50 protein-coding genes (2 of these 50 running past the window's edge) are annotated in these 56,148 nt (G+C 70.6%); 28 read left to right on the top strand and 22 right to left on the bottom strand.

Features of this window, described 5'->3' with window-relative positions; all coding sequences use genetic code 11:
* From uraD to ACAV_RS05395, 3 genes are all read left to right on the top strand, one after another.
* Positions 1 to 1,611 carry the 3' portion of a 2-oxo-4-hydroxy-4-carboxy-5-ureidoimidazoline decarboxylase gene (gene uraD / locus ACAV_RS05405; protein ID WP_013593568.1) on the top strand. It extends 171 nt beyond the left edge of the window, so 1,611 of the gene's 1,782 nt are visible here — the last part of the coding sequence; its start codon lies beyond the left edge, outside the window; the stop codon is at positions 1,609 to 1,611.
* Entirely contained in the window at positions 1,608 to 2,843 is a 1,236-nt protein-coding gene (locus tag ACAV_RS05400) for a M20 family metallopeptidase (protein WP_013593567.1), read from the top strand. The genes uraD and ACAV_RS05400 overlap by 4 nt, the downstream gene beginning before the upstream one ends.
* 226 nt (positions 2,844 to 3,069) lie before the next feature.
* A complete protein-coding gene (locus ACAV_RS05395; protein ID WP_013593566.1) occupies positions 3,070 to 4,476 on the top strand; it encodes an undecaprenyl-phosphate glucose phosphotransferase in 1,407 nt (468 codons plus the stop codon).
* A 14-nt stretch (positions 4,477 to 4,490) separates the two neighbouring features.
* Here the strand turns inward: ACAV_RS05395 and ACAV_RS05390 are convergent, their stop codons facing one another.
* From ACAV_RS05390 to ACAV_RS05310, 17 genes are all read right to left on the bottom strand, one after another.
* Complete coding sequence (locus tag ACAV_RS05390) at positions 4,491 to 5,777, bottom strand: O-antigen ligase family protein (RefSeq protein ID WP_013593565.1); 1,287 nt, start codon at positions 5,775 to 5,777, stop codon at positions 4,491 to 4,493.
* Positions 5,774 to 6,556 (bottom strand): WecB/TagA/CpsF family glycosyltransferase, encoded by a 783-nt coding sequence (locus tag ACAV_RS05385; protein ID WP_013593564.1) that lies wholly within the window; start codon positions 6,554 to 6,556, stop codon positions 5,774 to 5,776. The genes ACAV_RS05390 and ACAV_RS05385 overlap by 4 nt, the downstream gene beginning before the upstream one ends.
* Positions 6,553 to 7,626, bottom strand: coding sequence for a glycosyltransferase family 4 protein (locus ACAV_RS05380; protein WP_041828593.1), 1,074 nt, complete (start codon positions 7,624 to 7,626; stop codon positions 6,553 to 6,555). The genes ACAV_RS05385 and ACAV_RS05380 overlap by 4 nt, the downstream gene beginning before the upstream one ends.
* Before the next feature lie 5 nt (positions 7,627 to 7,631).
* On the bottom strand, positions 7,632 to 8,984 hold the full coding sequence (locus tag ACAV_RS05375) for a membrane protein (RefSeq protein ID WP_013593562.1): 1,353 nt from the start codon (positions 8,982 to 8,984) through the stop codon (positions 7,632 to 7,634).
* Positions 8,981 to 10,237, bottom strand: a complete 1,257-nt coding sequence (locus ACAV_RS05370) for a hypothetical protein (RefSeq protein WP_013593561.1) — start codon at positions 10,235 to 10,237, stop codon at positions 8,981 to 8,983. The genes ACAV_RS05375 and ACAV_RS05370 overlap by 4 nt, the downstream gene beginning before the upstream one ends.
* Positions 10,224 to 11,225 carry a class I SAM-dependent methyltransferase gene (locus ACAV_RS05365; protein WP_013593560.1) on the bottom strand — a complete coding sequence of 334 codons (1,002 nt, stop codon included), beginning with the start codon at positions 11,223 to 11,225 and terminating at the stop codon, positions 10,224 to 10,226. The genes ACAV_RS05370 and ACAV_RS05365 overlap by 14 nt, the downstream gene beginning before the upstream one ends.
* A 21-nt stretch (positions 11,226 to 11,246) precedes the next feature.
* Positions 11,247 to 13,088 (bottom strand): asparagine synthase (glutamine-hydrolyzing), encoded by a 1,842-nt coding sequence (gene asnB / locus ACAV_RS05360; RefSeq protein ID WP_013593559.1) that lies wholly within the window; start codon positions 13,086 to 13,088, stop codon positions 11,247 to 11,249.
* Between the two features lie 52 nt (positions 13,089 to 13,140).
* The gene (locus ACAV_RS05355) at positions 13,141 to 14,487 is read right to left on the bottom strand and encodes a hypothetical protein (protein ID WP_013593558.1); all 1,347 of its coding nucleotides are present in this window, start codon (positions 14,485 to 14,487) and stop codon (positions 13,141 to 13,143) included.
* On the bottom strand, positions 14,484 to 15,227 hold the full coding sequence (locus ACAV_RS05350; RefSeq protein WP_013593557.1) for a TylF/MycF/NovP-related O-methyltransferase: 744 nt from the start codon (positions 15,225 to 15,227) through the stop codon (positions 14,484 to 14,486). Before ACAV_RS05350 ends, ACAV_RS05355 begins: the two co-directional genes overlap by 4 nt.
* 99 nt (positions 15,228 to 15,326) lie before the next feature.
* Positions 15,327 to 16,283: an NAD-dependent epimerase/dehydratase family protein gene (locus ACAV_RS05345; RefSeq protein ID WP_013593556.1), complete on the bottom strand. Its 957-nt coding sequence runs from the start codon at positions 16,281 to 16,283 to the stop codon at positions 15,327 to 15,329.
* The gene (locus ACAV_RS05340; RefSeq protein WP_013593555.1) at positions 16,280 to 17,533 is read right to left on the bottom strand and encodes a hypothetical protein; all 1,254 of its coding nucleotides are present in this window, start codon (positions 17,531 to 17,533) and stop codon (positions 16,280 to 16,282) included. The genes ACAV_RS05345 and ACAV_RS05340 overlap by 4 nt, the downstream gene beginning before the upstream one ends.
* 148 nt (positions 17,534 to 17,681) lie before the next feature.
* Complete coding sequence (locus tag ACAV_RS05335) at positions 17,682 to 19,436, bottom strand: ABC transporter ATP-binding protein (RefSeq protein ID WP_013593554.1); 1,755 nt, start codon at positions 19,434 to 19,436, stop codon at positions 17,682 to 17,684.
* Positions 19,433 to 19,909 (bottom strand): lasso peptide biosynthesis B2 protein, encoded by a 477-nt coding sequence (locus ACAV_RS05330; RefSeq protein WP_041828591.1) that lies wholly within the window; start codon positions 19,907 to 19,909, stop codon positions 19,433 to 19,435. Before ACAV_RS05330 ends, ACAV_RS05335 begins: the two co-directional genes overlap by 4 nt.
* A 126-nt stretch (positions 19,910 to 20,035) precedes the next feature.
* On the bottom strand, positions 20,036 to 21,193 hold the full coding sequence (locus ACAV_RS05325; RefSeq protein WP_041828590.1) for a nucleotidyltransferase domain-containing protein: 1,158 nt from the start codon (positions 21,191 to 21,193) through the stop codon (positions 20,036 to 20,038).
* Entirely contained in the window at positions 21,183 to 22,016 is an 834-nt protein-coding gene (locus ACAV_RS05320) for a sulfotransferase domain-containing protein (protein ID WP_013593551.1), read from the bottom strand. Before ACAV_RS05320 ends, ACAV_RS05325 begins: the two co-directional genes overlap by 11 nt.
* Positions 22,013 to 22,921 carry a phosphoenolpyruvate carboxykinase (ATP) gene (locus tag ACAV_RS05315; protein ID WP_041828588.1) on the bottom strand — a complete coding sequence of 303 codons (909 nt, stop codon included), beginning with the start codon at positions 22,919 to 22,921 and terminating at the stop codon, positions 22,013 to 22,015. Before ACAV_RS05315 ends, ACAV_RS05320 begins: the two co-directional genes overlap by 4 nt.
* Before the next feature lie 13 nt (positions 22,922 to 22,934).
* Entirely contained in the window at positions 22,935 to 23,216 is a 282-nt protein-coding gene (locus tag ACAV_RS05310) for a PqqD family protein (RefSeq protein WP_013593549.1), read from the bottom strand.
* Positions 23,217 to 23,646: 430 nt separating this feature from the next.
* Here ACAV_RS05310 and ACAV_RS24495 point away from each other — a divergent pair, with 430 nt between their 5' ends.
* The 15 genes from ACAV_RS24495 to ACAV_RS05240 all read left to right on the top strand — a co-directional run bounded on the left by ACAV_RS24495 (position 23,647) and on the right by ACAV_RS05240 (position 41,651).
* Positions 23,647 to 23,802, top strand: coding sequence for a hypothetical protein (locus ACAV_RS24495; RefSeq protein WP_013593548.1), 156 nt, complete (start codon positions 23,647 to 23,649; stop codon positions 23,800 to 23,802).
* A 36-nt stretch (positions 23,803 to 23,838) separates the two neighbouring features.
* Positions 23,839 to 25,761, top strand: a complete 1,923-nt coding sequence (locus ACAV_RS05305; RefSeq protein ID WP_013593547.1) for an asparagine synthase-related protein — start codon at positions 23,839 to 23,841, stop codon at positions 25,759 to 25,761.
* 168 nt (positions 25,762 to 25,929) lie between these two features.
* Positions 25,930 to 27,207, top strand: coding sequence for a C4-dicarboxylate transporter DctA (locus ACAV_RS05300; protein ID WP_013593546.1), 1,278 nt, complete (start codon positions 25,930 to 25,932; stop codon positions 27,205 to 27,207).
* A gap of 97 nt (positions 27,208 to 27,304) precedes the next feature.
* Positions 27,305 to 29,140, top strand: coding sequence for a methyl-accepting chemotaxis protein (locus ACAV_RS05295; protein WP_013593545.1), 1,836 nt, complete (start codon positions 27,305 to 27,307; stop codon positions 29,138 to 29,140).
* A gap of 28 nt (positions 29,141 to 29,168) precedes the next feature.
* Positions 29,169 to 29,864, top strand: a complete 696-nt coding sequence (locus tag ACAV_RS05290) for a GntR family transcriptional regulator (RefSeq protein ID WP_013593544.1) — start codon at positions 29,169 to 29,171, stop codon at positions 29,862 to 29,864.
* A 234-nt stretch (positions 29,865 to 30,098) separates the two neighbouring features.
* On the top strand, positions 30,099 to 31,565 hold the full coding sequence (locus tag ACAV_RS05285) for an NCS1 family nucleobase:cation symporter-1 (protein ID WP_041828971.1): 1,467 nt from the start codon (positions 30,099 to 30,101) through the stop codon (positions 31,563 to 31,565).
* Between the two features lie 26 nt (positions 31,566 to 31,591).
* Positions 31,592 to 32,377 (top strand): aspartate/glutamate racemase family protein, encoded by a 786-nt coding sequence (locus ACAV_RS05280; protein ID WP_013593542.1) that lies wholly within the window; start codon positions 31,592 to 31,594, stop codon positions 32,375 to 32,377.
* A gap of 34 nt (positions 32,378 to 32,411) precedes the next feature.
* Positions 32,412 to 33,272: a GntR family transcriptional regulator gene (locus tag ACAV_RS05275; RefSeq protein ID WP_013593541.1), complete on the top strand. Its 861-nt coding sequence runs from the start codon at positions 32,412 to 32,414 to the stop codon at positions 33,270 to 33,272.
* Between the two features lie 101 nt (positions 33,273 to 33,373).
* Complete coding sequence (locus ACAV_RS05270) at positions 33,374 to 34,870, top strand: nucleobase:cation symporter-2 family protein (RefSeq protein WP_013593540.1); 1,497 nt, start codon at positions 33,374 to 33,376, stop codon at positions 34,868 to 34,870.
* 153 nt (positions 34,871 to 35,023) lie between these two features.
* Positions 35,024 to 37,324, top strand: a complete 2,301-nt coding sequence (locus ACAV_RS05265; protein ID WP_013593539.1) for an NADP-dependent malic enzyme — start codon at positions 35,024 to 35,026, stop codon at positions 37,322 to 37,324.
* Between the two features lie 73 nt (positions 37,325 to 37,397).
* On the top strand, positions 37,398 to 37,931 hold the full coding sequence (locus tag ACAV_RS05260; protein ID WP_013593538.1) for a nucleoside deaminase: 534 nt from the start codon (positions 37,398 to 37,400) through the stop codon (positions 37,929 to 37,931).
* Between the two features lie 127 nt (positions 37,932 to 38,058).
* Positions 38,059 to 39,099 (top strand): ABC transporter substrate-binding protein, encoded by a 1,041-nt coding sequence (locus ACAV_RS05255; RefSeq protein ID WP_013593537.1) that lies wholly within the window; start codon positions 38,059 to 38,061, stop codon positions 39,097 to 39,099.
* A gap of 125 nt (positions 39,100 to 39,224) precedes the next feature.
* Positions 39,225 to 40,049 carry an ABC transporter ATP-binding protein gene (locus ACAV_RS05250; RefSeq protein WP_013593536.1) on the top strand — a complete coding sequence of 275 codons (825 nt, stop codon included), beginning with the start codon at positions 39,225 to 39,227 and terminating at the stop codon, positions 40,047 to 40,049.
* On the top strand, positions 40,046 to 40,822 hold the full coding sequence (locus ACAV_RS05245) for an ABC transporter permease (RefSeq protein WP_013593535.1): 777 nt from the start codon (positions 40,046 to 40,048) through the stop codon (positions 40,820 to 40,822). The genes ACAV_RS05250 and ACAV_RS05245 overlap by 4 nt, the downstream gene beginning before the upstream one ends.
* 73 nt (positions 40,823 to 40,895) lie before the next feature.
* Positions 40,896 to 41,651: an AAA family ATPase gene (locus tag ACAV_RS05240; protein ID WP_013593534.1), complete on the top strand. Its 756-nt coding sequence runs from the start codon at positions 40,896 to 40,898 to the stop codon at positions 41,649 to 41,651.
* On the opposite strand, the gene ACAV_RS05235 is transcribed toward ACAV_RS05240, so the two are convergent.
* A complete protein-coding gene (locus tag ACAV_RS05235; RefSeq protein ID WP_013593533.1) occupies positions 41,593 to 44,838 on the bottom strand; it encodes a hypothetical protein in 3,246 nt (1,081 codons plus the stop codon). The two genes, ACAV_RS05240 and ACAV_RS05235, sit on opposite strands and share 59 nt — an antisense overlap.
* 198 nt (positions 44,839 to 45,036) lie before the next feature.
* Between ACAV_RS05235 and ACAV_RS05230 the strand changes: the two genes are divergently transcribed.
* Positions 45,037 to 45,816, top strand: a complete 780-nt coding sequence (locus ACAV_RS05230) for an SDR family NAD(P)-dependent oxidoreductase (protein WP_013593532.1) — start codon at positions 45,037 to 45,039, stop codon at positions 45,814 to 45,816.
* Positions 45,817 to 45,878: 62 nt separating this feature from the next.
* Entirely contained in the window at positions 45,879 to 46,691 is an 813-nt protein-coding gene (gene otnI, locus ACAV_RS05225) for a 2-oxo-tetronate isomerase (protein ID WP_013593531.1), read from the top strand.
* 49 nt (positions 46,692 to 46,740) lie between these two features.
* Here otnI and ACAV_RS05220 read toward each other — a convergent pair whose 3' ends face one another.
* Positions 46,741 to 46,953, bottom strand: a complete 213-nt coding sequence (locus ACAV_RS05220; protein WP_013593530.1) for a hypothetical protein — start codon at positions 46,951 to 46,953, stop codon at positions 46,741 to 46,743.
* Positions 46,954 to 47,363: 410 nt separating this feature from the next.
* Here ACAV_RS05220 and ACAV_RS05215 point away from each other — a divergent pair, with 410 nt between their 5' ends.
* Both ACAV_RS05215 and infA read left to right on the top strand, forming a co-directional pair.
* Positions 47,364 to 47,576, top strand: a complete 213-nt coding sequence (locus ACAV_RS05215) for a hypothetical protein (protein ID WP_013593529.1) — start codon at positions 47,364 to 47,366, stop codon at positions 47,574 to 47,576.
* Between the two features lie 53 nt (positions 47,577 to 47,629).
* Positions 47,630 to 47,890 carry a translation initiation factor IF-1 gene (infA, locus tag ACAV_RS05210; RefSeq protein ID WP_013593528.1) on the top strand — a complete coding sequence of 87 codons (261 nt, stop codon included), beginning with the start codon at positions 47,630 to 47,632 and terminating at the stop codon, positions 47,888 to 47,890.
* A gap of 12 nt (positions 47,891 to 47,902) precedes the next feature.
* Here the strand turns inward: infA and ACAV_RS05205 are convergent, their stop codons facing one another.
* Positions 47,903 to 48,919, bottom strand: coding sequence for an isopenicillin N synthase family dioxygenase (locus ACAV_RS05205; protein ID WP_013593527.1), 1,017 nt, complete (start codon positions 48,917 to 48,919; stop codon positions 47,903 to 47,905).
* A 579-nt stretch (positions 48,920 to 49,498) separates the two neighbouring features.
* Between ACAV_RS05205 and ACAV_RS05200 the strand changes: the two genes are divergently transcribed.
* The 3 genes from ACAV_RS05200 to ACAV_RS05190 all read left to right on the top strand — a co-directional run bounded on the left by ACAV_RS05200 (position 49,499) and on the right by ACAV_RS05190 (position 51,932).
* Positions 49,499 to 50,521: an ABC transporter substrate-binding protein gene (locus tag ACAV_RS05200; protein ID WP_013593526.1), complete on the top strand. Its 1,023-nt coding sequence runs from the start codon at positions 49,499 to 49,501 to the stop codon at positions 50,519 to 50,521.
* Positions 50,518 to 51,027 (top strand): nucleoside deaminase, encoded by a 510-nt coding sequence (locus tag ACAV_RS05195; RefSeq protein ID WP_013593525.1) that lies wholly within the window; start codon positions 50,518 to 50,520, stop codon positions 51,025 to 51,027. The genes ACAV_RS05200 and ACAV_RS05195 overlap by 4 nt, the downstream gene beginning before the upstream one ends.
* 74 nt (positions 51,028 to 51,101) lie before the next feature.
* A complete protein-coding gene (locus ACAV_RS05190) occupies positions 51,102 to 51,932 on the top strand; it encodes an urease accessory protein UreD (protein ID WP_013593524.1) in 831 nt (276 codons plus the stop codon).
* 18 nt (positions 51,933 to 51,950) lie between these two features.
* Here the strand turns inward: ACAV_RS05190 and ACAV_RS05185 are convergent, their stop codons facing one another.
* Positions 51,951 to 52,661 carry a TetR/AcrR family transcriptional regulator gene (locus ACAV_RS05185; protein ID WP_013593523.1) on the bottom strand — a complete coding sequence of 237 codons (711 nt, stop codon included), beginning with the start codon at positions 52,659 to 52,661 and terminating at the stop codon, positions 51,951 to 51,953.
* 89 nt (positions 52,662 to 52,750) lie between these two features.
* On the opposite strand from ACAV_RS05185, the gene ACAV_RS05180 reads away from it, so the two are divergent.
* A complete protein-coding gene (locus tag ACAV_RS05180; RefSeq protein WP_013593522.1) occupies positions 52,751 to 53,908 on the top strand; it encodes an MFS transporter in 1,158 nt (385 codons plus the stop codon).
* A 12-nt stretch (positions 53,909 to 53,920) separates the two neighbouring features.
* Here ACAV_RS05180 and ACAV_RS05175 read toward each other — a convergent pair whose 3' ends face one another.
* Positions 53,921 to 54,970 (bottom strand): NAD-dependent epimerase/dehydratase family protein, encoded by a 1,050-nt coding sequence (locus tag ACAV_RS05175; RefSeq protein ID WP_013593521.1) that lies wholly within the window; start codon positions 54,968 to 54,970, stop codon positions 53,921 to 53,923.
* A 123-nt stretch (positions 54,971 to 55,093) separates the two neighbouring features.
* Here ACAV_RS05175 and ACAV_RS05170 point away from each other — a divergent pair, with 123 nt between their 5' ends.
* A complete protein-coding gene (locus ACAV_RS05170) occupies positions 55,094 to 55,519 on the top strand; it encodes a DUF2147 domain-containing protein (RefSeq protein ID WP_013593520.1) in 426 nt (141 codons plus the stop codon).
* A gap of 63 nt (positions 55,520 to 55,582) precedes the next feature.
* A protein-coding gene (locus ACAV_RS05165; RefSeq protein ID WP_013593519.1) for a TorF family putative porin crosses the window boundary here: on the top strand, positions 55,583 to 56,148 show its 5' portion. Its footprint extends 322 nt past the window's final position; 566 of the gene's 888 nt are visible here — the first part of the coding sequence; it begins with the start codon at positions 55,583 to 55,585; its stop codon lies off the right edge, out of view.

Below are 56,148 nucleotides of genomic sequence, written 5' to 3'. Positions count from 1 at the left end.
CCGCGCGAGGCGCAGCTGGCCCTGATCCGTGCCCACCCCGAGCTGGCCGGCAAGGCCATGGTGGCGCGCTCGCTCACGGCCGAATCGACCGGTGAGCAGTCCCGGGCGGGACTCACGCACTGCACGCCGGAGGAATTCGAGCGCCTGCAGCAGCTCAATGCCGACTACAACGCGCGCTTCGGCTTCCCGTTCATCCTGGCCGTGCGCGGCCCGCGCGGCACGGGCCTGCCTCGCCAGGAGATCATCGAGACCTTCGCCCGGCGCCTGGACAGCCACCCGGACGCCGAGTTCGCCGAGGCGCTGCGCAACATCCACCGCATCGCCGAGATCCGCCTGAACGACAAGTTCGGCGTGGAGCCGGTGCTGGGCAACGACGTCTGGGACTGGCAGGAAAAGCTCGCGCAGCACAGCGACCCGGGCTTTGCCGAGAAGGGCCAGCTCACCGTCACCTACCTGACCGACGCGCACCGGGCCTGCGCGCAGCGCATCAGCCACTGGATGCGGGACTGCGGTTTCGACGAGGTCGAGGTGGATGCCGTGGGCAACGTGGTCGGGCGCTACCACGCGGCCACTCCCGCCGGGCAGAAATGGCTCATGACCGGCAGCCACTACGACACCGTGCGCAACGGCGGCAAGTACGACGGGCGCTTAGGCATCTTCGTGCCCATGACCTGCGTGCGCGAGCTGCACCGCGCGGGGCGCCGCCTGCCCTTCGGCATCGAGGTAGTGGGCTTCGCCGAGGAGGAAGGCCAGCGCTACGCCGCCACCTTCCTCGGCTCCGGCGCGCTGATCGGCGACTTCCGCCCCGAATGGCTGGACCAGCGCGACGCCGACGGAGTCACCCTGCGCGAAGCCATGCAGCATGCCGGCCTGTGCATCGATGACATCCCGAAGCTGCGGCGCGACCCGGCCGCCTACCTGGGCTTCGTGGAGGTCCACATCGAACAGGGGCCGGTGCTCAATGAACTCGGACTGCCGCTGGGCGTCGTCACCTCCATCAACGGCAGCGCACGCTACCTGTGCGAGATGCTGGGCGTGGCGAGCCATGCCGGCACCACGCCCATGGACCGCCGGCGCGACGCGGCCACCGCCGTGGCGGAGCTGGCGCTCTACGTGGAGCGCCGCGCCGCGCAGGACGGCGACTCGGTGGGCACCATCGGGCAGTTGCAGGTGCCCGGGGGCTCCGTCAACGTGGTTCCCGGCCGTTGCACATTCAGCCTGGACCTGCGCGCACCCACCGACGCGCAGCGCGATGCGCTCGTCGCCGACGTGCTGGCCGAACTGGAGGCGATCGCCGGCCGCCGCGGCCTGCGCCATACGGCCCGGCGCTCCATGCAGGCCAGCGCCGCGCCCAGCGCACCGGCCTGGCAGCAGCGCTGGGAAGCCGCGGTCGAGGCCGCGGGGCTGCCGGTTTTCCGGATGCCGAGCGGTGCCGGCCACGACGCGATGAAGCTGCACGAGATCCTGCCGCAGGCGATGCTGTTCGTGCGCGGCCAGAACGGCGGCATCAGCCACAACCCCCTGGAAAGCACCACGAGCGACGACATGCAGCTCGCCGTGGAGGCGTTCTCCCATCTCCTGAACCAACTCGCCCAAGAACAGAACCCATGAGCAGCAGCACCTACGCAGACATCGACGCCTGGATCGATCGGCACTTCGACGAGGAGGTGCAGTTCCTGCAGGCCCTCGTGCGCGTGCCCACCGACACGCCCCCGGGCAACAACGCGCCGCACGCCGAACGCACCGCGGAACTGCTGCAGGGCTTCGGCTACGCGGCCGAGAAGCACGCCGTGCCCGACGCCGAAGTGCGCGCCTACGGCATGGAATCGGTGACCAACCTGATCGTGCGCCGCCCCTACGGCGCGGGCGGCCCGACAGTCGCGCTCAACGCGCACGGCGACGTCGTGCCGCCCGGGGAAGGCTGGACGCATGACCCGTACGGCGCCGAGATCGTCGACGGAAAGATGTACGGCCGCGCGACGGCGGTGAGCAAGAGCGATTTCGCCTCGTTCACCTTCGCGGTGCGTGCGCTGGAAGCGGTCGCCCCACCCGCGAAAGGCGCGGTGGAACTGCACTTCACCTACGACGAGGAATTCGGCGGCGAGCTCGGCCCGGGCTGGCTGCTCGCGCAAGGGCTGACGAAGCCCGACCTGATGATCGCCGCGGGCTTCAGCTACGAGGTGGTCACCGCGCACAACGGCTGCCTGCAGATGGAAGTGACCTTGCACGGCAAGATGGCCCATGCCGCCGTGCCGCACACGGGCGTCGATGCGCTGCAGGGGGCCGTGCACATCCTGAACGCGCTCTACCAGCAGAACACCGCCTACCGGCAGGTCACGTCGAAGGTCGAGGGCATCAAGCACCCCTACCTGAACGTGGGCCGCATCGAAGGCGGCACGAACACCAACGTCGTGCCCGGCAAGGTGGTCTTCAAGCTCGACCGCCGCATGATCCCGGAAGAAAACCCCGTGGAAGTGGAAGCCGCGATCCGCCGCGTGATCGACGAGGCCGCCGCTGGCTGCGAGGGCATCCGCGTGGAAGTGCGCCGCCTGCTGCTGGCCAACGCGATGACCCCGCTGGCGGGCAACCGCCCCCTGGTGGACGCGATCCAGCGCCATGCCGAAGCCGTGTTCGGCGAGCGTCCGCCGGCCGTGGGCACGCCGCTCTACACCGACGTGCGGCTCTACGTGGAGCGCGGCATTCCGGGCGTGATCTACGGCGCCGGCCCGCGCACCGTGCTCGAATCGCACGCCAAGCGCGCGGACGAGCGCGTGGAGCTCGAGGACCTGCGGAGCGCCACCAAAGTGATCGCGCGGGCGCTGCACGACCTGCTCGCCGGCTAGATTCCGCGCTCCGGGGATCCGCCCGCCCGGGCGCTCGATACACTAAGCCCCAACGGAGGCGGCGGGCAGTGGACATCATTCTGGCTATCGAGCCGCTGAGGCATTCAGGCAACCGCATCGGCCCGGCGTTCTCCCTGGAAGCCCGGCCCGTGGACACCGCGGCGGGCCGGTTGCGCGCAGAGCGCCGCACCGGCGGCCCCACCAGCGGGCAGAGAGAGGGCCATCCATGAAGGCTGGCCGCCGGGCGTCATCTGAAACGGGATTCCGGAATCTGATCGGCGACGGCATGGCGCTGGCGATGGGCGCGCTCAAGCTCGCCGACGCCCTGGTGGTGCTGGGCAGCGGACTGCTGGCCTATGCACTGCGCACCGGCCAGGCCGAGCTTCCGGACTCTTCGCAGTACTTCTACGCGTTGCTCGCCAGCGTATTGCTGACGCTGCTGGTTTTCGTGCAGCTCGCGCTCTACCGGAGCTGGCGGCTGGCAATGCCCACCATGATGGCGGGGCGCGTGCTGCTGGGCTGGGGCATGGTGCTGGGCGTGCTCGCCTCCCTGAGCTTCCTGAGCAAGACCGGTCCGAGTTTTTCCCGGCTGTGGTTCCTGTACTGGGCCGGGCTCGGCGCCTGCGGGCTGATCAGTGTTCGCCTGGTGCTGGACCGCGCCCTGCGCTGGCTGCACCGCCGTGGCATCGGCACCCGGCGCATCGCCGTGCTGGGGCCGACGGAGCGCGTGGCACAGGTGGCGGAGCGCATCCGCAACGGGCCGTGGTCCGGACTGGAAATGGTGGCGGTACCGGCCGCGATCAACGCGGGCGATCTGGCCGTGCTGCCTTCCTGGCTCGAAGACCATGGCGTGACCGAGGTCTGGTTGACATGGCCCATGCGTGAAGAGGCCTTGATACGCGAGAGCGTGCGCCAACTCGGCGCCAATTGCGTGCATGTGCGCTGGATCCCGGACATCTTCGCCTTCCGAATGATCCACCACGGCATGGCCGAGCTCGCGGGAACACCCCTGCTGGAGCTGTCGGTGCGCCCCCTGTCGCGCAGTTCCCGGCTGCTCAAGGCGTGCCTCGACACATCGGTGGCGGCAACGCTGCTGCTGCTGGCCAGCCCGTTGATGCTGTTGCTGGCCGCTGGCGTCAGGCTGTCCGGCCCCGGCCCGGTGATCTTCCGCCAGCAGCGGCAGGGATGGGATGGGCGCCCGTTCGAGGTCTGGAAATTCCGCAGCATGCGCGTGCACGACGAGCGGCAATTTCCGCCCCAGACGGCGCGCGGCGACGCGCGGGTCACCCGCTTCGGGGCTTTCATGCGCCGCACCAGCCTCGACGAACTGCCGCAGCTCTTCAACGTGCTGCAGGGCCGCATGTCGATGGTCGGGCCGCGCCCCCACGCGCTCGCCCACGGCGCGCAGTACCAGGACCTCGTTCCGAACTACCTGCAGCGCCACCGCGTCAAGCCGGGCATCACCGGCTGGGCACAGGTCAACGGGCTGCGCGGAGAAACCGACACGCTGGAGAAGATGCGCAAGCGCGTGGAGTTCGACCTGTACTACATCCAGCACTGGTCGCTGTGGCTGGACCTGAGCATCATCGCCCAGACCTGCGTGATCGTGCTGTTCGATCGCGATGCATCCTGAACCGGGGCGACGGATCACCGCGGGGGATCGGGATCCGGGCGGCGCGGCATCTTCCGCGCCATCGCATACAGCACTGCCACCGCGAGCGCCGCGTGCAGCGAAAACGGATAGAACGGCAGGTAGAAATCGAACAACCCCATCCCGAGCAGCAGGCAGAGCCAGGCAAGCGCCCAGCGGCGCATGCCGCCACCGGCCTGCAGGAGCGGTGCCCACAGGGCATGCAACAGGCCCAGTCCGGCCAACAGTCCGAACAGCCCTGTCTCCGACAGGGCGGCCAGCACCAGGTTGTGTGCGTGCAGTTCACCGCGCAGGAAGCGGCCGCCGGTGTAGTCGGGCACCAGGAACTGGAACACCCCTGGCCCCAGCCCGAACCAGGGATGGCCGCGCCACGCCTCGACCGCACCGGCCCAGAGATAGGTCCGGCCCAGCGATACGGCGGTCAGCAGGTTTTCCCGCGAAGCACTGGCCATGTCGGCGTAGCGCTGCCAGAGCACCAGCCCGGCGATGGCTGCCAGACCGAGCAGAGCCCCCGTGGCCAGGTGGCGATGCAGGCGCGACAGGCCGGAATGCGGCCAGGCGCACCAGGCCAGCAGGAGCCCGGCCGGCAGCAGTGCGTTGCGCACCTGGGTCAGCGCGAGCGCGGCGGCAGCGCCCAGCAGCGCCAGCGCCAGCGCCGCGCGGCCCAGCTCCCCGCGGCGATGCAACTGCAGCACGAGCAGTGCCACCACCAGCGAGGAAGCGGCCAGCAGCGCCGGATGCTCGTACATGCCCGAAATGCGCGGCAGGTACTTGAACGTGTCCTCCGCATGGAATGCCAGCGAGAAGCGCAGGGCCGGCGGCCACCGCACCAGCACGGCCACGCCCAGCGCCAGGTTGAGCCACAGGGCGAGCAACGCCGCGAGCGTTGCCGCACGCGGCCACCGCGGGCAGGCCACGGCCAGATTGAGCATGGCCCACAGCGCCAGCAGGGCGGTGGCATAGCGCACGGCGAAACGGAACGCGAGCGACGCATGTCCGGACGCAAGCACCGCCGCCGCCAGCACCGCCATGCAGGCAAGGATTGCCAGCAGCGGCCTGAATAGGAAAGGGGGCACGCCTTGCCGCCACAGCGCCCAGGCGGAGACTGCCGACATGCAGCCGAGCAGGACCACCGACCCCAGCGACAGGCCGCCGCCGGCACCGCCCGCAACCACCACCTGCTGCAGGCAGAACAGCAGATAGGCAGCCAGGCAGGCCGCTACCAGCAGGACCTGCGACGGCTGCCGTACAGCACCTCCCGATGGCACAGCCAGCCCCGTCATTGTCCGCAGGGCACGATCGCCCGTGCACGATGGCGCCGGCTCAGGCGGGCACGCAGCAGCAGCCACAGGAACACGGCATTGGTGCGCAGGTAGCGCCATGCCAGGCGACGCGGCTCCTGGATCAGCCGGAACAGCCACTCCATCCCGAACCGCTGCATCCAGTGCGGCGCCCGCGGCAGCATCCCGGACAGCACGTCGAACGATCCGCCCACGCCCATGGCGAGCGCCACGCCCAGTTCGTTCCAGTATCGCTGCAGGAACAGTTCCTTCCGGGGTGAACTGATACCGATGAAGAGGTAGCGCGCGCCCGAGGTGCAGATCTCCCGCACGATGCCGGGCGCCTCGGCATCGGTGAAATAGCCATCCCTCGCACCGGCCATGCGCAATCCGGGGTGGGCGGCGCACAGGCGGGCGGCGGCGGCCTCCACCACGGCGGGCCGTGCACCCAGGAGATAGACCCCGGACCCGGATCGGGCGGCCTGGTCGCACAGGTCCTGCATCAGGTCGATGCCTGCCCGCCGCGGCGGCGGCACGGCGCCCAGCCAGCGCAGGCCGATGCCGATGCCACTGCCGTCGATGTGGACCAGTTCGGCCTCCTCCAGCGCAGCGCGCAGCGGCCCCTGCGTGCGCGCATCGACCAGCTTGGCGACGTTGAGCCCCTCGATGCGGATACGCTCGCCGCCCTCGGCGGCGGCCTGCGCGCGCTGCAGCAGTTGCGCGGGCGGAACGAGATCCAGCGGGCAGCCGAAAAACCGCAGTCGGACGGAACCGGTGGTCAAGGAGCGGCCTCCGGAGCAAGCGCACCATAGAGGTCGAGCACGCGCGGGCGCAACCCTTCCCATGTGAACCGCTCCCGTATGCGCGCCGATGTGGAGGCCGTGACCCGCTGCTGCCGCTGCAGCCCGATGCACCGCGCCAGCGCCGCGACGTCGCCGAGCGGGTAGAGCGCCTGCGGCAGGCCGGCCTCTTCGAGCACCGGGCGATTGCCGGGAATGTCGCTGGCCGCCACGGGACACCCGAGCAAAAGCATCTCTATCAGGACCGTCGGCATGCCCTCGGCGGCCGATGGCATCACGAAAACGTCCGCGCCCGCGGCCATCGCCGCGACGGAGGCATCGGCGACGAACCCGTAAAAGCGCACGCGCGCGGCCACCCCGAGCGACCGGGCGACCTCCTCCAGCCGGCCCCGGTCCGGGCCCAGCCCCACCACATGCAGCACCGCCGCCTCCATTCCCGGATGCGCCAGCACGGCGACGGCATCGTGCAGGCGCTTGACGGCATCGAGCCGCCCCACGGACAGCAATGCGGGAGCGCCTTCCAGCCGGGGCGCATCGCCGGGAGGCGCGACCAGTTCGGCCTCCAGTACGGCATTGGGCAGCACCACCGGACGACGCGGCGCCATGCCGCGCCGGCGAAGGTAATCCACCCAGTAGCCGGACAGGAGCACCACGCGGTCCGCGCCCCGCAGGAGCAGGCGCTCGACCACCAGATCCCAGCCCCACTTGCGCAGGCGCTTCCCCAGCCCGATATCGTCGTCGTAGTAGCAATGGGGCGTGTAGACCAGGCGCCGGCCACGCAGCCAGGCGATCGCCGCGGCCAGTCCGGCGACGGGAACGCGCGCTCCGTGCACGTGCACCACGTCCGCCCAGCCGACCTGGCGCCACAACCCGCCGGCACCGGTCTGCACGGTCACATATCCATGGGCATTGCTGCCCTGCGCCTGCGGCGCGGCCACCCGCAGCGCGTTGCCGCCCCGCGATGCCAGAACGGCCAGTCCATGGATGTGGCGAGCCACGCCGCCGCCGCCGGCATGCGGCGCGAAATCCTTGTACACATGCAATATCCGCATCCGGCTCATCCCCCTGTTCCGCCAGCCGGCTGACGCCCCCGCGCTCCAGCCGGAGCCCCGGAAACTGGTGCCTCCCGGGGGAACACCCCGGGCACCGCGGTCCTGGCGGCAGCGGCATGGCGCAGCACGCCGCCGAGCAGCAACCAGAATCCGCCCGCCCCCGAAACGGTCAGCCCGTTTTCCGAGGAAACGAAGGTGGTCATGATGCCGCAAAGCAGCCAGAAAGCCGCCAGCAGCACGGGGTCGCGCTGCAGCCGGTAGGCCCCCCACAACCGGCGCAGGCACCAGCCCACGATGGACAGGAACAGCAACGCGCCGGGTATCCCGATCTGGTAGGCGATGCTGAACAGCGCGCCTTCTCCGCCACCCAGGTCGGCCAGCGATTGGCGGGCCGCCAGCGCGCTCTGGCGCCCCACCCCCCCGCCCAGCAGCAGCACCTGGTGCAGCTCGGCCAGGTTGCGCTGCAGCGCCAGCCAATGGCCGATCGTGGAGCCGTCGCGGAAGTTCACGGAGGCCACCACGATGCCGACGGAAGCGGCCGCCAATGCCGCGAGCACCACTCCCGCCAGGAAGAGCCGCGCGGCCGCGGACCGGACCAATCCCTTCGATGTCAGAAGGTAGCCCATCACGGCGACGATACCGGCCAGCATCGCGCCACGGGTGCCGGACATCCACACGCCGGCCAGCAGGCCGGCGCACGCCAGCAGGGCGCGCCACGGCCAGCGGCGCTGCCACAGCGCCAACGCGGCCAGGGCCGCGGTCACCAGGAACTGGCCCTGGGCCAGCGGCGCGGCCAGCAGGCCACCCGCACGGCGCTCCATGGCTTCGCCGCCGAAAAAGTTCCAGGGCAGGCCGGTGTCCCTTTCGGTGCCATCGGGCTGCACGCCCTTGATATTGAAAAGATACTCCGGCAGCCGCACGCCGTGGACCCAGAAGTCCGTATGGGCCACATCCCACGCACCGAAGGCGGCACTGGCCACGCCCAGCCAGACCAGGCAACGCACGGCGAGGCGCAGGTCCTGTGAATGCGGCATGCAGACATGCCCGGCCAGCAGGAACAGCATCGGCACGAGCACGATGCCCAGGGACCCGAGCACGATGCCGGCCGGCAGACCGTGCAGGTATCCGGCCGGCGCATGCGCGGCAGCGAGGGCGCAGAAACACAGCACTTGCACCAGCAAGGCCCTGGGCATGCGCACGGTGAGCAGGCACAGGCCTGCCAGCGCCACCACCGCTGCGTCGCGGGCGGGCCGCAGCAGCGCGGCCTCCGGCCACGCGCCGCCGCCGTACAGCCAGGCCACCAGGAAGTCGCCCGCGTGGATCGACACGATGAACAGCACCAGTCCCAGCCGCTTCATGGCTCGCCTCCCAGGCGCCGCGGCCATGCGGGATCGGCGGCGAAGCTGCGCTGCAGCCACAGGTGCTGCCGCTCCAGGAAAGCGGTGCGTGCCCCGGCCTCATGGCACAGGTTGCGGACAAGAAACCCCAGGGCGCCCGGGTCCGCCACCTGCGCCGAGGGGCGCCCCACCGCCTGGGCATCGGCCGACCCGGGCGCGGGCCAGTCCATGCCGATCACGTAATGGCCGCGGACCGCCGCGTCCATCAGTGCGGAAGAGCAAAAGCCCGCCACCACGGCCGGCGGGCCGTCCGCTGCCAGCGCCGCATGCGGAGGCGGCCGGCACAGCGGGGCCAGTTCCGTTCCCTGGTAGGGATGCCCCCGGCGCACCTCCTCCGGATGCAGCAGGATCTGCAGCGCGAGCCCTCCCGGTCGGTCCCGGACGAGGTGCCGGGCCAGGGCCAGGAAATCCTCCGCGAGCGGCCGTCCGTAGATCGGCGTGTGGGTCTGCGAAACCAGGTACAGGGCCGTGGGCGCCTGCGCCCCGGCGGCAGGAGAAAGCATGCGCGCCGGGCCATAACCCAGCGCTTGCGTGGCGACGCCGTGCCGGGAGTACACCTCGGCGCTGCTCGGCCCCCACAGCAGATGGCGCTGCGCATGCACCGGAAAGAACTCATCGGTGGGCAGGCCATGCTGGACGCACACGCTGCGCCAGCGGGCCCCGGCGGCACGCTGTGCAGCCACGGCATACATATCGAAATCGTTATGCAACAGCAGCGTTCCGCACGCGCCGGCATCGAATGTCCGCTCCCACGCACCGCGCCAGAGGCGCTGCCGGAACACGCAGCTACGCACCAGCCAGGGCGATGCCACCAGTACGCCGTCCCGCACCGGTCTCAGCCGCCATGCGCCGAGCGCATGCCGCCAGGCCTGGGCGGACGGCCGCGCGGGTACCTGGCCAGCGACCTGCCCGCGCAGGCGCGGATGGACCACCACCGCGCAGGCGATGCCAAGCCGAGCCAGATCGGCCACGCACGGCGCCAGCGCCCCCCAACCATTAGAGCCCGGCAGCGTGGCCAGTGCCACCCAGCCGGCGAGCGGAGCCGGGCGCTCCGGCAACCGGCCGCAGAGCCACGCATCGCGTACTGCCGCAAGCAGGGCGCGCAGCACGGCCATCCGCCCCCGGCGTGCGAGGAAATAGGCCTCGTGGCGCGTGTCGGCGGCTTCTTCGCCGTATTGGACAAGCAAGGCCTGCCGGAATTCAGGAAACCGCATTGCCCTCCTCTCGCACCATGCGCCGGCGGTTCTTCCAGCGCTGCAGTTCGCCGGGCAGCCCGCTGCCGAGCAGGCGCACGACCGCACGCTTGAGCAGTCGCCGTACGCGGTCCTGCACACCCCAGCGCACGCTGTCCAGGCGCGCGTCCAGGTGGTGGATTTCCTCCGCGGACGCAGGCTCCATGGGGACGGGAGCGCAGCCCGCGTCCGGGCGCCGCAACTGCACCCACAGGTTTTCCGCCAGCACCCCGCCACCCTGCCATGCGCCGCAATGGACCACCTCCAGGCCGGCAGCGACAGCCAGCCGCCGCAGCAGCGGCGCAGAAAAATAGCTGAGATGCGCAGGATGCACGTAGTTGCGCGAACGCCAGCCGCTCATCACGTCCGGCACCTCGATCCAGGCGTGCCCTCCCGGTGCAAGGATATGCCCCAGGTCTTCCAGAAAAGCCCGCGGGTCCGGCAGATGCTCCAACACGTGGAAGGCGACCACGGCATCGGCTTCGCCGCCAGCCAGCGCCTGCCACCGCGGCAGGAAACGCACTTTCGCACCATCGAGCAGGCGCTCCCGGTGCACCAGGTCGGGCTCGCTGGCCGACAACTGCAGATCCGGCCGCTGCGCCGCAGCCGCGCCAAGGAACGCCCCGAATCCCGACCCCACCTCGAACAGGCGTGCGCCGTGGACCAGTGCAGGAGCGATGCGCGCCAGCCGCTGCCGGGCGATGGGACGGTCGCCGCGCCAGGCGAAGAACCGCTCCTCGCTGCGCCAAGGCACCTCCGCCGGGAACAGCCTTCGGTAGTCGCCCGCATAGAACCGTGCCAGCGATTCCTCGGTGAAATCCGGAGCCAGATACGCCGCGGCGCACCAACCGCAGCGGCGCAGCTCCTGGCCGCTGCCGGCATACACCTCGGGCCAGACGGAGCGCTGCGCGCATGTCGCACCGCAGCAGCGGCAGCGGCCGTCATCCGGCGCCCACTCCGATGCCATCATGGTCTTCTCCCTGCCTGGCGGCTACGCATACACGCTCCGGTACCAGAGCGCGACCGACACCGCGAACCACAGCGTGCTGTGGGCGCGCCCACCGGCCAGCTCGCGGCGCAGCCGCGGCAGGTCGAGAAAATCGCCCAGGCCCTGCGGAAGCGACGCCAAGACCTCCTGCAGCGGCATGCGGTCCACCAGGAACTGCTCGGCGTGGCCGAAACCCGTGCTTTTTCGCTGGCCCACGATGCGCGGCGGCACATCGGCGGCGAAGGCCTGCCGCAGCAGCGCCTTGCCGTGATAGTCACCCATGCGCAGGTGCGCGGACGTGGCGAGAGCCCGCTCCACCAGCCGGTAGTCCAGGAAGGGCGCCCGCACCTCCACGCCGGAATGCATGCTGTTGCGGTCGGTCATGCGCAGCACCATCGGCAGGTTGGTCGCCAGCACGTCGCCACGCAGGCGCGCCTGCACATCGCCGCGGCGATCCGACTGCAGGGCCTGCAGTCGGATCGCCTGGTCATGCCACAGGGCCGCCGACATGCTGGCCACACTCGGCCGCTGCTGCCGCAGCAGTGCGCCGAGCGGCCCGACCGGAAGATCCCAGGCCAGCCGGTTGAGCAGCAGCCGCGCATCCACCGCGCCGCCGGCCAGCAGCCGCGCCAGCGCGGGAAGCTTCAACCCGCGCAGCGCGCTGCGCGCGGACAGCGCCAGGTACAGCCGCACGTAGCCGCCGAACAGTTCGTCCGCGCCCTCGCCATTGAGCACGACCTTATAGCCTGCCTCGCGGATCGCCCGGTACATCCGGAAGCTGGCCAGGATGGATGGGGTGCAGAAAGGCTCTTCCTGCGCCTCCACCAGCGACTGCAGTTCGTGTACGTCCGGCAGTGCACGCGCGCGGTGCACGTGGTGGCGGTCGGCGTGGCCCCATTCGGCCATCGACGCGGCCGCTGCGCCGACCTCGTCGAAGCCGGCGTGCGCCGCATCGCTGTACCCGTAGGTGAAGGCTCCGTCGAAGCAGGTGCGCGGCGCAGCACCCGCCTGCAGGCTGATGCGCGTCAGGATGGAACTGTCGAGGCCGCCAGACAGCAGGGTCACGCTCGGGACGTCGGAGCGCAGCCGCAGGCGCGTGGCATCCTGCAGCAGCGAGCGCACCGTGGCGGCATCGAGCGGCGGCCCTTCCCCGGGATGCGGCCACCGGTGGTAGGCGCGCTTCGTGCTGCGCCCTGTCGGCGACACACGGTACAGCCAGCCGGGAGGCACCGGGTGGATGCCCTGGTAGAAGGTCTCGCCGCGGTGGTCGGACAGGCCTGCGACCAGGAAATCGAAGATCGCCCCCAGATTCGGCGCGGGGTGTCCGCCCAGCGCGGCGGCGATCGCACGGATCTCGCTGCCCAGCACCAGTTGCCGCCCGTCGTGGTGCAGATAGAGCGGCTTCACGCCGAGGCGGTCGCGGCAATAGACCAGGTCGCCCGTCTCCTGCTCCAGCAGCACCACCGCCCACATGCCGTTGCAGCGTGGGAAGAATCCCTCCCCCCAGGCGCGCCAGCCGTGCAGGATCACTTCCGTGTCGCTGTCGGTACGGAACCGGTGGCCGAGCCCTTCCAGTTCCGCGCGCAGCTCCAGGAAGTTGTAGATTTCGCCGTTGAACACCACCACGTTGCCGGTGTCCGGGCAACGCATGGGCTGGGTGGCGGCGCTGCTCAGGTCGAGGATGGACAGGCGACGGTGGCCGAGCGCGGTCGGTGCCGGCAGATCCAGGCACAGCAGGCCTTGCGCGTCCGGGCCCCGCCGGGCCAGCGCTGCGAGCGCGCTCTCCGCCCGCGCCCGCAGCGGCGCACCGTCAACGAAGCTGCGCAGCGCGACTATGCCGCACATGATGGTATCCCCAAGCGTGGGGCTGCAGGGCCACGGGTGATGGTGGTGCAGGTCATGCAGCGGCCTCCGCCGCCGGGCGCAGCAGGCTGCGATGGCGCCAGGCGCCCCATGCCGCCGGCACCAGCAGCGCTGCGGCCAGGAGCCACCCGGCAGTGCCCAGCCAGGGTGCTGCAGCCAGGAGCATCGACAGCAGCGCCGCATGGCCACCAGCGCGCAGGCGCAAGCCACACAGGCGCAGGCACGCGACGGCGATGCCCAGCACACACAGCAATCGCCCCCACAGCAGCATCAGCGGCGCAGGCCAGGCGGCCGCGGCCAGCTGCAGCAGTGCGCTGCACACCAGACCGCACACCAGGATCCGCAGCAACGCGCTCTCGCGGTGGCGTCCGATCAGCTGTGCCGACAGCACGCCGGAAAACAGGACGACCGCGCCGGCCGCCAATACCGGCATCGCCCAGGGCAGCCAGACCTGCTGCGCAGGGGTTCCCCACGCCGCGACGGCCAGCAGCAGCAGCTGGGCACCCAGCGCGGACAGCCCCAGCACCAGCGACACCAGCGCGCGCGTCCAGCGGGCTGCGGGATCGTTGCGGGCATCCGCCAGCAAAAGCCGGTTGAACTGGTTGAAAACACCGCTCGCACCATTGACCAGGTAGCCCAGGAACAGATACACCGGAAGGAATGCGGGCGCCACTGAAGCGAGCAGGAAGGGCGTCAGCCGGTCGTGCAACGTGCCGGTGATACCCAGCGCCGAGAGCCGCAGCGCGGCACCCAGCATGGGCCCTCCCCCATTCAGCGCCGGCCTCAGCAGGCCTGGCTGCGCTCCGAACACAGCCATGTTGGCGATCGCCTGGACCAGATACCCCAGGCTCACCGCCATGCCGGCGCCCATGCCGCCCTCCCACCCCGGCTGGTCGCGCAATGCCAGCCAGGCCACGATCGCCACAGGCATCGCCACCTGCTGCACGCAGAACCCGGCCAGCCGCCGCCCTTGCGCGAGCAAGGGAGCGGAATAGCCGACCAGCCCCAGCAGCGTGGCCGGCAGCACGGCCAGCAGGTAGGCGAAACCTGCGCCCTGGCCGTGCCACTGCCACCAGGCGCCCGCCACCCATGCCAGGTCCAGCACCAGCGTGGCCAGCAGCCGGTGCCAGAGCGCCTGGCGCCACCGAACCGCCCAGCCCGCCGAAGCCGGGTCTTCGCGCAGGAACAGCGAGGCATAGCCGAGATCGGCCAGGAACAGCACGGTCAGCAGCCCGAGGTGCGCCAACCCGACCACTCCGTAGCCGTGCATTCCGAACTGGCGGAGCAGCAGCCACTGGAACAGCAGCGTGCAGCCCTGCCCGAGCGCATACAGGGCGGCGCCCGCAAGAAACCCGGCGCGCATCCGGGCAGAACCGTTCATGGGCGGGAAGGCGGCGTCGACTGCGGAACATGGCAGAGGAAGGCACGCGATGCCGCGCCATAGGCGAACCACGGCTCAAACTCGATGCCGGAGCGCTCCGCGCATTCCCGCAGGGCCCGGCGCTCGCCGCGCTGCCGGTCGGCCTGGAACAGGTCGTAGTCGTCGCACAGCAGCACGCTGCCCTGAACCAGCCGCGGCTCGATCAGCGCGAGGGCGTCCCGGGCCGAGGCATACAGATCGCAGTCCAGATGCACGATCGCCGCCTGCGTGCTGCCGATGGCTCCGGCATTGTCGGAGAACAGCCCGGGCACCAGCACCAGATCCGGGGCACGCAAGCCTGCCGCCCTACACCGCGCCATGGCCTGGGACTGCGCCGCCAGAAAGCTGCCCGTGGCCAGGGTGTCCTCCCCTTCGTCGTTGGCCGGCATGCCCGCGAAGGTGTCGAAGCCATGGAACCGGGGCGGCCGGGCGAGAAAATCGAGCACCGTCCCCTGATGGCGGAACGGCAATCCGGCATTGCGCTCCATGCGCTGGCGCTGGTGCCGGTAGCACAGCCAGGAGTGGGCCAGACTGTTGCCGCGGTACACGCCGAACTCGTAATAGTCCCCGGCGAGCTGGGTGGCATGCACGTAGGCCCAGGCACGGTAGAGCGCGCCCAGGGCGTCATTGCGGTGCAGGTTGGCTCCCACCCGAAGACGCCGGTAGGCGAGCTTGAGACGCTCGAGGGGTGTCAGGGACAACGTGGAACTCCTTGGTTCGCCTGGGTTCGGGCACGACTGCATTCCGCCTGTCTCACGACGGATATGGCAGAGCGCAACGGTTGACGGAGTCCGGCATGCTCACACGCTCGGCCGGGCGGCCCCGTCGCTGCCGGGCTCCAGCGTGCGCCGCAACGCCTCGCGCAGGGTCCAGCGGGTGTTCCAGCCCAGCAGCGCCGCCGCCTTGGCCGGATCGCCCAGCTGGTGGGCCCGGTCGTGGGGACGCTGGCGCTTCGGATCCACCTCGACACGGGGCGTGCGCCCCATGAGCGCGCCGATCTCCGACACCAGTTCACCCACCGCATGCTCCACGCCCGAGCACAGGTTGAACACATCGAATGCCGTGTCGGCACGGGGATCGTCGAGCAATGCCGCCAGTCCCGCCGCGGCCTCGTCGGCATGCATGTAATCCCGGCGCGGTTCCAGGTTGCCCAGCCGCAGCAGCGGCTCCGCCGACGGATCGGCGTTGATCTGCGCCAGCACGTCGGGAATCAGGTGTGCGTTCGGATCGTCGTGCGCGATGCAGTTGAACAGGCGCGCGACGCGGCCGCGGCGCCCGGCGCCCAGGCCGCACCACAGGCGCAGCTGGCCCTCGTTGCACAGCTTGGACAGCGCATAGTTGTCGCGCGCCTCCGTGGGGCTGTGGTCTTCCGCCAGCGCTTCGCAACCCCAGGCGTACACCGCGCCGCTGGAAGCGATCACCACCTGCCGCACATCCGCCTCGCCCGCCGCCTGCAGCACGCTTTCGGTTCCCACCACATTCACCTGCAGGCAGTGCATGCGCCGCATCTCGCAGGTGGGAATGTGGTGCACGGCGGCCAGGTGCACCAGCGCATCGGCCCGGAGATCGCGCAGCATCGACGTGACCGCGGCGGTGTCGCGCACATCCGCCACTGCTGCAGCCTCCAGCCCCGGAGGCATCGCCATGCCGCTCGACAGATCGTCCAGGCCCGCGACGGCGTCGCCGCGCTGCTGCAGCACGGCGACCAGCCGCCGCCCGATCATGCCGGCCGCGCCGGTCACCAGCACCCGCCTCATGCGTTGCTCCCCCGTGCCCCACCCTCCGGCAGCCTGCGCCGCAGGCGCTCCGGCAGCCAGGCGAAGAGCGGATCCTGGCGGGCGGACCAGGTCCCCGGCGCCCTGCCCGCACGGCGCAGTGCCACATAGCTCGCCAATGCCATGGACAGGGCGAGGAGCGTACCGGCGAATACCGCCGCAGCGACGAAGGCAGGGCGCCGCGATGGCAGCGGTGCAACCGGCAGCGCCGGCGAAGCCTTGTAGCGCAGCTGCCCGGCCCGGGAGAGCGACTGCTCCAGGTTCATCCGGATCTCGCTGCCGGCCTGCCGCTGCGCCGTGTTCTCCGCGGTATCGGCGGGGAACAGGCCGGCCAGGCACTGCTCCATCCAGCGGGCCAGTTCCTTGCCCGAGGCCAGCCCATCCAGGCGCGCATCGACGCGATCCAGGAAACGTTGCTTCCACTCCAGTTGCTCCAGTTCGCGCACCCCCTTGCGCAGTTGCGACCGAGCATCGGACATGGTGGATTCCAGCGCCACGATCTGGGACAACGGCGACAGGTACCGCCCGCCGCCGTCGCCCACCGACACCACCGTGTTCACATCGCTGCGGCGCAATTCCGGATACTGCTGCAGCAGCCGCTGCATGTCCTCCACCTGCCTCTGGCCCTGCTCGATGGCGAACTGCCGGCGGATCTGCTCGATCTGCAATTGCGAGCGCTGCTCCAGCACCTCCTGCCGCAGCCGGTCCAGGTATTCGCGCAGGTCGCCCCAGAGCATGACCTGGCGGATGTGCGATGCGATCACGGAGAACTGCTGCGCCGCAGCGGCCTCGTCGCGCACATTGAGCGAGACCTCCAGCCCCAGGGCCCCGATTTTCTTGGGATCGATGTTGATCTGCTCGCGGATGTCGTCCCGCCCCACCGTGCTGCGGTAGCCCACCCGCGTGCTCCAGTAGCGCGGCTGCTGGAACAGCCTTTGCAGCCGGGGAGCCACGCCGTCGGGCACGGAGGCATCGGCCAGCGAGGCCGCCACCAGCTGGCGGTCCGACAGCATGGGCTGCAGCCTGCGCCACTGGTCCAGCGACATCTGCGGCGTTTCCAGCAGCGCGGTGGTGCCGTAGAGCGGGTTCCGCAGAGCCAGCCCACCGGCCACCAGCGCGGCGACCAGCGCGATCGGGACCAGCAGCAGGCCGAAGTCCCGATAGAAGCGCAGCAGCTCCAGCAGCAGGTCACCCAGCGACACATCGCTGCTTTGCTCATGCACTTCGTTCATTGCGGGTATAGGGTCAGTGGCGGCGTCCCGGGACGCCAGGAGGCTGCGCCGGCATGGTGCCCGCCCCCCGGGCAATTCAACACACCAGCCAACGGCGGTGGGCCGAGGCCGGTTGTACCATACGGCACGGTGCATACGGCATGCATTGTCACCGCGCACCCATCCAGTGCGGCGCTACATCGTCCCAGCGCCCCTGCATGCGGATGCGTCCCCGCTCCAGCAGCACGACACGGTCCGCCCGCTCCAGCAGGGCGAGCCGGTGGCCGATGACGACCACGGTCAAATCGCCGTGCAGCCGCTCGATGGCCTCGCGCACGCGCGCTTCGTTGTCGTGGTCCAGCGCGCTGGTCGCTTCGTCGAGGATCAGCAGCGCCGGGCGCTGCAGCAGCGCGCGTGCCAGCGCGATGCGCTGCCGCTCGCCGCCGGACAACTGAGCTCCGCGCTCCCCCACCACCGTGTTCCACCCCTGCGGCAGCGCATGCACGAACTGCGCGCAGGCCTGTTCCAGGGCGCGTCGCAATGCCTCGTCATCGGCATCGGGCGCGGCCAGCAACAGGTTGCCGCGCACGCTGTCGTTGAACAGGAAGGTGTCCTGCGACACATAGGCGACGGCACGCCGCCAGGCACGGCGCGCACGGGCGTCCAGCGGCACGCCATCGACTTCCAGCGCTCCCTCGTCGGGGCCCAGCAATCCGCACAACACGTCCGCCAGGGTGCTCTTGCCGGCACCGGAGGCGCCGACGATGGCGGTGGTCGTCCGCACGGGGAACGCCAGCGAGACATCGTCCAGCGCCCGGACCGCACGGCCTTCGTAGCGCACCCCGACGCCGCGCAGGGCGATCGCCGTCCGCGCGGTGGGCACCGCCTCCTGGGCATCCCCTTCGGGTTCGGCCCAGGCGCGGGCCTCGGCCAGCTGGTGCTCCACCCCGGCGAAGGCTGGCGCCGCGTGCAGCCACATCTGCTGTTGCTGGTGGCCCATCGCCAGCAAGGGCAGGAGGCGGGCGAACACCAGCACCAGCGTGAGCAGCTCGGCCACCGGCACGGCCCACACCCGCAGACCCAGGTACACATAGGCCGCCAGCAGCAGAGCGCCGGCGCTGTGCAGCAGGGCCTTGGACAGGCTCAGCCCGGTGGCGAAGCGCAGCTGCTGGTCGCGCAGCCTGCCCGCGTCGCCGGCAATCCAGGCCCGGTAGCGCACCTCCGCACCCAGGATCTTGGCCAGCCGCAACCCGGCCAGGCTGTCGTGCAGGCTGGCATGCAGGCGCTGGCTGGCCACGGTGAGCTGCCGCCCCAGGGCCATCACGCCGCGCCGGTGCCCGGCCAGCAGCACCAGCAGCAGCGCGCCGCCCAGGGCGCAGGCGAGCGCCAGCTTCCAGTGCAGCGTGAACGCGGCCAGCAGGTACACCGCGGCGGTGGCCAGCGACGCCAGCATGCCCATGCCATGGCCCAGGCCGATGCCGATGCGCGCAACGTCGCTGAGCAGGAGGTTCGCCTGCTCAGCCGTGCGCTGCGCGACCACCCAGCGCCACTGCGCGCCGAGCAGTGTCGAGAAGCTGGCCTCGCGCAGCCGGTCCGCCACCTGCTGCTGCAGCCGCGTAGCGGCGCACTCCCGCGCATACTGGACCGCGTTGCGCAGCAGGACCAGCCCGCAGAACAAAGCCAGCAGCGGCAGTGGCGCGCCCGACGGCAGGCCCAGCGATGCCGCGGCATGGACGACGCCGCGCGCGACAGTACCCGATGCTTCCACCGCTTCGCCCTGCAACACCCCCAGCAGGGGCACCAGCAACAGCACGCCGATGCCTTCCGTGGCGCCTGCCATCAGCATCAACAGGAAAAGCACCAGGCGCCGGCGCGCAGGTGCCCAGGCCAGGAGCCGCGCCAATGCACTCCACGGCCCCGTCACGCGCCCTCCGCGCCGACGACGAAGCATCCCGTGCGGGTGAAGCGCTGTGCGCCGACTCCACCGGTCACGAATCCCCGCCCCGCGATGACCCAGGCATGCGCCTGCAATTGCGATGCGTCCGAACGCGCCACCCCGAAACACACCACATGGGGAATCCCGAACAGTCCAAGCAGGCAGCGCGCCGCCAGCGCCTGGGCCAGGCAGTTCGACTGCCAGGGCGTGTGCCGCGCGCACAGGCGCAATGTGCGCCCGATCTGCTGGGCGCGTCGCCCCCCGCGCTCATCCAGGGATGGCAGGGGCGGTGGCTCGGCGACCGGGCGCCCCAGCCAGGGCGCGATCCGACGGAACCCCAGGCAGAGCACGGCCGCCCGCGCGAGCCCCAGCAGCAGCCAGGCCGGGAAGAACAGGCCGCGCTCGAAACGCGGCAGGCGCAGGAACGCACGCAGGCGCCGCAGGGGCAGCACATCAGACACGCAGGAACATCCGTTCGGAGGAATGGGGCGGCACGCCGCCATGGAGGGAGTGCCACGCATTACAGCGGATACGGAGTGTCCGCACAACGCAGGAGAAACACGCTGCATCCCGGTGGCCTCGCACCGTCAGCCGCGCCGGCGCCTGGCGAGGTGGCGCGCAGCCAGCCGCAGAACCCGCACCACCGGGTAGGCCCACTCCAGCCGGCGGGGCAGAGCCAGCGCGGCGCGATCGTCGTCGGTGGGGGCCAGCAGGACCGGAATCAACCGCACGCGCCCGCGCCAGCCCGATTGCAGCGACAGAAGCCATCGCACGTAACGGACCACGCCCATCCGCGCCGCCAGTTCCGCGCCGCGGTCGGAGCCCAGCGCATCCAGGTGCGGCAGCAGCGCCTCGGCCGCTGGACGGGCCGCGTGCAGCAACCCGGTCTGCCGGCGCAGCACGGCAGGCACCTCCACGCCCAGTGTGGCCTCCGCGAGCAGCGCGGCCATCGCCAGGGAACGCTCCACGCCCAACTGACGGGCCAGCGCGAGCGTGGCGTCCCAGTCCAGCGTGGTACTGCGCAACGCCAGGGCCATGTCCACCAGCCAGAAGGCACGGTGCCAGTGGTGCTTGGTGCCATGGAATGCGGCATAGGCCACGGCGGCAGGTGGTGCCAGCGTAGGAACGTCGGTTCCGCCCAGCCGCACCGTGGTGACATGCCGCTCCCACAGTACTGTCCCTTCAAGGCGGAACTGGCTCCGCCGGTTGGCGAGCCGCTGGTGCAGTTCCACCACCACCCCCGTGGCGGCATGGCGCAGCGGCAGGTCATGGTGGCGGATGCCGTAGCGGTCCAGGTCCGCCACCGCCGCGGAGTCGGGCTGATAGCCGAGTGCCTGCAGCGGCGGCAGTGCCCGGGCGATGCTCTCCGGATCGACCAGCACGTCGATGTCGCTCGCCTCGCGGCGCAGGGGATCGCCGAACAGCGCCGCATAGCCCTGCCCCTTCACCAGGCAGTACCGGATACCCGCAGCCCGCAGTGCATCGGCAATGCCGCGCAGTGCCGATGCATGCTGCAAGGCACGCAAAGCCATGCGGCGCTGGCGATCGCGCAATACCGCGCGCAACGCCGGGGGAAAGCCGGCATCGAGCCGGCCTGCGTCCGGCAGCGCCAGGGCCAGCCGGTGCCGGGCCAGGGCACGCACGAATGCCCCGTCCTCCACCGCAGCGCATGCTTCAACGCACGCATCTCCCCGCCAAAGCGCCAACAGGCAGCAGAACGCGGGGGACCAGGCATCACAGCGCATCGGCAACGTAGCCCAGCCTGCGCATCACGGCCCCATGCGCTTCCACGATACGGTCCACCTGCCCGGGCTGCAGCGCCGTGCGCCACGCACCAGACCGCCCCTGGCGGAAAAAGCGCGGCTGGCCTTTCTGGCGCTCGACGAAACCTTCGCGCTCCTCGATGTCGCGCAACGTGCCGAAATCGCATGCCTGCACCGCGCGGGCCACACAATCCGCATCCGCCGGCAATCCCAGGAACCGCGCGAGCCGTGTGGTTTCACCCGCAGGGTCGGCCTGCAGCATTTCGTAGCGCAGCAGCAGCCGGGGTGCCGGCGCACAGTCCAGCCAGGACACCACGTGCCCGGACCACGATCCGTACCGCTGCGGCACCTGAAGGCGGAGCGAGGAAATGCCGCGGCCGACCGTCCATTCGCCGTCAGCCATCCGCGCGATGGCGGTATCCACATCCACTCCCATGTGGTCCGCCCAGGACGGCGCCACGTCGCGGGGATCACGCACGATGTACACCGACCCCAATGACACCTCCTGGGGGAAAAGGTCCGCGTCGCAGCGGTCATGGACCTTGAGCATGCAAAGGCGCCGGGAGCCTTCGTCCCGGTGTGCCTGTGCACGCATCGCCCTCAGTTCGCCGCCCAGCATGTCGGCGCTGTCGATGTCGATGCTGGCTTCGATCCAGGCCCGGGGGGCCGAACTGGGCACGGCATCGACCAGCCTGTCCAGGCGCACGGATGCGCCACCGGACAGCAGGCTCGCGATCAGGCACCGCACCCAGGTATTGCCGGACTTGGGATACGAGGCGATCCAGTAGATGCCGCGGCGCGTCATGGACCGAAGTGGGTCTCGATCAGATCGGCGGTGGCGTCCAGCGCATCGAAGCGGCGCGGACGCTGCAGTGTCCAGACCGGCACCGTGCGGCCGACGGATGCGGCCTGCGCGAACGTGGAGGCCTGCAGCCCCATTTGCACTGCCGCCTTCCCCCTCGACAGCAGGCCGTGAAGAACGGGTACCGCGGCGGCGGGCGACAGTGGCCGCAGTTCCGGACCGGCGCCTTCGCGCAGCACGAGAACGGCATCCAGTGGCACGGGCCGGGGATCGAAACCCGTCTGCGAACGCAGGTCGTATTTATCCAGGCCGTCCCGCACCTTCGGCACCCCGCTACCGTCCATCCCCAGTGCATCCATGGCCTCGCCCCAGAGCTTGAGGCGCGGGAATGCCGGCAGCACCTGGATGCGGCCGTTGCTGGCGGAGACATCCAGCACGGTGAGGTCGTCGCCGAGCAGCCCATGGCCGCGCCGCAGCAGCGCGGCCGCCAGCGTGGACTTGCCGGCGCCACTGTGGCCCGCAATGGCCAGCGTGCGCGACCCGACGCGCAGGCAGGCGGCATGCAGGGGGAACAGCCCCCTCTGCAGGCACAGGCAGGCCAGCGCCGACCCGAGCAGGAACAGGCGCCAGCCCGCATCGCCGGGGCACAGCCGCTCCACGCGCATGGTTCGCCCGCCCTGGACATGGATGCGCACCAGGCCGGGGATCTGCATGAGGACCGCCCCGTCCCCGCCCACCTCCAGCCAGGGCGATCCCGGCGTGGCGGTTCCGGGCCCGCCGGGCACCGACCCTTCCTCGATGAAGATGTCCCCGGGCTCTGCACCGGATCCGGTCCACGCGGGAAGCTCGGGCAACTCCATGCCGCTGCGGACATGCCAGCCGCACACCTGGTAATGGTGAACACTCATGCGCAGCGCTTCTTCACCGGCGTATCTCCACGGCACCGGCTTCCTGCAGTTTGCCGAGCAGCGCGGCCACGTCGGCCTCGATGACCGCCCGTTCTCCCGCATAGATGGCCTGCAGGCGGTCGCACAGCGACGAGAAGGTGCAGGGCAGGGCAATGCACGTCCAGACATCGCGGCCGACCGGATCCAGCGCCAGGTACGTCCCGCGCTCGGCGATCATGATGACCAGTTCCTCACCCATCTCCGCGGCGAGGCTGTCGGGCGCTTGGGCAATCAGTGCCTCCGGTTCAACGTTCATCCGCTACATCTTCCTCGGAAAGGTGGACATCGCCCGGGTGAGCGCCGTCGGGAAATTCTACCGACGCGCCATCACCAGGTGGCGGAAACCGCTTCGCCGCCGGCCTGATCCTTGAGCCGCCGGTGGTCCGGCCCGACCAGTGGGCATAGCCGCGGCCCTCTTTGTCGCGCAATGCGCGGTACAGCAACCCCATGCCCTTCTGCAGGCGCCATCGGAGCCAGGGCACACTCCACCGGGTTCATAGTCACAAGGCCGCCCAATGCATGCATTCCGATGCGCGGCCGGCAACGCAGGCGGCCGCCAGCAGGACGGATGGGTAGAGAGGAAAAACAAGCGGTACTGCCGAGCCACCGGCAGAGCGATGCCATTTAAGATGCACGGCGCGCTCCGGCCCCCACCGCACGTACCCCAAGCCCAGGAAAGGCAACCCATGAACGACGACGCATCCTCGATCTCCGCAGAACTGCTCCAGCAGCCAGCGCGCAAGCCATGGACCACGCCCGTCGTGTCTTTCCTTTCGATGGATCGAACCGAGAACGGCACAAGGGGCGGGGATGATGGTGGTGGCACCTTCACCGGCTCCTGAGCGCTCTCTGCTCGGCCGTCACCGGCTCGGACGTCGATGAGCGATTTCGCCGGCGTCTGGCACCTGGATGGGCGAGCCGTACCGCCGGACATGGTCGAACGGCTGGGCTGCGCACTGCAGGCGCGGGACACAGGTCCCGCACGGGTCTGGCACGGCGGCGACATCGCCATCGTGCACCGGCAGCACTTCTTCACGCCGGAAGATGAAGACGAGGCGATGCCGTACGCAGGATCCGGAGGCGCCGTGCTGGCGGCCAATGTCTCGCTCGCGGCGCGGGCAGAGCTTGCGGGCTCGCTCGGCCCGCCGTTCTCGGCTTCGCAGCCGGACGGCCTCCTGCTGGCGGAAGCGCTGCAACGCTGGAACACCGGAGCATTGCCCCGGCTGTACGGCACCTTCGCTCTGGCCTGGTACCGTCCGGACCGCCGGCACCTGATGCTGGCGCGCGACCCGATCGGCATGTACTCGCTGTTCATCCACCGCGGCCCGCGCATGATCGCATTCTCGACCCGGCTGCGGGCCTTGCTGGCATTGCCTGGCATCCCCAGGGACCTGGACGAACGGGCGCTGGCCGATCAGCTGATCATGGACCGCCGCCGGCCGCAGCGCACCATCTACCGTGCCATCGATCGGGTGCTGCCAGGCCAGGCCTTGCACCTGACGGCGGACACCACGCAGGCCGAGCGCTGGTGGTCACTGCCGGAAGCGGGTTCCCTGCGGCTGGGCAGCGATGCCGAAGTCGAGGCCGCAGCCGCCGAAGTCCTGGACCGCGCGGTGGCCGATGCATTGCGCTCCTGCAGGCCCGTGGGGGCATGCCTCACCAGCGGGCTCGACAGCGGCTCCATCGTATTGTCGGCTGCACGGCAACTGGCCCCCGCCCCGTTGCTGGCCCTCACGCGCAAGCCGCAGGCCGCGACCGCGGCAGACAACACAACGCACTACTACGAGGAATTCTCCCGGGCACGGCTGCTGGCCGCCGCCCATCCCGGCATCGAATGGCACGTGGTCGGCGACGACGGCGGCGACTGGGGCGAACACAGCGCCGAGCGCTGGTGGCAGGAGCATGGCCAGCCAGTGCGCTCGCCATTGAACATGGGCTGGTTCTTCCCGCTCAACCGCTTCCTGCGCTCGCGTGGAGGCAACGTGCTGCTGGGGGGGGAAATGGGGAACTCCTTCTTCAGTTTCGACGGACGGGTCCGCCTGCCGGAACTGCTGCGGGGCGGACAGTGGGCCTGCCTGGCGCAGGAGACGCGGGCCCTGGCGCGCTCCGAAGGACTCTCCTTGCGCAAGGCGGTGCAGCGCCATGTGGTGCGCCCCTTCGCGCCGATGTCCGTGCTGCGGCTCTGGCACCGTCTTCCACGCGAGGCCTGGACACAGCATGCGGCGATCCGGGTGGACTGGGCCCGCGACATCGGCCTGCACCGCGATATGGACCAGGACCGCTACCGGCTGCGCCTGGGAGGAAGCCATTACTCCGTCCACGTCCTGCGTGAATGGCTGCTCGGCCATGCCTCTGCGATGGATGTGTGGGGCACGGTTCGTGCCATGACGGGCGTGGATTTCCGCATGCCGCTCGCCGACCGGCGGGTCATCGAATTCTTCGGCAGCCTGCCGCTGGACCAGTTCCTGCGCGACGGCGTCAGTCGCTCCCTGCCGCGGCGCCTGCTGGCCGCGCGCGGCGCTCCGCCGGAGATCCATGCCAACCGGCAGGTGGGCGTGCAGCACGGCGACTGGTTCGCCCGCCTGAGCGCCCAGCGCACGGCCATGCAGCAGCAGCTCGACGCTCTGCGGGGTTCCGCCCTGGCCAGCCGGGTGCTCGACCTGCCGCGGCTGCAGGCACTGATGGACCGATGGCCGCACGACGCCCAGGCCGCCGAACCGCGGCGCGAAGAGTACCTCCAGATGCTGGGGCATGGCCTGCAGATGGGCGGCTTCCTGGCATGGCATGAAAGCAACGCCTGAGCGTCCTTCATCACCGCCATCGCCGAGGCCGGGCACATGCCCGGCTTTTTTTCGCCTGGGCGACACGTAACCAGGGATTACCCGCATCAGGCTCGGCCATTTACTGTCTACATTTTTTGTATGCAAGACTGGCGCACAAGAAATCGCGCCCATCCCCGGGGGTTTTCCATGCATTTCCTTTTCCGCACCCTGTTCGGCCGCGTCGTGCTGGCCCTCGTGGCCGGCATCGCCGTGGGCCTTTTGTGGCCCCAGTGGGCCGTGCAGCTCAAGCCGCTGGGCGACGGGTTCATCAAGCTCATCAAGATGCTGATCCCGCTGGTGGTGTTCTGCGTGGTGGTGCACGGCATCGCCGGCACGGGGGACCTGAAGCGCGTGGGCCGGGTGGGCATCAAGTCGCTGATCTACTTCGAGGTGGTCACCACCGTCGCGCTGGCCCTGGGCCTGGTGCTGGCCTTCGTGTTCGAGCCCGGCGTAGGCATGAACGTGGACCCGCGCGCGCTGGACGCTTCGGCGCTCAGCGCCTATACGGACACGGCGAACAAGCTTTCGGGCGGCGGCTTCAGCGACTTCCTGCTCAAGCTCATCCCCACCACCGCGGTGAGCGCCTTCTCCACCGGCGACGTGCTGCAGGTGCTGCTGTTCTCGATCGTCTTCGGCTGCGCGCTGGCGCTGGTCGGCGAGCGCGGCGCCCGCGTGGCCGGGCTCATCGAGGATTTCTCGGTGGTGCTGTTCCGCGCCATGGGCCTCATCATCCAGCTCGCGCCCCTGGGCGTGCTGGGCGCCATCGCCTTCACCGTGGGCAAGTACGGCATCGGCTCGCTCAAGCAGCTCGGCATGCTGGTGGGGCTGTTCTACCTGGCCGTGGCGCTGTTCGTGGTGGTCGTGCTCGGGCTCATCATGCGCTTCTCGGGTTTCAGCCTGTTCAAGCTGCTGCGCTACCTGCGCGAGGAACTGGCCGTGGTGTTCGCCACCACCTCGTCCGACAGCGTGCTGCCGCAGATCATGGCCAAGCTCAAGCACATGGGCGTGCGCGACTCCACCGTGGGCCTGGTGATTCCCACCGGCTACTCGTTCAACCTGGACGCGTTCTCCATCTACATCACGCTCGCGGCCGTGTTCATCGCCCAGGCGACCAACACGCCGATCAGCATGACCGACCTGCTGACCATCCTCGCGATCTCGCTCGTCACCTCCAAGGGTGCGCACGGCGTGCCGGGCTCGGCCATCGTGGTGCTGGCGGCCACGCTGCACGCCATCCCGGCCATTCCTGCCATCGGCCTGGTGCTGGTGCTGTCGGTGGACTGGTTCATGGGCATCGCCCGGGCATTGGGCAACCTGGTGGGCAACTGCGTGGCGACGGTCGCCATCGCCGCCTGGGAAGGCGACATCGACCGGGAGCGCGCCCGGGCCGTGCTCGACGGCGAGGACGTGCCTCCGGTGGCCTGACTGCCGGGCCGCATTTTTGCAACAGTCCGGCGTTTTACGTAAACAAAAGAAACCTTCTGCGGTGTAATCGAAGCGCTTTTCTGCCCGAAGGTTTCCCATGCTCCAGACACTGCGCTCCAAGATCCTGTTCATCAGTACCGCCACGGTCGTGTGCGCGCTGGCGGTCACCGGGGCTGCCACCTACACCATCACCCGCGCGAGCACGTTCGAGACCATCGAGCAGGACCTGAACGCGATCGCCGCCGGCAATGCCATGGCGGTGGACCAGTGGGTGGCCGCCAAGGGCACGGCCGTGCAGGCGACGGCGGCGGCCATCGAGCATGGCGACCCGCAAGGCTACGTGCCGCTGATGGGCAAGGCCAACGGCTTCCCGATCACCACCGTCGGGTGGGAGGACAAGACCTTCTTCTCCACGACCAAGACGGCCCCGGGCTACGACCCCACGGCCCGCCCCTGGTACAAGAGCGCCGTGCAGGCCGGCAAGCTGGCCGTCACCAAGCCCTACGGCGACTCGACCACCGGCGTGCCCTACGTGGCCTTCGTGGCGCCCATGCTGCGCGGCGGCAAGCTCGAGGGCGTGCTGAGCGGCGCGGTGCCGCTCGACGGCGTGCGCGAGGTGGTCGCGGCCATCCGCCCCACGCCCGGCAGCTTCGGCTTCGTGGTCAACAGCGACGGGCAGGTCATCGCGCATGCCGACGCCAAGCTGGCGCTCAAGCCGGTCACCGAGATTTCTTCCGTGCTGACGCCGGCCACCATGGCGTCCCTCGCCACGTCGGACAAGCCGCTCGAGGTCGAGATGGACGGCGCCGCCAAGCTGCTCAAGGGCCGCACCGTGCATGGCACGGACTGGACGCTGATCGTGGCGCTGGACAAGGCCGAGGCCACGGCCGGCCTGCGCAGCGTGCTGCACACCCTGGCCATCGCGATCGTGCTGCTGGCTCTGGCTGCGGCCGGCGTCGCCGCCCTGCTCACCGCCACCTCCTTCCGCCGCCTCTCGCAGGTGCGCGACGCCATGGACCGCATCGGCTCCGGCGGCGGCGACCTGACCCAGCGCCTGCCCGTGTCCGGCCGCGACGAGGTGGCCCAGATCGCCTCCTCGTTCAATGCCTTCGTCGAGCAGATCGGCACGGTGCTCAAGGACGTGCGCCACGGCGTGGAATCGATGAAGACGGCCACGGACGAGATCCGCGCCGGCAACCAGGACCTCTCCAACCGCACCGAGGGATCGGCGAGCGCGCTGCAGGAAACCTCCGCGTCGCTGTCGCAGCTCACCGTGACGCTGCAGCAGTCGGCCGAATCCGCCGCGCAGGCCACGCGCCTGGCGAACGCGGCGAGCGCCTCCGCCCTGAAGGGCGGCGAGGTGGTGGCCAGCGCCGTGAACACCATGGACGACATCTCCAGGGCCTCGTCCAAGATCGGCGAGATCATCGGCGTGATCGACTCCATCGCCTTCCAGACCAACATCCTGGCGCTGAATGCGGCCGTGGAGGCCGCGCGGGCCGGCGAGCAGGGCCGCGGCTTCGCCGTCGTGGCCGGCGAGGTGCGCAGCCTGGCGCAGCGCAGCGCGGAGGCCGCCAAGGAAATCAAGTCGCTGATCGACGCCTCGGGCGCCAGCGTGCTCACCGGCACCGAGCGCGTGCGCGCGGCCGGCGAGACCATGGGCGAGATCGTGGACGGCATCCAGCGCGTCACGCAGATCATCGGCGAGATCAACGGCTCCATGGCCGAGCAGAGCTCGGGCATCGCGCAGATCAACCAGGCCGTCGCCGAGATGGACCGCGCCACGCAGCAGAACGCCGCGCTGGTGGAGGAATCCACCGCCGCCTCCGGCGTGCTCAACGACCAGGCGCACCACCTGTCGCGCACCGTGGCGGGCTTCACGCTCGACGAGCACTCCGCGCCGGGCTCCCACGCACTGGCCCTGCCGCGCTGAGCGCGGCCGGCTTCCCCCGACGGCACCGATGGGCACCAGCCAGAGCCAGATCGCACAGCAGGTCGTCGAGTCCATCCTGGCGCAGAAACTGGCGCCCGGCGAACGGCTGGGCGAGCAGGACCTGGCCGACCTGTTCGGCGTCAGCCGCACCATGGTGCGGGAAGCGCTGATGCAGCTGCAGGCCCGCGGTTTCGTCGAGGTGCGGGCGCGGCGCGGCTGGTACGTGGTGGAGCCGTCGGTGGAGGATGCGCGCGACGCCTTCTCCGCGCGACGCATCATCGAATCCGGCATCCTGGCCGACGCCGGCCGGCCGCTGCAGCAGACCGTGGTGCCGCGCCTGCGCGCGCACATCGACGAGGAACGGCGCGCGATCGAAGGCGCGGATGCCGCGACGCGCGCCTTCCTGCTGGCCGACTTCCACGTCTGCCTGGCCGAGGCGCTGGGCCACCGCACGCTCAGCGACCTGCTGCGCGACCTCACCGCCCGCACCACGCTGGCCGCATCGCTCTACCAGTCCCAGCACGGCGCCAGCCAGTCCTGCGAGGAACACGCGGCCATCGTCGAGGCCCTGGAGGCCGGGGACACCGCCCTGGCCCGGGAGCGCATGCTGGCGCATATCGGCCACGTGGAAGACGCGCTCGACCCGGGCCAGCCCCTGGTACGCGACCGGCTGCGCGAATCGCTCGCCCCCCTGGCCGCCGCGGCCCGGCCCGCGGCGGACTGACCGCGCCCCGGCCGGCAGCCCTCCCCCACCCATCTCCTGCACCTTGCACCGCCGGCTGGCAACCGGGTAAGCACCGAGCCGCATGCGCGCTCCAGGCCTTTGAATGCATCCATTTTTTGTATACAAACTCGCATGCATTCTGGGAAGCCAATACAAGGAGACAACCCCATGCAATCCGCCACCAGCCCGGCGCGCACCGCAGGCCACGCCGCGATCGCCCAGCCCGCCACGTCCATGTCCACCCCTGCGCCCGCCGCTACTGCCTCGCCCCACGCCGGCAACGCGCTCATCAAGCCCGGCTATGACCCGCGCCTGACCAACGAGGACCTCGCGCCGCTGAAGAAACAGACCTGGGGCCAGTACAACATCTTCGCGTTCTGGATGTCCGACGTGCACAGCGTCGGCGGCTACGTCACCGCCGGCAGCCTGTTCGCGCTGGGCCTGTCGAGCTGGCACGTGCTGGCGGCGCTGCTGATCGGCATCGTGATCGTGCAGTTCTTCTGCAACCTGGTGGCCAAGCCCAGCCAGGTGACGGGCGTGCCCTACCCCGTGATCTGCCGCGCCTCGTTCGGCGTGCTGGGCGCCAACATCCCGGCCATCATCCGCGGGCTGATCGCGGTGGCCTGGTACGGCATCCAGACCTACCTGGCCTCCAGCGCCTTCATGATCCTGGCGCTGCATTTCTACCCCTCGCTCGACGCCTATGCCGATGTCACGCGGCACGGCTTCGCGGGCCTGTCCACGCTGGGCTGGGTGTCGTTCATGGTCATGTGGGTGTTGCAGGCGCTGGTGTTCTGGCACGGCATGGAGGCCATCCGCCGCTTCATCGACTGGGCCGGCCCGGGCGTCTATGTGGTGATGGCCATCCTCTGTGGCTGGCTGGTCTGGAAGGCCGGCTGGAAGAACATCGACCTGAACCTGGGCGGCGTGCGCTTCCAGGGCTGGGACGCGGTGCCGGTGATGCTCTCGGCCATCGCGCTGGTGGTGAGCTACTTCAGCGGCCCGATGCTCAACTTCGGCGACTTCTCCCGCTATGGCAAGAGCTTCGACGCGGTGAAGAAGGGCAATTTCTGGGGCCTGCCGGTCAACTTCGTGTTCTTCTCGCTGCTCACCGTGGTCACCACCGCCGCCACGCTGCCCGTGTTCGGCGAACTCATCACCGACCCGGTCCACACCGTCGGCCGCATCGACTCCACCACCGCCGTGGTGCTGGGCGCGCTCACCTTCATGATCGCCACCGTGGGCATCAACATCGTGGCCAACTTCGTGTCGCCCGCGTTCGACTTCTCCAACGTGGCGCCGCAGCACATCAGCTGGCGCACGGGCGGCATGATCGCCGCCGTGGGCTCGATCTTCATCACGCCCTGGAACCTCTACAACAACCCGCAGGTCATCCACTACACGCTGGACATCCTGGGCTCGTTCATCGGCCCGCTGTTCGGCATCCTGATCGCCGACTACTACTTCGTGCGCCGCCAGCAGGTGGTGGTCGATGACCTCTACACCATGGACACGCAAGGCCGCTACTGGTACCAGGGCGGCTACAACCCCCGCGCCGTGATGACCATGGTGCCGGCCGCGCTGGTGCCCATCCTGTGCGTGGTCGTGCCGAGCTGGCGAGGCGCCGCCAGCTATGCCTGGTTCATCGGCATGGGCCTGGGCCTGGTCATCTACCTGGCACTGAACCGCAAGCAACACTGAAACCGAAGAAGGAACGGGCAGCGCCCATGCGTATCAAGATCATCAATCCCAACACCACCTGGAGCATGACCGAGAAGATCGGGGCCTGCGCGCGCGCCGTGGCGCGGCCGGGCACCGAGGTCATCGCCGTCAGCCCCGCCATGGGCCCGGCGTCCATCGAGAGCCACTACGACGAGGCGCTGGCCGTGCCCGGCCTGCTGCAGGAGATCGCCCGTGGCGAAGCCGAAGGCGTCGATGGCTACGTGATCGCCTGCTTCGGCGACCCCGGCCTGAAGGCCGCGCGCGAACTGGCACGCGGCCCGGTAGTGGGCATCGCCGAGGCCGCCATGCACCTGGCGAGCATGGTGGGGACGCGCTTCTCGGTGGTGACCACGCTGGGCCGCACCATGGGCCAGGCCTGGCACCTGGCCGAGATCTACGGCATGGAGCGCTTCTGCGCCAACGTGCGCGCCTGCGAGCTGCCGGTGCTGGAACTGGAAGTGCCCGGCTCCCACGCGCGCGAACGCATCGTGGAGGAGTGCCGCCGCGCGCTGGCCGAGGACGGCTGCGACGCCATCGTGCTGGGCTGCGCCGGCATGGCCGACCTGTGCGAGCATATCGGCAGGACGCTGGGCGTGCCGGTGATCGACGGCGTGGCGGCTGCCACCACGCTGGTCGAATCGCTGGTGACGCTGCGGCTGGCGACAAGCAAGCACGGCGAACTGGCCCGGCCGCTGCCCAAAGCCATGGCCGGGGCGCTGGCCGGCTTCGCGCTGGGCGCGGCTCCCATGGCAGCGGCGCCCGCCACCGCGCCGGCGCTGCGGCGCGCATGACCGCGGCGGCGCCGCTTGCCGCGACAATCCCGCCATGCCCCGCGCCGCCCCCACTTCCGCCCCCACTTCCGCTCCTGCTCCCGCCCCCGCCTCTCCACCCGCGCACCAGCGCACAGCCACCGCCGCGCCCGCGCCGGCATCCAAGGCGCGTGCACCCCGCCGCACCGCCCCGGCGCAGCGCCTGGACGCACCCGCATCGCCCACCGCGCCGGAAGCCGCCCAGGTCTCCATCGAAGGCATCGCGCGCGACCTGGCGACCGCCATCGTCGAGAAGCGCCTGCCGCCCGGCACCTGGCTGCGCGAGGAGGCGCTGGGGCGCATCTATTCCGTGAGCCGCACCAAGGTGCGCGCCGCGCTGGTCATGCTGGCCAAGGACCGGCTGATCGAGACCATTCCCGACAAGGGCTCGTTCGTGAGCCGGCCCAGCGTGCAGGAGGCGCGCGAGGTGTTCGCCGTGCGCCGCATCCTGGAAAGCGAGGTCGTGCGGCTGTTCGTGGCCCGGGGGAAGCGGGCCGACTACCAGTTGCTGGAGCAGCACATCCGCTTCGAGCGCACGGCACTCAAGGCCGGCCCCGCCACCGGCAGCGTGCAGGAGAAGCTGCTGGGCGACTTCCACGTCGCGCTGGCCGAGGCCGCGGGCAACCACACGCTCGCCCAGCTGGTGCAGGAGATGGTGGCGCGCAGCTCGCTCATCGCCATGCTCTACCACTCGTCCAACGACGCGCACTGCTCCTCCGGGGAGCATGCCGAGTTCCTGCGCGTGTGCCGCAGCGGCGATGCCGAGGCGGCGGTCGCCTGCATGGTGGACCACCTCGACCGCATCGAAGCCAGCCTGGAGCTGGACAGCGAGCGTGCAGACCGGCAACTGGACCTGGTGAAGGCCCTGCTGTCCTGAGCGCGGCCGCGCGGGTTTTCCATCGTGGCGGCAGGCACCCAAATTGCATACATTTTTTCCATACAGCCGTGTATGCAGTCCAGCCGCCAAGGAATCCCGCCATGTCTTCCCGTTCCACCGCCATCCATCCCGTGGACCAGCGCCTGCCCGCCGGCCAGCTCGCCGCCCTGGGCCTGCAGCACGTGCTGGTCATGTATGCCGGGGCGGTCGCCGTGCCGCTCATCATCGGCCGCGCGCTCAACCTCACGCCCGACCTGGTCGCCAAGCTCATCTCGGCCGACCTGTTCTGCTGCGGCCTGGTCACGCTGATCCAGGCGCTAGGCGCCACGCGCTGGTTCGGCGTGCAGTTGCCGGTGATGATGGGCGTGACCTTCGCGGCCGTCGCGCCCATGGTGTCCATGGCCCAGTCCACCGCCGGCCCGGCGGGCGCGGGGCTGATCTTCGGCTCGGTGATCGGCGCGGGCGCGGTCTCGATCCTGATCGCGCCGCTCATCAGCCGCATGCTGCGCTTCTTCCCGCCCGTGGTCACGGGCACCATCATCGCGGTCATCGGCATCAGCCTGATGCGCGTGGGCATCAACTGGATCTTCGGCAACCCGGTGGGCCCCACGGCGCCCACGGTGGTGAATCCCGATCACGTGAAATGGCTGGCCGAGGCGCAGGCTGCCGCCGGCGCACCGGGCTCGTCGCTGCCGCCCGTGCCCAAGGGCTTCGCGGTGGTGCCCACCGTGCCCAACCCGCGCTACGGCGACCTGACGGGCGTGGGCATCTCGGCGCTGGTGCTGCTGTCCATCCTGCTGATCGCCCGATTCGCGCGCGGCTTCGTGGCCAACATCTCGGTGCTGCTGGGCATCTGCATCGGCGGCGTGGCGGCCACGGCCCTGGGGCTGATGGGGTTCGAGAAGGTGGCCAGGGCGCAGTGGTTCGACCTGGTGCTGCCCTTCGAGATCGCGGCGCCCATCTTCGACCCGGTGCTGATCCTCACCATGACGCTGGTCATGGTGGTGGTGATGATCGAATCCACCGGCATGTTCCTCGCGCTGGGCGAGATGACGGGCAAAAAGGTGGACCAGGCGGCACTGACGCGCGGCCTGCGCACCGACGGGCTGGGCACGCTCATCGGGGGGCTGTTCAACACCTTCCCCTACACCAGCTTCTCGCAGAACGTGGGCCTGGTGGCCGTGACCGGCGTCAAGAGCCGCTTCGTCTGCGTGGCCGGCGGCCTGATCCTCATCCTGCTGGGCCTGGTGCCCAAGATGGCGGCGCTGGTCGAATCGCTGCCCACCGTGGTGCTGGGCGGCGCGGGCCTGGTGATGTTCGGCATGGTGGCGGCCACCGGCATCCGCATCCTGGGCGCGGTGGACTTCAAGACCAACCGCTTCAACGCCATGATCGTGGCCGTGTCCATCGGCGTGGGCATGGTGCCGCTGGTGGCGCCCAACTTCCGCCAGTGGATGCCGCATGCCATCCACCCGCTGATCGAATCCGGTATCCTGCTGGCCTCGATCACCGCCGTGCTCCTGAATGTCTTCTTCAATGGCACCAGCCGCGACACCTCCGCGGCCGTGGATGCCGCCCGGCAGGCCGAAGCGCACTGAGCCCGGCCTGCCCCGGCACAGACCCGCTCCGCATCCGGCGCGGGCATTCGGTCCCCATGCACATATCGCATGGGTACAGGCCCCCCTGGCGCGGGCCCGGCGGTTAAGCTCGACAGGCATCGCCTCTGCGCCCTTTTTTCCGGAAGTCCCCGTATGACCAAGCCACTCTCCGCCGCGGAAGCGGCACTGCGCGAAGCAGCGCTCGAATACCACCGCAACCCCAGCCGCGGCAAGATCGCCGTCACGCCGACCAAGCCCCTGTCCAACCAGCGCGACCTCTCCCTGGCCTATTCGCCCGGCGTGGCCTATCCGTGCCTGGACATCCAGGCCGACCCGTCGCTGGCGTTCGACTACACCTCGCGCGGCAACCTCGTGGGCGTGATCACCAACGGCACGGCGGTGCTGGGCCTGGGCGACATCGGCCCGCTGGCCGGCAAGCCGGTGATGGAAGGCAAGGGATGCCTGTTCAAGAAGTTCGCGGGGGTCGATGTGTTCGACATCGAGCTGGCCGAGCGCGACCCGGACAAGATCATCGAGATCGTCGCGGCGCTGGAGCCCACGCTGGGCGGCATCAACCTGGAAGACATCAAGGCGCCCGAGTGCTTCTACATCGAGCGTGAGCTCTCCAAGCGCATGAACATCCCGGTGTTCCATGACGACCAGCACGGCACGGCCATCATCTCCAGCGCCGCCCTGCTCAACGGCCTCGAACTGGTGGGCAAGGACATCGGCGCCGTGAAGGTGGCCGTCTCCGGTGCCGGCGCCGCCGCCATCGCCTGCCTGGACGTCATGGTCGGCCTGGGCGTGAAGCGCGAGCACATCTTCGTGTGCGACTCCAAGGGCGTGATCTACGAGGGCCGCGGCCCGCTGGACGAATCCAAGGCCCGCTACGCGCAGAAGACCGAGGCCCGCACCCTGGCCGACGTGGTCAACGGCGCCGACGTGTTCCTGGGCTGCTCCACCGCCGGCACGCTCACGGCCGACATGGTCAAGACCATGGCGGACAAGCCCATCATCCTGGCGCTGGCCAACCCCGAGCCGGAGATCCGCCCGGAACTGGCCAAGGCCGTGCGCCCGGACTGCATCATCGCCACGGGCCGTTCGGACTACCCGAACCAGGTCAACAACGTGCTGTGCTTCCCCTATATCTTCCGCGGCGCGCTCGATTGCGGCGCCACGAAGATCACGCAGGAGATGAAGCTCGCCTGCGTGCGCGAGATCGCCGACCTCGCCAAGGCGGAGATGAGCGACGAGGTGGCCGCCGCCTACGCGGGCCAGGAACTCTCCTTCGGCCCCGACTACCTCATCCCCACGCCGTTCGACGTGCGCCTGATCCTGCGCATCGCGCCCGCCGTGGCGCGCGCGGCCGAGGCCTCGGGCGTGGCCACCCGCCCGATCCAGGACTACGACGCCTACCGCGACAGCCTCACGCGCTTCGTCTACCAGACCAGCATGTTCATGCGCCCGGTCTTCACCGCCGCCAAGGCCAGCCTGCAGCGCGTGGCCTATGCCGAGGGCGAGGACGAGCGCGTGCTGCGCGCCGCGCAGGTGGCGGTCGATGACGGCCTGGCCCGGCCCATCCTGATCGGCCGCCCCGCGGTGATCGAGATGCGGATCAAGAAGGCCGGCCTGCGCATCCAGCTCGGCAAGGACGTGGAAGTCTGCAACCCCGAGGACGATCCGCGCTTCCGCCAGTACTGGGAGGCCTACCACCGCCTGATGGGCCGCGACGGCATCACGCCCGAGGCCGCCAAGGCCGCCGTGCGCCGCTCCAACACGCTCATCGGCGCGCTGATGGTGCGACTGGGCGATGCGGACGCGCTGCTGTGCGGCCTGGTCGGACGCTTCGACCACCACCTGGAGCACGTGCGCACGGTGATCGGCCTGAAGGACGGCGCCGCCGGCCTCGCGACGGTGAACGCCCTCACGCTGGACCAGCACACGCTGTTCATCGCCGACACCTACATCCACGAGGACCCGAGCGCCGAGCAGCTCGCGCACATCGCGCAGATGGCGGCCGAGGAAGTGCAGCGCTTCGGCCTGCCGCCCAAGGTCGCGTTCCTCTCGCACTCCAACTACGGCTCGTCCACGCGCCCCTCGGCCCGCAAGATGCGCGCGGCGCGCGACCTGTTCGCGAAGGCCGCGCCCCACATCGAGAGCGATGGCGAGCTGCACGGCGACGCGGCCCTGTCGGAGAAGATCCGCCAGACCGCGCTGGAGGACGGCACGCTCACCGGCTCGGCCAACGTGCTGATCTGCCCGAACCTCGACGCGGCGAACATCCTGTTCAACGTGCTCAAGACCACCGGCAGCCACGGCACCACCATCGGCCCGATCCTGCTGGGCGCCGCCGCCTCGGCCCACGTGCTCACGCCCTCCTCCACCGTGCGCCGCGTGGTCAACATGACGGCACTGGCCGCCGCCAACGCCGTGGCCTCCAAGGCCCAGCGCTGAAGCGCCCGTCCCGCAGCCCGCCACCCGGGCAGCGGGACGGCCACCGGTACGCGGCTTGCATGCGGCCTGCGCCATGGCCGATCCCGTACCCCCTTCCCCGTTCCATTCTCTTTCCCCTGCCGCAGCCCCGCTGACGCCGGAGCGCATCGCCCGCCACCTGCTGCGGGCCGATGCGGTCGCGCGCCGCGCGATGGACGCCGGGCGCCATCCCTTCGGTGCGCTGCTGGTCGCGCCGGACGGCGATACCGTGCTGGCCGAGCAGGGCAATATCGACACGGTGAACCATGCCGAGTCCACGCTCGCGCGCGAGGCGGCGGCGCGCTGGCCCGCCGACCTGCTGCGCGGCTGCACCCTCGTCACCACCTTCGAGCCCTGCGCCATGTGCGCCGGCACCATCTACTGGGCCGGCATCGGGCGCGTGCTGTACGGCGCCGAGGAGACGGCGCTGCGCGCTATCACGGGCGACCACCCCGAGAACCCCACGCTGGACCTGCCCTGCCGCGAGGTGTTCGCGCGCGGCCAGCGCCCGGTGGAGGTGACCGGCCCTGTCCCCGAACTGCGCGATGCGCTCGTCGCCGCGCACCGCGGCTTCTGGGAACACCGCTGACTCCCTGGCAGGCACGAAGCATGCACCATGCTGGTGCAATCCGTGCATACTGCGCCCTGCAGCCGGCGGCGGACAGGCATCGATCTTGCTGATACCCCCGGTATCGATCGACACGAATGGAGACCCCATGACCAAGCGTTCCTTCCTGCAGTCCGCCCTGCTGCTCGCCGCGTCGGGCCTGCTGGTGCCCGCCGCGCAGGCCCAGTCCGGCGCGCCCACCCCCATCAAGTTCCAGCTCGACTGGCGCTTCGAGGGGCCCGCGGCCTTCTTCCTGCTGCCGACGACCAAAGGCTACTTCAAGGAAGCGGGCCTGAACGTGACGGTGGACGCCGGCAACGGCTCGGGCGGCGCCGTGCAGCGCGTGGCCTCGGGCTCGTACGACATCGGCTTTGCCGACCTGGCCGCGGTGATGGAATTCCACGGCAACAACCCCGACGCGCAGAACAAGCCCGTGGCCGTGATGATGGTGTACAACAACACGCCCGCCTCGGTCATGGCGCTGAAGAAAAGCGGCATCACCAAGCCCGCCGACCTGAACGGCAGGAAGCTCGGCGCGCCGGTGTTCGACGCCGGGCGCCGCGGCTTCCCGATCTTCGCCAAGGCCAACCAGATCGCCGGCGTGCAATGGACAGCCATGGACCCGCCGCTGCGCGAGACCATGCTCGTGCGCGGCGACGTGGACGCCATCACCGGGTTCACCTTCACCTCCCTGCTGAACCTGGAGGCGCGCGGCGCCAAGGCGTCGGACGTGGTCGTGCTGCCCTATGCCGACTACGGCGTGAAGCTCTACGGCAACGCCATCATCGCGAGCCCGAAGATCCTCAAGGAGAACCCCGAGGCGGTGAAGGCCTTCCTGAAGGCCTTCGCCCGCGGCGCGAAGGAAGTGATCGCCAACCCCGGCGCCGCCATCGCCTACGTGAAGGAACGCGACGGCATCGTGAACACCGCGCTCGAGACGCGCCGGCTGCAACTGGCCATCGACACGGTGATCAACAGCCCGGATGCGCGCGCCGAAGGCTTCGGCCAGGTGAAGCCCCAGCGGCTCGCGCTGATGGCCTCGCAGGTGTCCGACGCCTACAACACCAAGACGCGCGTCGATCCCGCCACCGTGTGGAACGGCAGCTTCCTGCCGGCGGCCGCCGAGCTGAACATCCTGCCGAAGAAGTAGGCCCTCCCGCCCGGCCCGCCCCGGCACCCCTGCCCTTCCACGCGGCCGCGTGGAGGGAGGGTGTCCGCCGCCGCCTTCCGCCGCCGGACTGCGGCACACCTCCCCTCCCTTCCAGGATGTTTTCCATGCAGGCCACAGAAACCTATTTCGTGGACTTCCGCGACGTCTGGCTCGCCTACAACGAAGAGCTGCTGCGCGCCAACCACTTCGCGGTGGAGGCCATCGACCTGCAGGTGCGGCGCGGCGAATTCATCGCGATCGTCGGGCCGTCGGGCTGCGGCAAGTCCACCTTCATGAAGCTGGCCACCGGCCTGCGCATGCCCTCCATGGGCAAGATCCGCATCGCCGGCGAGCCGGTGACCGGGCCGCTGAAGATCTCGGGCATGGCCTTCCAGGCGCCTTCGCTGCTGCCCTGGCGCACCACGGTCGCCAACGTGCTGCTGCCGCTGGAGATCGTCGAGCCGCACCGTTCGCAGTTCAAGGCCCGCCGCAAGGAGTACGAGGCACGCGCACGCTCCCTGCTCCAGAAAGTGGGCCTGGCGGGCTACGAGGACAAGTACCCCTGGCAGCTCTCGGGCGGCATGCAGCAGCGCGCCAGCATCTGCCGCGCGCTCATCCACGAGCCGCAGATGCTGCTGCTCGACGAGCCCTTCGGCGCGCTGGACGCGTTCACGCGCGAGGAGCTCTGGTGCATCCTGCGCGACCTGCAGGCCGAGCAGCAATTCAACGTCATCCTCGTCACGCACGACCTGCGCGAGAGCGTGTTCCTCGCGGACACGATCTATGTGATGAGCAAGAGCCCGGGCCGCTTCGTCGTGCGCCGCGACATCGAGCTGCCCAGGCCGCGCGACCTGGAGCTCACCTACACCAAGGAATTCACCGACATCGTGCTGGAGCTGCGCGGCCACATCGGGGCGCTGCGCAAGACCGGCGGGGAGATCACGCAATGAACGCACAGCATCGCAAGCGCGTCGAGCGCTGGTCGCCCTGGGTCCTGCTCTTCGCGGTGATCGTGCTCTGGCAGGTCGTCTGCTCGGGCCTGGGCGTCTCGGAATTCATCTTCCCCAGCCCGCTGGCCATCTGGAACCAGCTGGTGGAGTTCAAGTGGATCATCGCGGGCCACGCGTGGCGCACCTTCTGGGTCACCATGGCGGGCTTCGGCATCGCCATCGTGGTGGGCGTGCTGCTGGGTTTCGTGATCGGCTCCTCGCGCCTCGCCTACGCCGCCATCTACCCGCTCATGACCGCCTTCAACGCCCTGCCCAAGGCCGCGTTCGTGCCCATCCTCGTGGTGTGGTTCGGCATCGGTGCGGGGCCGGCCATCCTCACGGCCTTCCTGATCAGCTTCTTCCCGATCATGGTGAACATCGCCACGGGCCTCGCCACCCTGGAGCCGGAGCTGGAGGACGTGCTGCGCGTGCTGGGCGCCAAGCGCTGGGACGTGCTCACCAAGGTCGGCCTGCCGCGCTCGCTGCCCTACTTCTACGGCTCGCTCAAGGTCGCCATCACGCTCGCGTTCGTGGGCACCACGGTGAGCGAGATGACCGCCGCCAACGAGGGCATCGGCTACCTGCTGATCTCGGCAGGCTCGTCGATGCAGATGGGCCTGGCCTTCGCCGGCCTGATGGTGGTGGGCGCGATGGCGATGGTGATGTACGAGCTTTTCAGCGTGCTGGAGAAGCACACCACGGGCTGGGCGCGGCGGGGAACCCAGGGGGAGTGAGGGCTCGCGGGCTGCGCACGGAGTTGGCATAGGATGGCAGGCGTTACGCCCACTACCGTCCAAGCCGCTGCCCATGCCCCGCCGCACCCAGCCCCACCTGCTGCGCGCCAGCTTCCGGCCCGAGGCCGACATCGACGAGAGCACCTACCCCTACAGCATTCCGGCCGTCGCGCAAATAGACCAGATCGACTTCCACCCCAATGTCACTTTCTTCGTGGGCGAGAACGGCGCGGGCAAATCCACCGTGCTGGAAGCGCTGGCCCTCGGCATGGGATTCGGGCAGGAAGGCGGCACCCGGTCCGTGCGGCTGCAGACGACGCTCCAGCAGGCTTCCGTCTCGCCGCTGCACGGCGACCTGCGGCTGGCCCGCATCGCGCCCATCCCGAAAGACGGCTACTTCCTGCGGGCCGAGAGCTTCTTCAACGTGGCGACCTACATGGACGACATGCCCGGCCCCAACGGCTACGGCCACAGGAAGCTGCACGCCCAGTCGCACGGCGAATCGTTCATGAGCGTGCTGACGCAGAAGCTGCGCGGCAACGGCATCTACTTCCTCGACGAACCCGAGGCCGCCCTGTCGCCCAACCGCCAGCTGGCGGCGCTGTGCGCCATCCACCAGCTGGTCGAGGACCATTCGCAGTTGGTCATCGCCACGCACTCGCCGATCCTGCTGTCATACCCGCACGCGAAGATCATCCTGTTCGACGGCACGGGCGTGAGCGAAGTGGCCTTCGAGGACACCGAGCATTTCGAGGTGACGCGGGACTTCCTCAACCACTACCCGCGGCGCCTGGAGCAATTGCTGGCGGACGACCCTCCGGGCGGGTAGGCGCCTGTGCCTGCGCTGGCGCAGGCCGCGGGGCCGGCACGTCGATCCGGTTGTCGATGTGCGACGCCTCGGCTGCTTCCAGGCTGGCCCACTGCACCACCAGATCGATGCCGCGCGTGCGCTGGACCATGTGGCGCTCATAGGAGCGCAGCGAATAGGGCTGCACGGCGGCCGGGTCCGCCCACTGGGATTCGATCCGGGCGGCCAGCGCCTGCGCCGCGCCCGGCAGGCCGCCCGGGTGCTGGGCGCAGAGCTGCAGGGCCGAGCGGTAGGCATCGTCCCGCTGGCGCATGGCGGGCGTTACCGTACAGCGTGCCGCGAAGCTGTGGATCGGCGCCGCATGCTGCCGGACCGCCTGCAGCAGCGCATCCAGCCGGGGCCGTTCGATGCCGGCATCGACCCAGTCCGCGGCCTGCGGCCCCATCGCATCGAGGAACGCCTCCACGTTCTGGTATTCGGTTTCCACGAACGAGAGCGGATGCAGGCGCCCCGCTTCATAGACGGCCTCCCGGCGGAGCGACAGGCCGGAGAAGACATTCTCCACGGCCGCGCCGGCCTGGAGCGCCGCGACCGAAAGGTCCACGCCGCCGGACGCGGCGGTGGCCGACGCGAGCGCCGTGCCGAAGCCGGCGGACACCCTGGCCGCCACCCCGGCCTTGGCGAGGTGCCCTTCGATCGAGCGCTCGACACGCATGTGGCCCGTCGCGTCGGCATAGTGCTTCGTGACGTTGCGCTGGGCCTCGACGAACCCGCCGACGCTGCCGCTGAGCTTGGCACCCCAGCGGCCGGCCGAGGCCGCGGCGTCCACGCCCAGCGCATGCCGCCGCCGGCCGTCGCCGGCCCGGCCGATGCGGTTCACCGTGAGCTCGGGAAACGCCTGCAGCAGGCGCTGCAGCAGCGGCGCCCCGTCGGCCGGTTGCGCGCCGCCGTGGCATCCGTCCAGCAGCGCATCCACCAGGGCAGAGAACTCGGCCCGCAGCTCCGGGACGAGCCGGCCGACGCGCGGCAGGCGCAGCGAAATGCCGCTCACATCGGCGCGATCGCGGCCGTAGAGCACGGTGTCCACGTTGACGCCCGCCTTGGCAAGGCCGATGTCCGGCCCCACGAAGGCACCGACGCCCACCTGCCGGGCCGCCTGGCGCTGGGTGCCGAGCACGATCTCCATGTCGTAGGGCGGCATCGCGATCTCGAAGACGGCCTGCCGGCCGCGCTGCGCCCTGGCATCGACCCGGCCGCGCAGGAAGAAGGCGCTCGCGATCGCACTGACCGACGACGTGATCTGCCGCAGCCCCACGCCCACGAGGCCGCCGCTGCTGAGCCGCAGGCGGCTCGATCCTTCGAGGCGGGCGATGATCTCCTTGAGCGCCGTGCGCACGGTTTCGCGATCGACCTCCGGCACGCGGGTGTCGCGCCCCACCACTTCCTCGCGCGCCCGCGCCAGCGCCGCGGAGACGGCACGCAGATCCTCCGGCCCGTCCCCGGCCGCTTGCGTGGCGGCGCCCGCCACCGCACGGGCCTCGTCGAGCCACTGCCCCATGGTCCGCTCATCCAGGCGCAGCGCGGCCAGCGCCTGCAGCGCAGGCGCACCGGCCAGCCGGTGGGCGAGGCCGGCCCGTCCGTCCGCGTCCAGGCCTGGCGACAGCATGCCGGCGAGGCGCGCGGCGATGTCGCCGCGGGCCTCCGCATCGAAGCCCTCCCGCTCGAGCGGCTCCGGTGCCGGAGCCTGCAGGCAGTGCGCCAGGACCGCGGCCCGCAGCAGCGCCTCGGGCACCTGCCCGGGGCCCGGCGTGCGCATGCGCAGGGCCGCATCGGACAGGTGCGCCCGCAGGCCCTCGGCGGCGTCGCGCAGCGCGGCTTCGCGGGCCCGGCGGTGGCGCGCGATGGCCGGCCCGCGCTCCACGCCCTGCGTGCCATGCCGCAAGGCCGTGAAAGGTGTCTTGCCGACCAGGGGGTTGCGCAGCAGCCTGCCCCGCTGCGGCGCGGCCCGCTCGATCCAGCGCCCGGTTTTCACGAGGCGCGCATCGATCGCGGCAAAGTCCGATCCGGGCCCGGTCTCGAACAGGTCGTTGCGCACGGCCGCCAGCGCCCACCGGTGGGGCTGGGCAGCCTGCACATCGCCGGCCATCCGGGCGGCAGCGCAGGCGATCGCCCGGCCCGGCAGGCAGTCCTGTGCCCCGGCCCGGGCCAGCAGCGCGGCGGGGTCCACACTTTCGATCCGTCCCCCGGCCAGCCCCTCGGCGGTCTCCGGCAGGGTCCGCGGCAAGGTCTGCGGCAAGGCGGCCGCCGCCTTCAGCAATAGCGCGAAATCCTGCCGCTGCGCGGCCTCCACCGGAACGGCGACCACGGCCTGCAGCACGTCCTGCCCCATGGGCGTGGCGGCCAGCGCGGCGGCCGTCCTCCATGCTGCCTGCCTGGCCGCGATAGCGCGGGCCATCCCCTCCGCCTCCACGCTGGCGGAGGACTGCCGCTGCGTGGAGAGGTCCGGCCCATCGGCCTCCAGGGAGGGCCGGGCCGTCCCGTATTCCAAGCCATCCTCGCTGCCCTCCGGGGATTCCGCGGGCGTTCCATACACCGATCCGGTCTCGCCTTCGCAAGCGCCGGCCTGCCGCTGCCGCCAGGCCGTCGCCACCTCGCGGGCCGGGTCCATCTCCTGCAGCACGGCGAGTGCTTCCAGGGCCCTGGCGGCATCTCCTCCGGTGGCCGCGGCGATCGCCTGGGCCAGCAGCACGCGCGGCGCTCCCGGCAGGCCCGGAATCGGCGCCATGCGCGACACATCCACTTGCGACAGGGCGTCGGCGAGGTCCGCCGCCACGCCGAAGCGGCGGGCCGTGCGGTTGAACAGCGAGCGGACGCACCGGGACATGTCGGGCTGCGCCTGCTCCATCGCATCGAGCAGGACATGGGACGCCGTGCTGCCTGCGCTGCCGGTGCGTGCCGTGCCGCCCGGCGCGCCCGCCGTACCGCCCCGGGCGGCATTGGCGGCATGGGCGGCAGCGGCCGGCACCGCGCCGCGCGGAGGGCGGGCGGAATCCGCCCTCGGCTGGCGCAGCGGCCGTCTGGCCGGTGCATCCAGCGGCCGCACGGCGGTGCTGGCCAGCGACGGCATCTGCTGCGCCTGCCCCGCCGGAGTATCGAAGGTGACCCGGGAGATACCGAAACAGCGGGTGAGTTTGCCGAGCAGGGACATGGGCCCATCCTGTCGGCCCGCCACCACTGCGCCCACCGGAGGTGCGAATCAATCCGCAGAAACCCGACTCCGCAGTGCGCGCGGGGTGGCAGGCATTGCCGGCGCACGCGGGGCCGGGGCGCCGGACTACGCGGAGGCGCTTGCGCCATCCCTACAGTGGCGGGATATCCATCGGCTCTTCAGGAAAGGCACCCCCCCATGGTCACAGGACGCCTCGCAGGCCGCAAGGCCCTCGTCACCGGCAGCACACAGGGCATTGGCGCCGCCATCGCGCTGCGGCTCGCGCAGGACGGTGCCGACGTCGTTCTCAACGGCCGCAATCCGGACGGTGCGCCCGGCGGGCTCATCGAGTGCATCGCGGCGCTCGGGCGCCGCGCGGTGTACGTGGCCGCGGACCTGAGCCGCGGCGCGGCCGAGGCGGGCCGGCTGGTGAACGAGGCCGCGCAGGCGCTCGGCGGGCTGGACATCCTGGTGAACAACGCGGGCGTGGAACGCCGCGCCGATTTCTGGGACGTGACCGAGGAAGACTACGACCTCGTGATGGACACCAACGTGAAGGGCCTGTTCTTCGCCACGCAGGCCTTCGTGCGGCACCTGCGCACGCGCAAGGACGGGGGCGCCATCGTCAACATCAGCTCGGTGCACGAGGAGATCGCCTTCCCGCATTTCGCCTCGTACTGCGCGAGCAAGGGCGCGCTGCGCATGCTGGCGCGCAACCTCGCGAGCGAGCTCGCCCCGCTGGGCATCCGCATCAACAACGTCGCGCCGGGCGCCATCGCCACCCCGATCAATGCGCAGCTGATGGACAACCCGGAGCAGATGCGCGCTCTCAATGCGCAGATTCCCCTGGGCCGCATGGGCCAGCCCGAGGACGTGGCCGGGCTGGTGGCCTTCCTGGCGGGAGACGAGGCCCGCTACATCACGGGCGGCACCCACTTCGTGGACGGCGGCCTGACCTACCACTACGCCGAGCAGTAGCACCGGGCAACGGGAAGGAGGCGGCCCGGCACAATGGCGCAACGCCGTCCAGCCCCGCCGCCATGCCCCGCTTCGCCGCCAACCTGTCCATGCTCTATCCGGAGATGGAGTTCACCGACCGCTTCGCCGCCGCGGCCCGCGATGGCTTCCGGGGGGTCGAGTACCTGTTCCCCTATGCCCATCCGGCCGGCCGGCTGGCCACCCTGCTGCACCGCCATGGGCTGCAGCAGGTGCTGTTCAACGCCCCGCCGGGCGATTGGGAGGCCGGCGAACGCGGCCTGGCCTGCCTGCCGGGCCGGGAGGCGGAGTTCCGCGACGGCATCGCGCAGGCCATCGCCTACGCCCGGGCCCTGGCCTGCCCGCGCATCCACGTGATGGCCGGCATCGCGCCCGAAGGCGCGGACCCCGCGGCCCTGCACGCCACCTACGCCGCCAACCTGCGCGGCGCGGCGGCCGTGGCGGCCCCGCACGGCATCACGCTGATGATCGAGCCCATCAACGGCCGCGACATGCCCGGCTATTTCCTGCAGCGGCAGGACGCGGCGCACGCCTGGGTCGAAGCGTTCGGCAGCCCGCACGTGCAGGTGCAGATGGACCTCTACCACTGCCAGGTGGCCGAAGGCGACGTGGCCACGAAGCTGCGCCGCTACCTGCCCACGGGCCGCGTGGGCCACCTGCAGATCGCCGGCGTGCCGGAACGCCACGAGCCCGACGTGGGCGAGCTGCACTACCCCTATCTTTTCCGGCTCGTGGATGCGCTGGGATACGCCGGCTGGATCGGCTGCGAATACCGGCCCGCGCGCGGCACGGAAGCCGGCGGCACCCGCGCGGGGCTGGAATGGATGGCGCCCTGGCGCGCGGCGCTGCCGGAGTGACGGCGGCCACGGCGCCGCGGAAAAGCGCAAACGTTTGCGCGCGCCGCGGTCAGCGGGCCTGCATCTGCCGGCAGATGTTCTGGCCCGTGGCCGTCAGGCGCAGCGCGCCCGCGTTCCACTCCATCCAGGCGCATTGAACGAGTTCGTCGATCACGTCCTCGCCGATCTGGCCCGCCTGGTTGCTGCGCAACAACCGGTCGATGCGGGGCAATGCCTCGCGCAGTTCGCCCAGCCGGGCGGTGGAAGTGGACGCGGTAGCCATGCAACGTACCTTCGGTTGAAAAATCAAGGCACAGGCTAGCACGGCAGCATGCAGGCGTGATGGCCCATTGCCAGCAAGCAACACATGGCCATTGCCGCGCACGGGCCGGCGCGCATGCGCTACACTGTGCCCCGCCCTGGCGACATGCCTGCCTTGCCGGGGCCCACGGCGCACGCATCGTCCCGCATGCCCCGCCGCACAGGGCCCACCACGGCCCGCCTTCCTTCCGGCAAGCTCCTTCCTTTTTTCACGACGCGCTCCGTTCCGGACTCCCGGCCCGCGTCGCCCCTGGCGGCTTCCGCCACCTGCTTCCACGCCGCCGGCCTCCCATCCGGCCGCGCCCGGCCTCCACCGGCGTCCTGTGTTTCCCCGCGTGCGCACGCCGCACGCCCGCTTTTTCTCGTTCCGACATGCACACACCAGTCGCCCTGGCAGTGGGCCGCTACCTCGTCACGCCGCTCATCCGGCGCATCGAGTCGGGCCGCTACACCGCCTCCGTCTCCGTCCGCCGCGGCATGCACGACCGCGTCTTCCGCTTCCTGCCGCAGTTCGACAGCGATGCCCTGGCCTCGCTCTATGCCATCGACCAGGGCCGGCACATCGCTCTGCACGGCGCGGCCTGACGCACGGCCCGCATCCATCCATCCCTTTCTTTCCCACCATCCGAAGGAGTTCCGTGTCCAAAGAAGACCTGATCGAAATGCAAGGCAAAGTGGAGGAAGTCCTCCCCGATTCCCGCTTCCGCGTGACCCTGGACAACGGGCACCAGCTCATCGCCTATGCGGGCGGCAAGATGCGCAAGCACCGCATCCGCGTGCTCGCCGGCGACCGCGTGTCGCTGGAGTTGTCCCCCTATGACCTCAACAAGGGCCGTCTCACCTTCCGGCACATCGAAGGCCGCGGCGGCCCGCGCCCGCCCCAGCGGGGCGCGCGCTGACCCGCGCTGCCGTCAGTAGCGGTTGGAGAAGTTCGCGCTGATGCGCTGCTTCAGGTACTCGCCCGCCGTGATCGGCGGATGCGTGCCGGCGGGGCCCGCGATCACCGCATCCTCGTTGGCCTGGCAGAAGAACGCCAGGCTGTAGCGCGCTCCCTGGTATTCGTGCGGCAGCGGATTGCGCACCCGGTGGAAGTTGCTGGGCAGCACGTCGTCGCTCCAGCGCGTGAGCATGTCGCCGATGTTGCAGGTGATCACGCCTTCCGCAGGCTCCACGGGCGTCCAGCGGCGGCCCTCCATCTCCTTGCCCGGCAGCACCTGCAGTCCGCCCTGCCCCGGCTTCTGGAACAGCAGCGTCAGGCAGTCGAAGTCGGTGTGCGCGCCCGCGCGCCACAGGCCCAGTTCATCCTTCAGCGCTGGATCCACCGCGAAGTAATGCAGCATGCGCAGCGTGCTCTGGTAAGCGGGCACGGACGGATCGTGCGCGCGGGTGAAGAACGCGTCGTCGAACCCCAGCTTCCACGCGAAGCACGACAGCAGGCGCATGCCGACCTCCCAGCACTGGCGCTCGAAGGCCAGCGTCGCTGCGCGGAAGCCCGGCAGTTCCTGCTCCGTCGGCCAGAGGCCTTCCATGCGCGGGCGCGTGACCTGGTAGGACTCCTTCTGGTCCGGCGTGCGGGTGGAGGGGCGGATCTGCGCCTTGTGCTCCCAGCCCGCGTTGCGCGCGAGCGGCCACTGCGCCTTGGTCTCGCGCGGCAGCGCGAAGAAGGCCTCGGCCCGCGCGAAGGCCGCGCGGATGTCCTCGATGGGAATGCCGTGGTGGGACACCTGGAAGAAGCCGATATCGACCGACGCGCTCCAGAGCTGTTCGGCGATCTCTTCCTTGCGGCGGTCGAAATCCGAGATGTCGATGCAGCGCACCTCGCGCTCGCGCGTCTCCTCGCCCAGGCCGCCCATGCGGGCTTCGCGGGAAAGCTCCTCCTGGACGCCGGAGTGGTCGGTCGCCGTGCCGGGGATGGTGGCAGAAGTCATGGTGGTTTCCTTGTCGTTGCAGCATGCAAGGGCCATGGACGCACGCCCATGGTCACCATCCATGGCGCACGCGGCGCAGGCCCTTGAAGTGGGAAAGGCGCCGGCCCCGTGCCGGGCACGGTGCCGGTTCCGGCTTCAAGAGCAATGACCCGCCGGCCACCCTCCCGGCAAACCGGGTGGCGGCCCTGCTGAACGCTTCTACTCTCGCCAGGGCCGGATGCAATCCGCGGGCCAGGCCAAACCGCCGTGCCCCCTGCCGCACAGGGGCACAGCCTGCCCCGCGGCGGTGACAGCGCGCACCAGAACGAGGAATGCGGGCAGGCCGCACGCCGCCGGTGCACCGGGCGGCACCATCCCCCCCGGCATCCGCGCACGCCGTGCGGGCGGCGTCACCATGGGCACGCTTCATGCATTGCCGCCGGCGAGTAGAAGCGTTCAGCACGGCGGGGCCACCCCTTCGCCGCCGCCCGGAAATTGCTCGATCCGCACCGGTCCTGCCCGGCGGTGCGCCGTGCCTTCGCGCGCGGTGCACGGCGCACGGCGCACCGACCCTTTCGCAATGACCACCGAGGCACGGCCATGCAACGACGCCAGTTTCTTTCACGCTCCCTCGCCACCACCGCCGCGCTGGGCGCTCCGTTCGCGCCCTTCGTCCATGCACAGGGCACGCTCGTTCCGCTGAAGTTCACGCTCGACTTCCGCGTCACCAGCCAGACCTCGCCCTTCTTCCTCGCGCTCGCCAAGGGCTACTACAGGGAAGAGGGACTGGACGTGAGCATCGACGTGGGCTCGGGCTCCGTGGCGTCCATCACGCGCGTGGCCAGCGGCGCCTACGACCTGGGACTGGGAGACCTCAGCTCCCTGGTCGAATTCCAGGCCCAGAACCCCGGCACGCCGGTGCAGGCCATCTACCAGTACTACCAGCGCGCGCCCTTCGTCATCATCGGCCGCAAGGACCGCGGCATCACCACCGACTTCCTCTCGCTCAAGGGCAAGCGCGTGGCAGCGGCGGCGGTGGAATCCACGCGCCGCTGCTGGCCCATGGTGGCGCGCGCGCTCAAGACCGGCCCCGACCTCTTCGAGTGGGTGACCACCGACTTCAGCGCCCGCGACAACGTGATGGTGCGCGGCGATGTCGATGCCGCCACGTATTTCCACGACTCCGCCGTGTCGCTGTTCGCGCGCATGCCACCCAGGGACCTCGCCGTGCTCGAATACGGCAAGGCCGGGCTGCACCTGTACGGCAACGCCCTGCTGGCGGGCCGGCTGCTGCAGGAAAAGCCCGAGGCGGCGCGCGGCTTCCTGCGCGCCAGCCAGCGGGCGCTGCGCGAAACCCTCGCGAACCCCGATGCGGCGCTGGCGGCCATCAAGGCGCGCGAGCCCATCCTCAACATGGAGGTGGAACGCGAACGCTGGTCCATCACCCGGCAGTATCTGGCGCCGCCGGACCTGCCCGCCCAGGCCCTGGGCCACGTGCAGCCCGCTGTGCTCGGACGCCAGATCGACGAGGTGGCCACCGTGTTCCAGCTGGCCGCGAAGCCCGCGCCCGAGCGGGTTTTCAACCCCGGCTTCCTGCCCGCGGGCCCGAAAGGCGCCGCATGAGCGCCCTGCCCCTGCCCGCGGAAGTGCCGCTGGACGAACGCGACGGCCGCTACCTGCGTCAGGCCATCGCCCTGGCGGACAAGGCCCGCGCGCGCGGCAACCGGCCGTTCGGCGCGGTGATCGTCGGCGACGACGGCACGGTGCTCGCGGAGGCCTGGAACGCCAACGGAGAAACCGGCGACTGCACGGCGCACGCGGAAACCTCCGCCATCCGCGTGGCGAGCCCGCGGCATGCGCGCGAAGTCCTGGCCCGCGCCACGCTGTACTCGTCTGGCGAACCCTGCGTGATGTGCGCGGGCGCCATCTTCTGGGCCAACATCGGCCGCGTGGTGTACGGCATCGACGCGGTGCGCCTGCGGGGCTTTCGCGGCGAGCGGCAGGACCAGCGCGACGCGGAGCTCTCCTGCCGCGACGTCTTCGCCGCCTCGCCGCACCCGATCGACTGCATCGGGCCCGCGCTGGTCGCCGAAGCCTCCGCATCGCACGAGGGCGCCTGGAAGGCGTGACGCCCGGGCCCGCCGCTATCATGCGGCGCTCGCTCCACCCACCCCATGCAACGACCGCAAGGCAACCACGACCGATGACCTGGCACGCCCGCCTGCAACTGGACTACCGGCGGGAAGGCCCGCGCACCGTGGCCCGCTTCCTCCACGACGGCCCGCTGCGCATCCTGCAGAGCCTCTACCCCGAAGGCGACGGCATCTGCCACAACGTGCTTGTGCATCCGCCGGGCGGGCTGGTGGGCGGCGACACGCTGGACATCGCGGCCACGGTCGCGCCGGGGGCCCACGGCCTCGTGACCACGCCGGGCGCCACGCGCTTCTACCGCTCCACCGGCGCTCCCGCACTGCAGCGCACGCAGGCCACGCTGGCCGCCGGCGCGCGCCTCGAATGGCTGCCGCTGGAGGCGCTGTGCTACAGCGCCTGCCAGGCCGAGAACCGGCTCACCCTCACGCTCGCGCCGGGAGCCGAATGCATCGCCTGGGACGTGACGGCGCTGGGCCTGCCGCACTCCGGCCAGCCCTTCGCCGAAGGACGCTTCACCCAGCACATCGAAGTGCCCGGCATCTGGCTGGAACGCGGCACCATCGACGCCGCCGACGCGCTGCTCATGGACGGCCGCCTCGGGCTGGCCGGGCACCGCTGCCTGGCCTCGGTGTTTTTCGTGGCCGGCGAGGCGCTGCCGCGGGAGCGCCGGGAGGCGGCCCTGGACGCGGCCCGCGCCGTGATCGATGCCCATGCGCTGCGGGACACCGCGGGCGCGACCAGCCCGCACCCGCAGGTGGTGGTAGTGCGCGTGCTGGCGCCCGTGGTGGAGCCGGCCATGGAACTGCTGCGGCAGGCCTGGGGCGCCTGGCGCACGCACCTGTGGGGCCTGCCGGCCCGGCTGCCGCGCATCTGGGCGATGTAGCCGCCGTACCGGCGGCGGTCAGCGCGTGCGTTTGCGCGCAGGCCGGGCGGCCGCGGCAGGCACCGGGGGCGCGGTCTGCGCCGTGCGCCCCAGCTGGCTCGCCAGCATGGCGGCCACGGTGCGCGCCACGGCCTTCGGGTCCAGCGCCTCGTCGAACAGCATCTCCACGGCGGCATAGATCATCTCCACCACCACACGGCTGGCCAGGCGCAACTCGCCGCGGTCCGTCCCGGGCAGCACCTGCGCGAGCAGCTCCGTCTGCGCCTGCGTCACCTCGGCGTGGGAGGCGAGCCGCACCTGCTGCAGCGCGGGCACGGCGCGCATGGCGCGCATGATCCACACCCCGGCGGGGGTGCTGCGCGTGACCTCGTAGGTGTCCAGCAACAGCCCTTCCAGCGCGCTCGCCAGGGCCTGCTCGCCGTGCGAGAACACCTCCGCGCCGATCCAGCGCCCCACGCAGTCGTTCTGGCGCTGCATCAGGCGCTGGCCCAGCTCGGACAGCAGCGCGTACTTGTTGGGGAAGTAGCGGTAGAGGGCCGGGGGCGTCAGGCCCGCCCGCTCGCACACCAGGTTGGTGGACAGCCGCTCGATGCCCACCTCGTCGAGGGTCTGCGCGGCGGCTTCGAGGATGCGCTCGAACGTGTCGGCCGCGCGCTGCTGCGCGGGCTGCACCTTGGTGGCCAGGTCGGGCTGGGGCCGGCGGGGCCGGGAGGCGGCGGTTTTGGTCATGTCGGTTCGGGATTCTCCCAGGGTATCGCGGATGGCATTCCAGGCCCACTGACTATACGATAGCAATCACTATATTTTTGGATGCCCCCATGACCTGCATCAAGCAAGAGATCCGCCCCGTCGCCCTGCTGTCGGCCCTGGGCGTCGGATCGCTCGCGCTGCTGACCCTGGGGCTGCAGCCCATCCTGCTCGGGGAGCTGCTGGAGGCCGGGCGCCTCGGCCTCGACGGCCTGGGCGCGGTGGCCATGGCGGAGATCGTCGCCCTGGCGCTGGGCGTGCTGCTCGGCGACCAGATGCTGCCCCTCAGGCTCCTCCCCCTGGCAACGGCCGGCGCCACGCTGGCGGCCGCGGCGCTGGACTGGGGCACGCTGCACGCCAGCGGCGTCCCGGGCTTCGCCCTGGTGCGCGGGGCGGCGGGCCTGGCAGAGGGCATCCTGGTCTGGGGCACCACGGCGGTGATCGTGCGCAGCGCCCAGCCCGACCGGATCGCGGGCGCTTTCTTCGTCACCCAGACGGCGGCCCAGGCGCTCGTCGGCCTGCTGCTGGCGCACGTGGTCATCCCGGCCCACGGCTGGCAGGGCGCATTCGGCCTGCTGGCCGCGCTGCTGCTCCTGCCGGCGCTGCTGGCGCCCGCGCTGCCCCGTTCGCTGCAGCCCCTGCCGGTGGCGGACAACGGCGGCTTCGCCTGGACGCCCGCGCGCGCGGTCCCCCTGCTCGCGGCCTTCCTGCAGCTGTCCACGCTGGGCGCGCTCTGGGCCTATGTGGAACCCCTGGGCAGGGATGCGGGCCTCTCGGCCACGGGCGTGCAGACCCTGGTCGCCGCCTGCCTGGGCATCCAGGTCGTCGGAGGCAGTTGCGGGTCGGCCCTCGTGCGCACCGTGGGCGCACCGGCGGTGCTGCTGCCCGCCTCCCTGTTGCTGGGGGCCGTGGCCCTGTCGGTGCCGGCCACGGCCGGCGGCGGCGCCACGGCCTTCGTCCTGCTCTGCGGCCTGTTCGCCTTCCTCTGGCTGTTCATCACGCCGTTCCAGATGCGCCTGGCTTTCGATGTGGACCCCAGCGGCCGCGTGGCCTCGCTGGTGCCCGCCGCCCAGCTGTTCGGCATCGCATGCGGCCCGCTGGTCGCATCGTTCTTCGTCGAGGGCGAGCAGGCGCAGGCCGTTCCGCTGGTGAGCGCCGCATTCGGCGCGGCGGCGGTGCTCGTGCTCGCGCTGGGCACGGTGCGCCAGCGCCGGGCGCTGGCGGGCTGACACCGCCGGGGGTCAGGGCCGCCGCGCTCCGCGCTGCGCCAGCCAGGCCTCGCAGTGGGCCTGCAGCGTTTCCTCGATCGGCCGGTAGCGCAGGCCCAGTTCGCTCTGGCTCCTGCGGTTGTCCAGCTCGAAGCGGATGCCCAGGTGCCCCCGCACATAGGCCGGCGACAGCCCGAAGAGCGGCCCGATCAGCCGCACCAGTCCGCCGGGCAGCTGGTGCCGCGGAAGAAGCCACGGCCGGGGGTGCACGGGCCTGACCATGCGCGCCATCTCGGCGAAGCGCACCATAGTGCGCTCCGCCACGATGTAGCGGCCCGAGGCCTGCCCGTTCGACGCCGCGGCGAGGTGCGCGCGGGCGACGTCCCGCACATCCACGGTCGCGAAGCTGAAATCCGGCACCCCATAGAAAAACACGCCCCGCAGGAGCTCGTCCAGCAGGAACAGGCTGCCCGACACCGATCCACCACCCAGCGGCGGCCCCAGCACCAGGCCCGGATGCAGGGCCACCAGGCGCCAGCGGGACTGATCCCCGGCGATGCGCCATGCCTCCCGCTCGGCCAGCACCTTCGAGTAGTGGTAGGGGTTGTGGTGCAGCGTGCTGGTGGTGTTGAACCGGTCTTCGGTCAGCATGCGCCCGGGCGCGTCCATCACACCGGAGTAGTCCCCGAACATGGCACCGATGGACGAAGTCAGCACCACCTGCTCCACGCAGGAAGTGCGGTCCACCGACGCCAGCACATTGCGCGTTCCCTGGAGCGCCGGATCGATCAGCTGGCGCTGCGGGTCCCGGATGCGCTCGGGCAGGTGGAAGGGCGACGCCACATGGAACACGGTGTCGCACCCCTGCATGGCGCCGTCGAAGGACCGCTCCTGCAGCAGGTCCGCGGCGAAGCAATGCAGCCGGCCCGGATGGGCCTGGCCCAGGGCCGACAGCACCTGCATCTTGCGGGCGTCGGACGGGTCCCGGACGGTCGCATGGACACGCCAGCCCTCCTGCAGCAATTGCTGCACCAGATGTCCGGCCACGTATCCCGTGCCGCCAGTGACCAAGGCAGTTCGCATGGATGTCTCCTTCAAGAGTCCTCGACCGGGGATCCCTAGGGTTTTCCCCGCCTTCACACTTCTGTCAAAAATATAGTCATCACTATAAACTAGTCATAACTACCAAAAAACACGGAGCTTTCCATGACGCCACGCACGCGCTTTCTCCTCGCCGCCGGCCTGCTGTCGGCATTCCTGTCGCCGGCCCGGGCGGCCCCCGATGACGCCAAGGGTCTGTGGATGACCGCGGAGAAGGACGCGGTGCTGGAGTTCAAGCCCTGCTCCGACGCGCCCTCCGCACTCTGCGGGCAGGTCGTCTGGGACAAGGACGCCGGCCAGCCCCGCGACACCTGCGGCACGCAGATCGCGCGCCTGGAGCGCTACGACAACGACGCCTGGCGCGACGGCTGGGTGTACGACCCGCGTGACAGCCGCAAATACAAGGGCGCGCTGCGCGTGAAGTCGGGCGAGTTGCAGGTGCGCGCGTTCGTGGGCACCGAACTGCTCGGCCAGACCGAGCGGCTGCAGCGCGTCGCCGAGATCCCCGCGGCGCCGGCCTGCCGGCACTGACACGGCCCGCCCATCCCGTCCCCCATCCACGCCCTGCCCCGCCCCGCTCCAGAAAGGCCCTCCATGCGCTCCACCCTGCTCCCCATCGCCGCCCTCGGTGCCTTCGGCGCCCTGTACGGCGGCGCCGCTGCCGCCGCCCCGGCCGACGAGACTGCCAGCTATGCCGTCGAGACCGAGGTGAAGCTCGTCAGCGACCAGCGCACGCGCGGCATTTCGGATTCGGTCATGCGGCCCGGCGCGCAGCTGAGCGTGCAGGTCGCCCATGAAAGCGGTCTGGTTGCGCAGGCACAGTTCTCCACCGTGAGCAGCAAGGCCTATACGGGCAGCGACGGCTACAACCTGCTGCTGGGTGCCGGATGGCGCTTCGGCGATCCGGACGGCTGGCACTTCGGCGCCGGGCTGGCCACGGAGTTCTTCCCCGGCGCACGCTTCAGCGCACCGCATGGGATCGATGCCGATGCCGGGGCGCCCACGGACTTCCGCACGACCCGCTACGACACCTCGTACGCGGTGCTGGAGATCGGCTGGGGCGCGCTCGAAGGGCGCATCCTGAACGTGATCTCCAAGACCTACCGCGGCGCCGATACCGGCGGCGTCTGCGGCCAGCTCCTGGCGGTATCGGCCGATCC

Origin of the sequence: Paracidovorax avenae ATCC 19860, from assembly GCF_000176855.2 — a bacterium.
Taxonomy (GTDB): Bacteria; Pseudomonadota; Gammaproteobacteria; order Burkholderiales; family Burkholderiaceae_C; genus Paracidovorax; species Paracidovorax avenae.
This window is presented reverse-complemented; position numbering and strand designations above follow the sequence as displayed.

What these genes read in the sequence shown, in the direction of transcription:
- ACAV_RS05295 (WP_013593545.1), top strand. Translation starts at nt 27,305, where the DNA reads ATGCTCCAGACACTGCGCTCCAAGATCCTGTTCATCAGTACCGCCACG.
- ACAV_RS05245 (WP_013593535.1), top strand. Translation starts at nt 40,046, where the DNA reads ATGAACGCACAGCATCGCAAGCGCGTCGAGCGCTGGTCGCCCTGGGTC.
- ACAV_RS05230 (WP_013593532.1), top strand. Translation starts at nt 45,037, where the DNA reads ATGGTCACAGGACGCCTCGCAGGCCGCAAGGCCCTCGTCACCGGCAGC.
- ACAV_RS05380 (WP_041828593.1), bottom strand. Translation starts at nt 7,626, where the DNA reads ATGCGGATATTGCATGTGTACAAGGATTTCGCGCCGCATGCCGGCGGC.
- ACAV_RS05325 (WP_041828590.1), bottom strand. Translation starts at nt 21,193, where the DNA reads ATGCGCTGTGATGCCTGGTCCCCCGCGTTCTGCTGCCTGTTGGCGCTT.
- asnB (WP_013593559.1), bottom strand. Translation starts at nt 13,088, where the DNA reads ATGTGCGGCATAGTCGCGCTGCGCAGCTTCGTTGACGGTGCGCCGCTG.
- ACAV_RS05400 (WP_013593567.1), top strand. Translation starts at nt 1,608, where the DNA reads ATGAGCAGCAGCACCTACGCAGACATCGACGCCTGGATCGATCGGCAC.
- ACAV_RS05345 (WP_013593556.1), bottom strand. Translation starts at nt 16,283, where the DNA reads ATGAGGCGGGTGCTGGTGACCGGCGCGGCCGGCATGATCGGGCGGCGG.
- ACAV_RS05200 (WP_013593526.1), top strand. Translation starts at nt 49,499, where the DNA reads ATGCAACGACGCCAGTTTCTTTCACGCTCCCTCGCCACCACCGCCGCG.
- ACAV_RS05270 (WP_013593540.1), top strand. Translation starts at nt 33,374, where the DNA reads ATGTCTTCCCGTTCCACCGCCATCCATCCCGTGGACCAGCGCCTGCCC.
- ACAV_RS24495 (WP_013593548.1), top strand. Translation starts at nt 23,647, where the DNA reads ATGAACGACGACGCATCCTCGATCTCCGCAGAACTGCTCCAGCAGCCA.
- ACAV_RS05250 (WP_013593536.1), top strand. Translation starts at nt 39,225, where the DNA reads ATGCAGGCCACAGAAACCTATTTCGTGGACTTCCGCGACGTCTGGCTC.
- ACAV_RS05300 (WP_013593546.1), top strand. Translation starts at nt 25,930, where the DNA reads ATGCATTTCCTTTTCCGCACCCTGTTCGGCCGCGTCGTGCTGGCCCTC.
- ACAV_RS05280 (WP_013593542.1), top strand. Translation starts at nt 31,592, where the DNA reads ATGCGTATCAAGATCATCAATCCCAACACCACCTGGAGCATGACCGAG.
- ACAV_RS05320 (WP_013593551.1), bottom strand. Translation starts at nt 22,016, where the DNA reads ATGACGCGCCGCGGCATCTACTGGATCGCCTCGTATCCCAAGTCCGGC.
- ACAV_RS05355 (WP_013593558.1), bottom strand. Translation starts at nt 14,487, where the DNA reads ATGAACGGTTCTGCCCGGATGCGCGCCGGGTTTCTTGCGGGCGCCGCC.
- ACAV_RS05195 (WP_013593525.1), top strand. Translation starts at nt 50,518, where the DNA reads ATGAGCGCCCTGCCCCTGCCCGCGGAAGTGCCGCTGGACGAACGCGAC.
- ACAV_RS05215 (WP_013593529.1), top strand. Translation starts at nt 47,364, where the DNA reads ATGCACACACCAGTCGCCCTGGCAGTGGGCCGCTACCTCGTCACGCCG.
- ACAV_RS05340 (WP_013593555.1), bottom strand. Translation starts at nt 17,533, where the DNA reads ATGAACGAAGTGCATGAGCAAAGCAGCGATGTGTCGCTGGGTGACCTG.
- ACAV_RS05310 (WP_013593549.1), bottom strand. Translation starts at nt 23,216, where the DNA reads ATGAACGTTGAACCGGAGGCACTGATTGCCCAAGCGCCCGACAGCCTC.
- ACAV_RS05180 (WP_013593522.1), top strand. Translation starts at nt 52,751, where the DNA reads ATGACCTGCATCAAGCAAGAGATCCGCCCCGTCGCCCTGCTGTCGGCC.
- ACAV_RS05175 (WP_013593521.1), bottom strand. Translation starts at nt 54,970, where the DNA reads ATGCGAACTGCCTTGGTCACTGGCGGCACGGGATACGTGGCCGGACAT.
- ACAV_RS05220 (WP_013593530.1), bottom strand. Translation starts at nt 46,953, where the DNA reads ATGGCTACCGCGTCCACTTCCACCGCCCGGCTGGGCGAACTGCGCGAG.
- ACAV_RS05290 (WP_013593544.1), top strand. Translation starts at nt 29,169, where the DNA reads ATGGGCACCAGCCAGAGCCAGATCGCACAGCAGGTCGTCGAGTCCATC.
- ACAV_RS05390 (WP_013593565.1), bottom strand. Translation starts at nt 5,777, where the DNA reads ATGACGGGGCTGGCTGTGCCATCGGGAGGTGCTGTACGGCAGCCGTCG.
- ACAV_RS05255 (WP_013593537.1), top strand. Translation starts at nt 38,059, where the DNA reads ATGACCAAGCGTTCCTTCCTGCAGTCCGCCCTGCTGCTCGCCGCGTCG.
- ACAV_RS05170 (WP_013593520.1), top strand. Translation starts at nt 55,094, where the DNA reads ATGACGCCACGCACGCGCTTTCTCCTCGCCGCCGGCCTGCTGTCGGCA.
- ACAV_RS05365 (WP_013593560.1), bottom strand. Translation starts at nt 11,225, where the DNA reads ATGATGGCATCGGAGTGGGCGCCGGATGACGGCCGCTGCCGCTGCTGC.
- ACAV_RS05370 (WP_013593561.1), bottom strand. Translation starts at nt 10,237, where the DNA reads ATGCGGTTTCCTGAATTCCGGCAGGCCTTGCTTGTCCAATACGGCGAA.
- ACAV_RS05205 (WP_013593527.1), bottom strand. Translation starts at nt 48,919, where the DNA reads ATGACTTCTGCCACCATCCCCGGCACGGCGACCGACCACTCCGGCGTC.
- ACAV_RS05235 (WP_013593533.1), bottom strand. Translation starts at nt 44,838, where the DNA reads ATGTCCCTGCTCGGCAAACTCACCCGCTGTTTCGGTATCTCCCGGGTC.
- ACAV_RS05285 (WP_041828971.1), top strand. Translation starts at nt 30,099, where the DNA reads ATGTCCACCCCTGCGCCCGCCGCTACTGCCTCGCCCCACGCCGGCAAC.
- ACAV_RS05375 (WP_013593562.1), bottom strand. Translation starts at nt 8,984, where the DNA reads ATGAAGCGGCTGGGACTGGTGCTGTTCATCGTGTCGATCCACGCGGGC.
- ACAV_RS05185 (WP_013593523.1), bottom strand. Translation starts at nt 52,661, where the DNA reads ATGACCAAAACCGCCGCCTCCCGGCCCCGCCGGCCCCAGCCCGACCTG.
- ACAV_RS05190 (WP_013593524.1), top strand. Translation starts at nt 51,102, where the DNA reads ATGACCTGGCACGCCCGCCTGCAACTGGACTACCGGCGGGAAGGCCCG.
- ACAV_RS05275 (WP_013593541.1), top strand. Translation starts at nt 32,412, where the DNA reads ATGCCCCGCGCCGCCCCCACTTCCGCCCCCACTTCCGCTCCTGCTCCC.
- ACAV_RS05395 (WP_013593566.1), top strand. Translation starts at nt 3,070, where the DNA reads ATGAAGGCTGGCCGCCGGGCGTCATCTGAAACGGGATTCCGGAATCTG.
- ACAV_RS05260 (WP_013593538.1), top strand. Translation starts at nt 37,398, where the DNA reads ATGGCCGATCCCGTACCCCCTTCCCCGTTCCATTCTCTTTCCCCTGCC.
- otnI (WP_013593531.1), top strand. Translation starts at nt 45,879, where the DNA reads ATGCCCCGCTTCGCCGCCAACCTGTCCATGCTCTATCCGGAGATGGAG.
- ACAV_RS05315 (WP_041828588.1), bottom strand. Translation starts at nt 22,921, where the DNA reads ATGAGTGTTCACCATTACCAGGTGTGCGGCTGGCATGTCCGCAGCGGC.
- ACAV_RS05305 (WP_013593547.1), top strand. Translation starts at nt 23,839, where the DNA reads ATGAGCGATTTCGCCGGCGTCTGGCACCTGGATGGGCGAGCCGTACCG.
- ACAV_RS05240 (WP_013593534.1), top strand. Translation starts at nt 40,896, where the DNA reads ATGCCCCGCCGCACCCAGCCCCACCTGCTGCGCGCCAGCTTCCGGCCC.
- ACAV_RS05265 (WP_013593539.1), top strand. Translation starts at nt 35,024, where the DNA reads ATGACCAAGCCACTCTCCGCCGCGGAAGCGGCACTGCGCGAAGCAGCG.